Source organism: Flavobacterium fructosi, from assembly GCF_042787335.1.
Classification (GTDB): domain Bacteria; phylum Bacteroidota; class Bacteroidia; order Flavobacteriales; family Flavobacteriaceae; genus Flavobacterium; species Flavobacterium fructosi.
The window spans coordinates 230,687-271,343 of record NZ_JBHZQA010000005.1; the positions used below are offsets into that span (position 1 = coordinate 230,687).

Sequence of the window (40,657 nt, forward strand, 5' to 3'; positions counted from 1 at the left end):
TATTCCTTATCTTCCTTTAATGCTTTAATAACATTGTTTGCATAAACTTCTGAATTAATACCGTGAATGGTTATGAAATTTTCTTTCTCCGTATAAACATCATAGGAAAACGTTAGATTTTGATAGTTTTCAACGGTAATGAATCGTTTAATTTTCTCTCCAATTGCTTTGGTGTTTTTATCTTCTCGACTTCCAACTTTATAAAGAATTTTCCAGTTTTTAGTGTCGGTAGTATTAAAGTTCATTTGTTCTAAAAGTGGAATCTGAGTAGTTACTATTTCTTGTGCATTCTTCCCTTCTTCACTATTTGGATAATTATCCGCAACATATTGCAATGCATTTTTATAAGCTGATAAACCTCTTAATTTTCCAATCGCGTTTGCTTTAAGCAGTTCAAATTTGGATACAATTTCATCGCCTGAAAACTGATTAATCAAAACGTCTGATTTTTCTAGCACAACCAAAAATTGCTCTTCCCTGTAGCGTTTATAACATTTATTATATTCACTTTCAGGAGTTTCATTGGTTAAAGACTCATTTGCATTGGTATTGTTTATAATTTGAGCATAACGAGAATCCGGGAATTGAGCAGAAATTCTTTTTCTCATCTCTTCTGCCTTGTTTGCATCTATAATTTGGTAAATTTTAAACAAGTTGTACATTGAAGGTAGCACTAGTTTTTCTTCCGGATTATTCTTTAACAATTGTTCTAATTTACTGCTGGCCAAATCGTATTCCTTGAATTTTTCTTTATAAACAACACCCAGTTGGTAATAGACAAAATTACGTTCTTTAACGATACTGTCTAATACCGTTTGAGATGTTGGAAGTTGTTTCAAATAATAATCAGTTGTATATTCCTGTTTTGTTTTTTCTACTGCCAAAGCATTTTCTGCGGTTGGTATTTTTCCATTTATAGTATCATTCTCTTGTAAATCAGTTTTGCCAGTAGACAATCTCCAATTCCCAACCAAAGAACGTTCTCCCCATGTCTTTTTAAATTCCACTTTTCCAAAAGCGACGGTCGTAGGATTATAAAAATAGAAAACACTTGCTTGACTTATACTGGTATCTGCCATTGACGGCGGTGCCAATGATGCTTTTTTTGCTTTCGGTAAATCCTGTGCGGAAACTATTGGATCAATCGTACTCGGTTTAGCATTTCGTGCTATTGTTTCCTGTCTGTCTTTTTCTTTTTCTTCTAAAATTTTCTTAGTTTGATCTGACTTTTTTAACTTATCGATATAATTTTCAAAATATAAAACTCTATCGGTTTCCGACAAATCGGCAACATGAATGATACTATCATTTCTTTTGGCAATTCCTTCGTATTGTATAACCTCGTCTAAATTTTTTCTATTTTTTTGAATCGAAAGATACTCTCTTGTTTTAATATCCAGTTTTGTTAGCGTACTGTCATAATACTTTGCAGCGTTCTGATATTCGGCATTTTTAAAATTCATATTCCCTAAATTTCGGTAATTTGAAGCAATTAGATATTGGTCTGTTGTTGATTTTTTAAGAGAGGAGTTGTACTGTTTTACGGCTTGTTTTTGATTGTTATTTTTATCGTAAAACACTCCCATTTGATAGTAAATCACATCTAAAAAAGGTCGGTTTTCCCGATCAGCAAGAAGCGTTTTAAATGTTTTTAAGAAAGACGTTGTATCCCCTTTTTGATAATCAAAGAGTTGTGCTTTTTGGGCTTGCGCTTGAATAACATATTCTCTTGCCGCTTTTCTTTTCATGTTAATAACGGACTGATAACGGTAAATTGCACTATCTTTTTTTCCTAATTCTTCATACAACTGTCCTAGTATAAAACGGTATCTGGCTTTTTCAGCTCTAATTTTAGTGTATTCTTGTGCTATTTTTAACTTGGCTACAGCGCTGTCTTTTTCTTCCAGATTTAGGAAAGCTTCTGATAAAAGCGCATTCGCATTAGCGACAACCTGCTTGCTCAGTTTTTGTTCGTCCAAAAGTTTGGATATGTTTTTAACTACCAAAGCATCGTTCCCTAAACGCATATTGGTTTTTTCGCGCCAAATTTTGGCTTCGTAAATCGTACTGCTGTTAGGGTATTTGTATAAAATGTAATTGAACGCATCTAATGCCGGAACAAATCTTTGATCGTAATATCTGGATTTACCCAGCAATAAATACGCTTCATCAATCTGACTGTTTTTTTCTCTTCCGCCAATGTTCATGGAGTGTTTCTGAATTGCTTTTGTAGCTTTGGTTTCCGCTAATTCAAAATCAGCATTTTTCGGTTTTTCACCTACAATAAAATCCTCTTTCATTTGCATTTTTTCGATAGGCAAACGCTTCCAAAAGTCATCCTTGCTATTTGCTTTTATGCCTACAACACCTTTATCTAGCCCTATTTGACCGTTGTATAGAATATTGTATTTCGTGCTTAAAGCATGAGATTTTCTAGCCAAAAAAGTATCCTTCTTGGTAGAACACGCTATCAAGAATAACAAAAATCCTATCGAAATAAGTTGCCTAAATGTGTTGGTTTTCAATGGTAAACTTTTTTATCAATTAACTTTTAAAAATACCTTTTAGTATACTGACTTGTAAAAATACGTTTCTTTTTGATATAGTGGAAATTATTAGGTTTCTTTTTGATTCAGCGCTTCGCGTGAGGGGTTAAAGCGGAAATCCTTTTTATTCTTCTTTAAGAATATAAAAGATTGAGAGCAAAAAGCTCGACCCGGAATTTTTCTTTCCAGGTCACGCCCAAATTAAATTCTTTCAGTCTTGAATGTTATAAATTTTGATTTGACAGACTAAAAATAAACGACTAATTCGCTAATTAAACACTCAAATTAATAAATGTAATTGGAGAATTAGCAGTGAACCGTTTTGCATATAGTCGCTAAGTTAAATTTTAAACTGCAAAAAACAGTTCTAATTCCTGCAGCGTCTCTCTGGAGGTTTGAATATCTTTTACAATTTCTCCTTTATTTAATGCTACGATTCTATCACAAACCTCGACCGTATGCATTAGATCGTGACTGGAAACCAGAACGGTAATATTTGGATTTTCGGCAAGTTCTTTGATTATTTTTTTTAATCGGTTAACCGTTGTCGGGTCTAAATTAGCAAAAGGTTCGTCTAAAATCACCACTTCCGGATTTCCTATAAGCGTGGCGATAATTCCCACTTTCTTTTGGTTTCCTTTGGATAAATCGCGCAAATATTTTTTGTTTTTAAGGATTTCTCCATTAAAAAATTCTTCGTGTTTGGCCAGCAAAGCATCAATATCTGCTTTGTTTTGACCGCGTAAATCACCTATGAAATAAAAGTATTCTTCCGGCGTTAAGTAGCCAATTAGAAAACTTTCGTCCAGAAAAGATGCGGTGAAAGGTTTCCAGTTTTCGCTGGTGTTTACCTGAACGCCATTGTTGATAATATTTCCCGTTGAAGGTTGGATTAAATCCAATAACAAACTGAAAAAAGTAGTTTTTCCGGCTCCGTTATTGCCTACTAATCCAAAACTTTGTCCTTTTGGAATCTCAAGCGTTTCAATGTTTAGAACTGTGGTTCCGTTATATGTTTTTGAAAGGTTTTTTATTTGTATCATTTTAAAAAAATTTAATCGGTTATTGGTTGATTTGGTTAATCGCTTTATGAAATTTGACTATTAACTCTTTTGCTTGTAGGCAGCAATGGTTTTATATTTTTCGGTTTTATAAACCTTTTCAATTAAAGAAAAAACTTTATCTCTCAAAGCAAAACCTATTAGTCCCGCAACAGCTACGATAACTAGTCCTAAATTGGGATTCATTATTTTAGAACCAATCCAATAAAGGGCTAAAGGCAATAGCAGTTTTGGCAGCGAAATCAACATGGTATTAACATTAAATGCTTTTTTATCTCCAAAAGCTCCTTTGCTGGAATCTAAATCTATTGGCGTTTTTGTATAAGCACCGGCAAGAAGCACCAAATGCGAATTGACTCCAATATTATAAATCGCGCCCACAACAATAGTAAGGTACACTTGCCATCCAAAATACAAATAAAACGAAGCTAAAATCGTCGAAATAAGTGTTGCTATTACAATCAGCCACCATTTTGAACTCAAATATCCTTTGTACGGAATGTTCTGCGTCATCATTAATTGGTAGTAAGAGCTGTCCCAACTGGGTACAAATTGACCGAAAGTGAATAAAAATCCTCCCGAAACAAAAATTCCTGCGAAAATGTGCATGATGGGATTATTGTAAGCTTCGATTTTATTGGTAAAGAATAGAAAACCGTAGAATAAAAATACCACACTCATAATCACCGTGGTTTTTGACCGTTTATTTCTTTTGATTAATTTGATGTCATTTTTTAAAAATGTTCCTAAAGTCCCAAATTGGTTTAACCAAGTCAAATCCTCGGTTTTGGCGATTTTATTTTTGGTGGAAAGACCCGCATCTAGGTATAAATTGTTTTCGAAATAATGAAAAGTAACATAATACAATCCCATTAAAGCCAAAACCGGAAAAAGAAACATCCATTTTGTATGAAATAATCCGTCAAAAAATAAAGTAGTATAATTAGTAATGTCAAAAAACTTATAATACTGACAACCTCCCAGAATTATAATAATCCCAACGAAAATAGCAAACAAGTTGTCTTTGTTGTTCAAAAAAATATTCAAAAAATTATTGATGTAAATCAAGGAAACCATTGCCAAATGCCAAAGTATCACACTGACCAAATCATATCCTTCCATAATCAAAACAACCGTAAACGGAATAAAGAAAAAAGCATGGACAAAATTAAAAAAGGACAAGACCGTTTTCCCTAAAGAGAAATGTACAATTGTTGGTTTTTTTATTGGTAAGGTCAATAGTGGCCTGATGTTCATCACAGGAATAGCCTGCAATAAAAGACGAATTATCAGATCCATCAAAAAGTAATAAATCAGAAATTTATTTACAGTTACCAATGGATCAAGATGCATTTTTTTAAGAATATAAAATGCTCCAATTCCTAACGCCAGAAAAGCGACAGAAAAATAAGCAATAAGAAAGAACATTAAAATCTTTAATCCCAAATTAGTTGCGAAAGAGGCCGATCTTGTAAAAGCCTTCCATTCGAGATAAATAAAACGTTTAAACATAATAAAGTGGTTTGGTTTTACAGTAAGTAGCGGAAATAAGAAAAATGTTACGTTGCTTCAAATTTATATTCCGGATAAGTGGCTCGTAAGTACTCTTCTGCCTTGAATGGGATAATTTTGAAGATGATGAAAATCAGTAGGACAAGAAGGACAAAAAAGAAACTTAATCCCAATGTCCAAAAGTCATTTCCTATATACTTTTCACTATGATAAAACATTCGGGAAAACAGGTTAACCGGAAAAATAATAGCTCCTGAAAAACTCCCATATTGATTTATGATTTCTTCAAACAACCATCTTTTTTGTTTTGCTTGCTTTTTTTCTTTTCTATATTTATTGTTTTTGAAAATTTCGTAAAATGTAAACAGAATCAAAATGAGGTAAAGCCCCACAACAATCCATTCACTATACTGACTTATTTTGAGAATGCTAAACAATACCAGCGTCATCGCAATTGTCAATACAATCTTAGGGACTCCAAAAAAATCTTTGAAATGGTACCAAACCAAACCGTTATATTTTTTACCCAAAACCGCCTGTCGTTTTTCTACCACATCCATAAAACCAAAAACACCAAATTTCTTAAATTCCTTGTTTAAGACTTCGTCAAAAGTGAGCTTGGGATTTTCTTCCCATTCCGCTTCGATGGCATTCGCCAAATGATCCACTAATTCCGATTGCAAGTCATACCATTCCACATAATGCTGACGGGTGAAAGTGAAAAGTTCGTCTATTTGTTGCGTAGTGAGTTTCATCATTAAAAATTAAAATTCTAATTTAAGATTTACTAAACTCTGCATGTTTCGGATAAAGTCTTCCAATTCTGAAAGTCTATTTACCGTTTCAGTAGTTCCTTTCTCCGTCAGTTTGTAATATTTACGCATACGGTTGTCCACTTTTTCTATCTCTACATCCAGTAAACCTTCTGCTTCCAGTTTATGCAAGGCCGGATACAAAGCCCCTTCAGTAATATTGAGTTCACCTTGAGTAATCGCCTTTACTTTCTGAGTAATTTCATAACCGTACATCTTCCCGTTATCCTCCAGCAATTTCATGATTATGGTACTCAAACTTCCTTTATATAATTGTGAATTTTTCATTTGCCTTTTCATTTTGAATAACAAATATACATAAGATTCTTATACATAACTATATTAGGTGTTAAAATTTCAAAATTTATCACTTTTAGAAAACATATCGGTTTACTATCTTTGTAAAAAAATAATCACATGTCTTCATTCCTGAAACTCATTATAAAAGAAGTAAAACGTGAAACTGCAACAGCAGTTTCAATACTTTTCAACGTACCCGAAGAATTAAAACCCAATTATGCATTTATTGCAGGTCAATACGTAAATTTAAGATTAACACTTGACGGAAAAGAAATTCGTCGTGCCTATTCTATATGTTCATCTCCGGAAAGCGGGGAATTACGAATTGCCGTTAAAGCGGTAAAAAATGGTGCTTTTTCTCAATTTGCCAATACAAAACTAAAAGCAGGCGACGTTCTGGAAGTAGGAAAACCAGAAGGGAAATTCACATTTGATCCGCAAGCGGACCGACAAAAAAACTATGTTGCATTTGTAGCTGGAAGCGGAATTACACCTGTACTATCCATTCTAAAATCGGTTTTGAAAAATGAACCTAAAAGCTCTTTTGTACTTGTTTACGGAAATAAATCTTCCGAAGAAACTATCTTTTACCAAGAATTACACGATTTGCAATTACAATATGTAGGTCGCTTTTTTGTGCATTATGTTTTTAGTCAAGCTAAAGCAGAAAACGTATTATTTGGTCGAATAGAAAAATCTGCAGTGAATTTTGTCTTAAACAACAAACACAAAGAACTGGAATTTGATAAGTTCTATTTGTGTGGTCCAGAAGAAATGATTAATCTGGTAAGTAACGTTTTAAAAGAAAAAAACGTAAAAGAATCGGCAATAAAATTTGAGCTTTTTACTACTTCTTCGAATGAAAATGTGATAAAAGAAAATCTGGAAGGACATTCAAAAATCACCGTTATGGTGGATAATGAAGAAACGACTTTCGAAATGTCACAAAAACAAACGATCCTTGAAGCCGCTTTAAAACAAGGTCTTGATGCTCCCTATTCTTGTCAAGGCGGGATATGCAGCAGCTGTCTGGCTCGTGTTACCTCTGGAACCGCCGAAATGACTAAAAACTCTATTCTTACTGATAAAGAAATCGCCGATGGATTAATTCTTACCTGTCAGGCACATCCAACGTCAGCTACAATAACAGTAGACTATGATGACGTTTAATAAAGTGTTCCGTTTGCAGTAAAATGAACTTATATTTTCTTTAGTAACTTATATGGCCAAAGGAATACTGCAATTGATCAATTAAACTAAAAAAAAAGAGTTTGCACATCGCAAACTCTTTTTTTTGTAACTAAATGATAACAAACTAACAACTAGCAATTGTCTCTCAACGTTCTCTGGTACTCGTCTGCGACGAGTGTCTACTTAAATTAAGAGACAAATTATACCGTTTGCATCGGATAGCTAAAACAAGGGTGTAGCTTTTAGACAAGTGTATGGCTGTTTTTATAATAGAGTTTCTTAAAATCAATATATTTGCAAAAATGTCTGAGAAATATAAAGTTACAAATAATACAGTGCCTACTTTTATTTCCGTAACGGTTGTCGACTGAGTAGAATCAATTTATAATAGCCGCGTTGTAAACTCGTTATTTAGTTCACACAAATATCATTAGGAACTAGTTGCAAACGAGCACCATTTCAACTTGCCGCTATTTATCTGTTAAACGATAAACTGCGACTGAAAACTGAAAAATATTCTCGCGTTAAATTATATAACAGTAATGAAAGTTACAATCAATACTTTACTATCAAGACCAGCATCAATTGTATCGGCTAAGTTTTTTTTAGAAAGGGTAGTCAAGATCAAGTAAAATAAATAAGAAGTGAAAAAGGTTAAAAATGCAGAAGCAAGCTGGACTTTTTGTCCCGAATGTCAGGGACGCGGCAAAAAAAGTCGAGGGCTCAGCATGAAAGCGCGACGCCAATACATGATAGCATTCGATGAATTTGAAAAAACCAATGGCGAAGGGACGAAACCAGTTCATCCTAGAGGTCACCTGTACACCTGCTTGAACTGTAACGGCTCCGGATTGCTTCCTTCTGCTAATCCTCCAATAGCAGATAAAGAAAAGTACCCACGCCTTGCTATAATTGGTGGTGGGATAGGCGGTGCGGCATTAGCCGTGGCTTGTTTGCACCGCGGAATTCCTTTTACCCTTTATGAGCGCGACAGTAACTTTGAAGCTCGATCTCAGGGCTATGGACTCACTTTACAACAAGCCAGTAAAGCAATCGAGGGATTGGGTATTTTCTCGTTGGAAGATGGTGTGATTTCAACCAGACATGTGGTGCATACTACAGACGGAAAAGTGATTGGGGAATGGGGTGTCAGAAAATGGGTGCAGACTGATGAAAAAACGTATACGAAACGTACAAATGTGCATATCGCACGGCAGTCTTTACGCTTAGCACTACTTGAGCAACTCGGCGGACATGATGCGGTACAATGGGGACACCAATTAGTGGATTTTGCGACATCTGAGAATGAAGGTGTTGATCTGACTTTTGAAGTGAATGGAGAGATTCAGCGCTCCAAGGCGGATCTTGTGGTTGGAGCCGATGGTATTCGTAGTTCCGTCAGGAGATTGCTGATTGGTGATGATAGTACCCCTTTACGCTACTTAGGTTGCATTGTGATATTGGGCATTTGTCCTTTGAGCGCTCTCGAAGGGATGAATAGTTCTTTGCTGGACTCGGCAACTGTATTTCAGACCGCCAATGGCAATGAACGAATCTACATAATGCCTTATATGTCAGACTCCGTTATGTGGCAACTTAGCTTCCCAATGACAGAAAAAGAAGCTAAGGCTTTAAGTGCTCAAGGACCTCAAGCGCTCAAGGAAGAAGCGTGTCGCAGAACGCAGTGGCACGATCCAATTCCTGCCATTCTAGCTGCGACTCTAAAGGCTCAGATTTCTGGCTATCCTGTGTATGACCGAGAACTACTCCAATCAGAATTATTGGAGAAAGGCGGACAAGTTACCTTGATTGGGGACGCGGCTCACCCAATGAGTCCATTCAAAGGACAGGGAGCGAATCAAGCGTTGCTAGATGCACTCCTTTTAGCTCGCGGAATCTCAAAAGGATGTAACTCCTTATCTCAATGGAGAAAAGCTGGAATAAGAAAAAGTGTATTAACTGAATTTGAATCCGAAATGTTAGAACGAAGTGCTTCTAAAGTGAAAGATTCAGCCGCCGCCGCACAGTTCCTACATTCCGAAATTGTGCTTCATGAGGGTGATGAACCTAGAGGACGGTGTTTACAGAAAAAAGACATATAAATATAACTTAAATTGCTGGTTTCAATCTGCTACAATTTATCTATTAAACGATAAGTTGCGATTGAACAGTAGAAACCACTTTCGCTGGCGAAATGGTTCTCATTACCTCTTCATATCCTTCTACTTTTTTATTTCCATACACCGAAGTAGGTAATTTTGGAAATAACTTTCTGTCGGAAACCAAAGCATTTTCTAATGGTTGATTGAAAGGTGAAAATCCTGTAAAAGGATGCGTCGCTCCCCAAAGCGTAATGACTTTCACACCAAGCATGGCAGCAATATGCGCATTCCCGGAATCCATGGACAACATCACATCAAGATTACTGATAAGTTGTAGTTCCTGCTGAAATTTGAGTTGTCCCGCCAAATTAATGACGTTTTTGTTGTTATTTACAAGAGAATTTAAAATTGCAATTTCTTTTTTCCCTCCGCCAAAAAGTAAAATTTTACAATTCGTGTTTTTGGCTAATTGATTGATAACCTCTTGCATTAAATCCAACGGATATACTTTAGAATCGTATTGTGCAAAAGGAGCAATTCCAATTAATTTTTTGTTATTTTCTCCAAGAATAATTGAAATTTCTTTATCTAAAACTGCTTTTTTGGGAAATACTATATGAGACAAATCAACTGTGAAACCAAGTTCACTAAAAACGTTGGAGTGTCTCTCGAACATGGTGGGCAGTTGCTTGAAAACTTTATTTTCGGCTTGTGTCAAAGCCTTTTTTTCCGCTCTTCCTTTATTTACCGACGCTACTTTTTTCCCGCTTAAAGCAAAAAGACTTCGGACGATTTTAGAGCGCAAAACGTTATGCAAATCGGCGAAAGCATCAATATGCAATCCTTTTAAATCTTGGAACAAACGCAACAATCCTACCACCCCTTTATGTCTTTCCTTTTCATCGAAAGCAAAAAAAGAAATATTGCAAATTCCATCAAAAAAGGGTTTAAAAAAAGCTCTGGAAATCACTGTGATTTTAACCTCGGGATACTGATTTACAAAAGCGCGTAAAACAGGAACCGTCATGGCGACATCTCCCATTGCGGAAAGTCTCATGACGGCTATATGCTGGATTTTTTTGGACAATTTAAAATGCAGAATTATTTCTTGCTTTGGTACAAAACAGGATTCAATTCGTCATCATTGTACATTTTCATTTGTTTGTACACTTTCATGAATTTATCACCGTTTTCAATATCTTGTAACAAATCATCAATTGCAGTTGACAAATCGGATCTTTGTTCCAATAAAACATTCAATTTTTCTTGACATTTATCTCTGTGCTCTTGAGAAGCTTCGGCGCGATTGGCTTCTTCATTCATGTGGTAAATTTTCAAGGCTAAAATTGATAATCGGTCAAATGCCCAAGCAGGACTTTCAGAATTGATTTTAGCGTTTTCTTTTACGGCTACGTGACTGTATTTTTGAAGAAAATAACTGTCAATATATTCCACCATATCAGTACGGACCTGATTGGAAGCATCTATTTTACGTTTTAATATCAATGCTTCAACCGGGTCAATATTTGGATCTCTAATAATATCCTCATAATGCCATTGCACGGTATCTACCCAATTTTTAGAATATAATAAATGTTCGAATTTATCCTTTGGAAAAGGGTTGTTTATTGGTTGTTCAACAGTATCAAACTGGTGATAATCTTTAATACTTTGTTCGAAAACGGAGTAACCTAACTTTGAAAACATATCTTTATATTTTATAACGCAAAGATACTTTTTTATACTTTTATAGATTAAAAAAACTTTTAGAAGTTTAATTTCAAAATTCAAATCATGCAAATTCATATTTTATCAGAAAACAATAGCGTCCTGAATCATTTTTTAGGACAAATCAGAAACGTAAATCTTCACAATGATAGCATGCGTTTTCGCAGAAATATTGAACGTATTGGTGAAATAATGGCCTATGAATTGAGCAAGGAATTGCATTATTCCGACATCGAAATCCAAACCCCTCTTGGCATAAAAAAAACGACTCAAATTAAGGATCAATTGGTTTTATGTTCCATTTTGCGAGCGGGAATACCCTTGCATATGGGCTTCTTAAATTATTTTGACAGCGCTGAAAATGGATTTGTATCTGCCTTCAGGCACCATCCAAACAACGATGCTTATTTTGATATTAAAGTTGAATACCAAGCCATTGCCGATATCAATAATAAAAATTTATTGTTGATAGATCCTATGCTTGCCACTGGACAATCTATCGTTGCTGTTTTCAACAGATTAATGGAAAGAGGCACGCCAAAAGAAATTCACATTGCTGTAACTATTGCTGCTCCAGAAGGAATTGCGTTCCTGGAAAAACATTTACCTCACAATTGTCATCTGTGGATAGCCGCATTAGACGAGAAGCTTGACGAGAAAAGCTACATTGTACCGGGTCTTGGAGATGCGGGAGATTTAGCTTTCGGAGAAAAATTATAATTGAGAGAAAAAAGCAAAAAGACTACATGCTATAAGTACAAATAGTACCATTTCCTGTTTCAATTTTAATTGGGCAACTTCAATGTGGCTTGTGGCCATTATTGCCATCGGGGCAAAAGTGAATACTAATAAATCATTGCTTTTATCCGGCGAAACCACGAAAATTAGCACTCCAATAAAAAACGATGCAATTATTTTTTTAAATGAGGTATGTAAAAGCAGTGGCCTGTGCGATATAGTTGCAAACATAGATATTACAAAAAATAATGCTACCGTTGCATAAATAGATAAAGCACCATTCTGATAATTATTAGTAAAATAATTAATCTCAAAATTAGTCGTTGCATTTTTATTCAAAAATTCAATGATACTAACATTGAAAATCATCGATAAAAGGATCGAGATAATCCCAACAATAAAAAGGGCGATGAACGGCAACACCCAATTTTTTAACTCTCTGGAAACATGAAAAAGTATTGATATAAATACCAAAACAATAAAAAGAATACTCCAAAAATGAAATAAACTAGCTACAAAAATCCATAATGAGGCATCAAATATTTTTTCATTAGAAGCTTTGAGTGATTGCAGAGAAATTAGTCGGCGAAGTGCTAATAAAATAAAGAAATTCGACACAACCAAATTAATATTATCCAGCAACGAAGGACAAAAAAGCAGAAATAAAAAATAGAAAAAGATGGTGTAAGTGCTGTCTTTACTCAATCCATTTTTCTTTGCAACGAAATTAGTAATTAAAACTGAAGCTAATAAAACACTTAATATTATTCCTTTTATTACAATTAAAATACCTGAATTCATCCAAGAAATATCCTGAAACTGGTACATTAAAAAGAAAACTAGTATTAATATAACAACCAGAGAAAAATTTAATGGTGTAGATTTCTTAAAAACACTTGTTATCATAAGGATATTTTATACTTTTGTGACTGTAAATATAATACTTGTTTAAAAGGAACGGCTTTAAGTTCAAAATATTCTTTATGAACAAGAACTTTTGTCTGCCAGTTACTCTTTAAAACAATTAATAAAATTAATTTTATACATTATGAAAGCATTTTTCGAAGGAATACAATACTTATTTGTAAATATTTTATTTACTCCCCTAGACTTTTTACGCTCATTAGAGCTAAAATCTTGGTTTGTTGCTAACACCATCAACTGGATTTTTATGATTATTTGTGCAGCTGCAATGGTATATTGGATTTTGCAATTGAAACTTCACCAAGATAATGGTGAGGAAAATCAAGATACAACAGCTCACTCTTTCTTAAAATAATAATTTTAAAAAAAAGTGAACAGTTATTATATCTTATTTTAAATCGTTTCCAATATCTTTTCTAAAATACATCTTATCAAAATTTAGCTTGTCTATGTTTTGGTAAGATTTTTTTATGGCCTCTTCAAAATCATTTCCATACGAAGTTACCGTTAATACTCTTCCTCCATTAGATACGACATTTCCGTTGTCTAATTTTGTTCCTGCATGAAAAACAATCGAATCAGTTATATTTTCTAATCCTGAAATTACTTTTCCTTTTTCGAAATCCTCAGGATATCCTCCAGAAACGACCATAATTGTAGTAGCACTTCTTACGTCAACCTCCAGCGTAATTTCATCCAGTTTTTCATTGGCTACCGCCAAAAATAATTCAACTAAATCGGTTTTCAATCTTGGAATAACCACTTCTGTTTCCGGATCACCCATTCTCACATTGTATTCAATTACGATCGGTTCGTTATTCACATTTATTAATCCAATAAAAACGAATCCTTTATACGGAATACCATCTTTCTGGAAACCGTCAATGGTTGGTTTTACGATGCGTGTTTCGATCTTTTCCATCAAAACAGCGTCAACATAAGGAACTGGAGAAATCGCTCCCATTCCGCCTGTATTTAACCCTGTGTCACCTTCGCCAATTCGTTTGTAATCTTTAGCAGTTGGTAAAATTTTATAGCTTTTTCCATCAGTAAGAACAAAACAACTTAATTCTATACCATCCAGAAATTCTTCGATAACCACTTTTGAACTGGCAGCACCAAATTTTTGATGAACCAACATATTTCTTAATTCTTCTTTGGCTTCCGCCAAATCGTGAATAATCAAAACTCCTTTCCCTGCTGCCAATCCATCCGCTTTTAAAACATAAGGCGGTTGCAGTTTCTCCAAAAATTCACATCCATTTTCAACTGTTTCGGCAGTAAAACTATCGTAAGCCGCTGTTGGAATATTATGTTTAATCAAGAATTCTTTAGCAAATTCTTTACTTCCTTCTAATTGAGCACCAATTTTTGATGGCCCAATAACTGGAATATGTTTTAATTCGGTATCATTTAAAAAGAAATCATAAATCCCTTTTACTAATGGATCTTCTGGTCCTACAACAACCATTTCTACTTTTTCCTTAAGAACGAAAGCTTTGATCGCATCAAAATCAGTTGGAATCATATCAATGTTAGTAGCTATTGCGGCTGTCCCTGCGTTTCCTGGAGCTACAAAAAGTATGTCACAAAGCGGACTTTGAATCATTTTCCATGCAAATGCATGTTCTCTTCCGCCTGAACCTAGTAGTAAAATTGTCATGGTGTAGTTTTCTTTAGTTGTCGTGCAAAAATAGTTCGTTTTAAGTTGAAATAATAATTTTTTTTACTTACTTTTGACGTTAGTAACGCTAAAGATATGATAATTTCATTTGGATCTAAAGAAACAGAAAAAATATGGAATGGAATTGTTGTAAGAAAACCTTCAATGGAAATACAGCAAATTGGTAGAAGAAAACTAAGGATGCTAAACAATTCTCTAGATTTGATAGATTTGAGAATTCCACCGTCAAACCGACTAGAAAAATTAAATGGAAATTTAAAAGACTATTACAGCATTCGAATTAACAATCATTGGCGAATTATTTTCATTTGGGATAATGGAAATGCCTACTTTGTTGAAATTGTAGATTATCATTAAAATAGTTAAAAATGGAAAAATTAAAAAATATACATCCTGGTGAAATTTTATTAGAAGAATTTCTTATTCCGCTAGAAATAACGGCATACCGCTTATCTAAGGATTTGAAAATTCCGCAAACCAGAATTTCTGAAATTACAAAAGGAAACAGAAGAATTACGGCTGACACCGCTTTGCGTTTGAGTCAATATTTTGGTAACTCCGCTAAATTTTGGCTTGGACTTCAAGATGATTTTGATATTGAAGAAGAAAAAGAAAATAAGGCACAAGAACTGCAATCTATTAAACGTTTTGATACTCCTAAAGTAGCTTAGATGATTCCAATTTTCGACTTAACGCTCCAAATAAATGGTTTCCCGATGAAGGAAGCCAAAGCCGAATTGCGAAAAATTGTCGCTTTCTCAGAAAAAGAACACAAAGCTTTTGTCGAAAACAAAAAACAAGAAATTGTTGCGTTTCATTTGCAAAACAATCCCTTTTATAAAAAATTAGTTGGTCCAAAAAATTCTAAAAATTGGAATGATTTACCCATTTTAAATAAACAAAATTTACAAAAACCATTATCGGAAAGACTTTCAAAAGGATATTCTACTAAAAACAGCTACATCAATAAAACCTCCGGCTCTAGCGGCGACCCCTTTATTTTTGGCAAAGACAAATACAGTCATGCCTTGACTTGGGCTTCTAATATCTATCGTTTTGGTTGGTATGGAATTGATTTCAACACTTCGTATCAAGCGCGTTTTTATGGAATTCCAATGGATTTTATTGGAAACAAAAAAGAACGTTTTAAAGATTTCCTTAGTAATCGATTTCGATTCTCCATCTTTGATTTATCAGATGATGTTTTAGAAGCGTTTTTGAAACATTTTCGAACCAAAAAATTTGATTATATCAACGGATATACGAGTTCGATTGTTTTGTTTGCCAAATTTTTACAAAAGAGAAATATTATATTATCAGCAATTTGTCCAACTTTAAAAGTCTGCATGGTGACTTCCGAAATGCTTTTTGAGGATGATAAAATACTGTTAGAAAAACAATTTGGCATACCAATTGTCAACGAATACGGCGCTTCGGAATTGGATTTAATAGCTTTTCAATCCCGAAGTTTCGGGACAGATGGAGAGTGGCTGGTAAATTCAGAAACCTTATTTGTCGAGATTTTAGATGACGATAATAGAGCTGTGCCAAATGGAACTTCTGGTCGCATCGTGATTACTTCCTTATTCAACAAAGCACATCCGTTTATACGCTATGACATTGGCGATATTGGAATTCTGGACGAAAAAAGCACCTTAAAAAAACCCATACTCCAGAAATTAATTGGGAGAACAAACGATGTTGCTATTTTACCAAGTGGAAAAAGATCGCCTGGATTGACGTTTTATTATGTAACCAAAAGCTTTATAGAAGACGACGGAAACGTAAAGGAATTTATTATTCAACAAACAAAAATTGATTGTTTTGAAATTGAATATGTAAGTGAAACCGAATTAAATTTGGCACAAATTCAAAAAATTAAAAAAGCGATTGAATTATATCTGGAATCTGGTTTGAACTTTAAATTTACGAGAAAAGAAGTTTTAGCAAGAAGCAATCGCGGAAAATTAAAACAGTTTAAATCTATGCTTTAATATTTTTTCTGTAACGCGGTTTGATTAGCAATTGTGTAAATAAAAAACCCGTCATACAAAGCAATGAAAGTACTAAATTAAACCCGTGGAATCTTCTATAAACGGTAAAATTGTGCTTTAATAAATTAACTTTAGAAGCTGATATGGAGTTTTCTCTAATTCTGTAAAAAGCTAGGCTCTTAGGGATAGGTTTCGCACTTTTTACCTTCTTTAGAATCGTAAGCCATAACATCCAATCCTGGCGTTTCCTGATGGAAGAAATAGCTATTTTTCCAAAATAATTTACATCGTAAATACCCGTAAGATTCCCCACATAATTACAAAAAAACAACTGTCTATAGGAAAGATTTCTGGGGGCTTCCACTCTTTTATTCAATTCCGTTCCTTGTTCATTGATGCAATCGTAATAGGAAAAAGTAAATGGTAAATTATTATTTCTTAGAAAAGTAATTTGAATTTCCAGTTTATTTGGTTTCCATAAATCGTCTGCGTCCAAGAACGCAATATACTTCCCTGAAGCTTTTTCTAAACCAGTATTTCTCGCAATTCCGGTTCCTGAATTTTTGTCTAGTTTATAAACCTTAATTCTGTTGTCATTATTGGCAATATATTCAGCTATAGAAACCGTTTTATCAGTAGAGCAATCATCCACAATAATCATTTCCCAGTTCAGATAGGTTTGATTTTGCACCGATTGAATTGTCCCCGCAATAAATTTATCAGAATTGAAAGAAGGCGTTATAATAGATACTAATTCCATTTTAATATGCTTTTTCTTCGCCTTTTAGAACATTGATAACCGTTTGTGAAATTATCTTCAAATCTAAGATGAGTGACCAGTTTTCGATGTAAAAAACATCAAATTTTATACGGTTAACCATATCGGTTTCGGTTTCAATTTCGCCTCGACACCCACTAATTTGTGCTAAACCTGTGATGCCTGGTTTAACGCAATGGCGTACCATATATTTTTTAATTTTCTTCCCGTATGATTTATTTTGCGCCCAAAGATGCGGACGAGGCCCTACAACGGACATATCACCTAGTAATACATTAATAAATTGTGGCATTTCATCGATACTTGTTTTTCTCATAAACCGCCCTATTCTGGTTACGCGAGGATCATTTTTCGAAGCCTCATTTTCAGTTGTTCCATTGATTCTCATGGAGCGAAATTTGTAACAAAAAAATTCATTTTCATCAATTCCGGGTCTGCCTTGTTTGAAAAAAACAGGACCTTTGGATTCTAATTTTATTAAAATTGCTAATATTGGCATTAACCACGATAGAAGAAGAAGCACCACTAACAATGAAAAAACAACGTCAAAAGATCTCTTAAGAACTTTGATAACCGGTTCATGTAGGATCGTTTTCTTTAATGAAAGCACTGGAAAAAAATCGTAGTAATCGATTTTTAAATTCTTTGAAAAAATTTCTTTACTATCCGGTATGAATTTAATTGTTCTATTATTTTCATCGGCAAAATTAATTAAATCTTTCAAATGCTCATTAGAAATTTCATTCAAGGAACAATAAATTTCATCAATACTATTTTGTAATATAAAAGGCTTCAAATCAGCCAATTTTCCTCTAATGTTTTGATTTGATTTCTTGTCTGAAAAATATCCAAAAAAACGATAGCCATAGTCATTTCTTGTTTCAAAAAGATCTTTCAATCGAATTGCCTCCGGTGTATATCCTATAATTACAGCGCTTCTATAATTACTCCCTGTTATTATTCGATATTCTTTCAAATAATAAAACAATAAAAATTTAGATAAAGAGACAAGTACTATACTAGAAATCATAAAAAAAGCGACAGCAGTTCCACTAAAAATAACTTGTTTTTCGAAGGGGAAATAAGCGATAACTATCAATAGAAACAACACAGATTGCTTAAGTATCTTGGAAATAATTTCTATTGGGGTAGTAAAGCGATAAATTTCATAAAATTGAATAAAAACAGCAGCACTGATCCATCCTATAATTTGATAAACAAGATGAAATTCCGTATTTAAATTAAGTCCTTTAAAGAAAGACATGCTCATAACAGAAATAATCAATAGGTCTATTGTAACGCTTATTGGCCTAATGTATTTTGAATATCTTCCTGTTTGAGATGCAGTCATAATGAGAGATGATAACCTATTGGGTTTTCGTTCTTTTCTTTTCGTAAAATTTCCATTGACAATGCTTTGAAATTGTCGTAGGTAATAATCATTATTTATAATCGGTTCACTTTGACTTTCCAACATAATATTTAATTTGTTTTGCAGGCAAACAGCAATATTAAATAACATCTTACAGAATTAAAAATAATAAAATGTTCTTATTATTGAAATCAAAAGTATGCTACTTAACTACTTTGGAGGAACCACAAAAAATTATAGTACGTAAATATGCTGCTATTTTTCTATTTAATAAAAGTTTAAATGTATATTAAAACTATACAATCCCCTATAAATCCCCAAATTAATTTATAATCCAATACATTTTATTTTTTTTATCAGATAAATCTATAATTTATTCTATTTATAAATGGGAATCCTCCAATACGATTAATAAATAACGAAAATGAGACATTTCCTTAAAACAAATTTATTTACTTTATATAACCCGAAAAATCCTTGTGTTCTTCTTTCGAAAGTTCTTCTTTAGACAATGATTTAAAATAATCATAAGTGATTTTCATTCCCTGGGAACGATCTACCTTTGCTTCCCAACCTAGCAATTTTCTTGCTTTTGTAATATCAGGCTGACGTTGCAACGGATCATTTATTGGTAAAGGAAAATAAACAACTTTCTGATTAGTTCCTGTCAGTTTAATGATTTCTTCAGCAAAATCTTTAATAGTAATTTCATCCGGATTACCAATATTTACAGGTAAAACATAATCAGAATGCAATAATCTAAAAATACCTTCGACCTGATCATCAACATAACAAAAAGAACGCGTTTGCATTCCATCACCAAAAATAGTTAAGTCTTCACCGCGAAGAGCCTGACCTATAAAAGCAGGAATAACTCGACCGTCATTGAGTCTCATTCGTGGACCGTACGTATTGAAAATTCGAACGATTCTGGTTTCGACACCATGAAAAGTATGGTACGCCATTGTTATTGATTCCTGAAAACGTTTCGCTTCATCGTAAACACCTCTTGGTCCTATTGTGTTTACATTTCCGTAATATTCTTCGGTTTGCGGATGAACCAATGGATCTCCATAGACTTCCGAAGTGGATGCAATAAGTATTCTGGCATTTTTTACTCGCGCCAAACCTAAAAGATTGTGCGTACCTAGTGAACCCACTTTTAAGGTTTGTATCGGAATTTTTAAATAATCTATTGGACTGGCCGGTGAGGCAAAATGCAAAATATAATCTAACTGGCCGGGAACATGCACAAATTTGGTGATATCATGGTGATAAAATTCAAAATTTTCCAGTTTGAACAAATGTTCTATGTTTTTTAAATCTCCCGTGATGAGATTATCCATTCCAATAACAAAATAGCCTTCCTTAATAAAACGGTCGCAAAGATGCGATCCTAAAAATCCAGCGGCTCCAGTGATAAGTATTCTTTTCATAAATCAATTTTACGATTGCAAGGTATAAATTATCAAGGAAATTATGGTGTTTTTACTTGCTTTAGATTCAATAAATTTTAGACATTAATCTTTATTATTATTTGTTAATCCTCTTCGGAAGAATTAATTTTCTCCGTATATTGACTTTCACAAAAGAGGTATTTCTAGTTCAATTTTATATATTTTTGTGCAACTAAAAATCTTCTATTTTGAAAGTTGTTCATGTTGTTGAAGCCGTAGCAGGAGGAGTTCATACTTATTTCAAAGATTTATCCTTTTTTTTTGGAAATCCTGAAATAAATAAGACCATTGATACAACGATTATTTATAGTGGCAATCGAAAAGAAATTGATTCGGATAAAATAAAGCAGGAATTTTCAAATGGAGTTTCGCTTATTGAATTAAGCATGGTTCGCAATTTTTCTCCAATAAAAGACCTTAAATCCACACTACAGTTAGCTGCAGTACTTCGAAGACTAAATCCGGATGTTATTCATCTCCATTCTTCAAAAGCTGGGGTTCTGGGCAGGTTTGTCTGTTTTTTATTATTCAAAAAAAAGAAACTGTTTTATACGCCTCATGGGTATTCCTTTCTTCGAACAGACATTTCCAATTGGAATAAAAAAGTATACTGGATGATTGAAAAAAGCTTCCAAAAATTATTTGGTGGCAAAACAATTGCTTGTGGCGATACTGAATATAAAATTGCAAAAACAATAGGAAAATCTTCTTTGGTCAGAAACGGAATCGATATTGAATATGTCAATAATAAGATTGCAGACCATAAAAATGAGGTCTTAACAATTGGGATTGTAGGACGAATCACTTTTGCAAGAAATCCGAAACTTTTCAATGCAATTGCGCTAAAGTTTCCCGATTTTAATTTTGTTTGGATTGGTGACGGCGAATTAAGGCACGAAATAACGGCCCCAAATATCCGAATTACCGGATGGTTCCTGGAAAGAGATAATGCCTTGACAGAACTCAATGCTATTGATATATACATCCAAACATCACTTTGGGAAGGATTACCCATTGCGGTGTTAGAGGCTATGGCAATGAAAAAACCCGTTTTGGCAACAAATATAATTGGCAATAAAGATGTGGTACTGCATAATGAAACAGGATTTCTTTTTAATGAAATCGATGAACTCGACCACTGTTTCGAAATTCTAGAGGACGAAAACACAAGAAAAATATTTGGCAAAAAAGCATTAGAACGATGCTATAAATTATATGATAAAAACAAAAATTTCAAACAACTAATTTCTCTTTATCAGCAGTAAATTTCTCTTGCACCCAATAACTTCCAAAAACAGAAAACCACAAACCACTAAATGCAATTCCGTCAAAACGAAGCAGAAAATCATCGGTGAGATTTGAAGCAAAAAAGATAAAAAAGAATGAAATGATTATTGCGTTTTTTAAGTCAAAACCCAAATAGCCGATAGTGAAAATGTACAAAAAGACGACTATTGGACCTAAAAACCCATATTTTAATAAAAAATCAAGAAACTGATTGTGCGTAGGAAATTCATATTTTGCCAAAAAATGCTGGTTAGTTTGTTTGTAATATTTAATTAATTCTGGTTTCCCATCAGAAGCTCCAACACCAAAAGGTAAGCTTTTTAACGAAAGTTCCCAGGCAGATTTCCATATAGATGCTCGAGTAACAAATGAATTAAACACTTTGATTTCTGGATTTTCTATCTTGTCAAGTTTCCCCACTTTATCCATATAAGCAAATGTCACTGAGGAATATTTCTCTTTCATATAAGGGTTTTTTTGGAGAAACAACAAAAAGATACTACCCAACAAAACCAATCCGACAGCTGATATTGCAACAACCTTTTTAAAATTATATTTTCGGATCACTTCATAGAAAAAAACCAAAACAAAACCCATTAGCATATTAAACAAAGCCATTCGAGTATTCACAAAAAGAACAAAGAAAAATGCAAGTATAAAAATGGTGAAGTTGGCGATTTTAATTATTATACTTTTTCTTTCGCGAAAGGCATTAAAGACAAAATAAAGAGTAATAATAGCTACAAAAGCAAGGTGCATATTAAGTGCCGGCGCATGAATCCCGATACTATTAGAAAACTGATACCCCATTTCCCATAAATCAATTCCGTTTAGATATTTATTCATTAAATCTGGAGCTACAGCCATAAACCGAAAAAAGAAAAATAACATCATTCCCGTCGTTGTGAATCTATAGAATTGAACTAATTTGTAAAATTGTACACGTTGATAATTACCCAAAATAAATAACGGAAAGATAAGTAAGGAAACACTTTTTTCGATAGATTTTAACCCCATTGGATACGAATCATTATTCCAAAAAAGCAAAACTTCCATTAATAATGGTGAAGCAATAACTGCTGTTAGCAACAAAGATGTTTTAGTGAATTTTAATTGTTTTACAAAGAATAAATTAAATGCCGCAAATAGTATAATCAGATCAGTACATGGTTTTCTAAAAATCATCGTACTGGCAATCAAAAATAAAAAAATGTTGAAAATTTTATTGAAGTTTTTTTCTGAAATGTTCATAATATAAAGCATAATAAATTAGAGGAAAAACTCCTATTTTATGGCGAATTGCCGTTCCTAAATCAGGTTCAAATACACCTTGAACAATAAAATAAGAAAACAAAATTAGCAATATCCAAAGTTCGTATTTATACTTTTCTCTATCTATTAAACATTTTGAGAAACGCACAAGAAGTATATAAAATAAAAAAAGTTGCCAAATAATAAAAGCAATAATTTGTGGGGAAAAAATATATTTCAGACCGTTTAACGGGACATTAACCGTAAAAAAACCATAGACAATGCCTACAGTTTCTCCATACCAAGTGTCTGGCTTAACAGGAGAAACAATCATAGAATTGGCATCCGAAGCATTTATCCGTGTCGTATTTACAATTTCTCTACTACTTTCGGAAAAATAATGTCCTTTCAACATCCCATAACCTAATGACAAAAAAATAACAATTAATAGTCCGTAGAAAAGGGTGACAATCGTTTTATTTTTAATATTAATGAAACTGACCGCATACATTACAAAGGCGATAATGGGCATTAAAAGAAAATACGGTCGATAGAAAACGCCAAAAAGAACTAAAAGAAACATCGATAATGCAATTGATTTGCCATAAGAAATTCTTTCATTCCTATACAGAAATACAATAATTGCAACGTATAAATAAGTAATGAATTCCTTGGAAGGCATTGACATAAAAATTGCCATCATAAAAAATCCTAAATAAACAAGGATATTCTTTACATTTAGTTTGTTAAAATTATTGGGCACTCCAATTTTGTACAATACATAAGCCAGAATGGGAAATTGTATCAAGCCAATTAAAGGAAATGGTAAATAACGCAATCCGGTTACTTTATAAAATAATATCGTCAGCGGATAACTACCCAAAAACCCTATTTCATTCCCTTTGTCGAGTGCAATAATAGCTGAATCATAAAAAAATCGTTTGGGCAATATATAAAATGCTGTTACAGCCACAAATAAATTAGCAATAAATAACACCATAAAAGTTGCCGTACTCTTCTTAATTTTAATTAGCATGATAAAAATTTAAAGGAATTGATTCATGGTTCGTTAGCTTAAAGTTTTATATTTTTTTTGTAAAACATTAAATATCCTATAGATATAGAGAAAAGCAGGTAACATCATAAAAGGTAAAAAATTATAAAACTTCATGACTTTGTCTAATTTAATATTACGCCCATTTTTAAGTAGGTATTTCCACGAAACTAAATCATTCCAAATAGCTTTTCTGTTGCTTGGAGACAGTATATAAAAATCTTTTAAAAGTATTACATAAATTGATGCCCAATAATTTTTTAAGGCTTTATTTAAGCTTTTTTCATCATTTTTGATGTTATTTAAGCCTTCTCTCAACATTTCATACACATCCATGATGTGGCTTTCACTAGTATGTAGCGTGATTGACCCAAGCCTTCCTTGTCTGTATATATAAAACGATTTTGGGTAAATTGCAAAGGTATCTATATAGTTCATTACTCTACTGCACCATTCCATATCCTCCGATTTTCTTCCCAACGGGAAGAACAGTTGATTTTCGATTAATATCGTTCTTTTTACTATTTTGTCCCATGCGCAAGCGGCAAATAAATCATAATAAACTAATTGTTCCGCTTCTTTCTTAAAGTCGCCTTTTTTATTATCAATATATTGTTGGTTGTACATACATTTCACATGATTTTTTGAAAAAAAACGGCTCTCCTCATGAATTATTAAATCCGCATGCGATTCCTTTATTAACCTGTTTAATTCATCTAAAACCGTGTTCCCCTCCCAATAATCATCACTATCAGTAAAAATAACATAATCTCCTTTTGCTTTTAATAATCCAACATTTCTGGCGTCAGATAAACCACCATTTTCTTTATTGATAATTATATTTCTGGAATCTTTTTTTTCATATGAAGAACATATTTTTAAAGAAGAATCAGTAGATCCGTCATTCACCATAATAATTTCAAAATTAGTATAGGTTTGACACAAAATACTGTCTATACATTGTTCCAGATAATGCTCTACATTATAAACAGGAACTATGATACTAAAAAAAACATTTTCACTTCGATTATGCACCGCTGCCTTTTTAAAATTAATTCAAAAACACTTTTACTTTGTCCTTTTTATAAATAACCATTGCCGAAATAAAGTTCCAAAAAAACGAACTTACAATAAAGGCAATCGCCGCTCCAGTCATTCCGTATTCCGGTATTAAAAGCCTGTTTAAAAAAAAATTTACAAGCACTGCGACTACAAGTATTATTTGAAAAACATGTTGTCTTCCGGTCATATTTAAATAAACAGGGGCCGATCCAAAAGCGGAACAAATTCCTTGGCCAATCATTAAAATAAGCAATGCATCTTTTGCGGCAATATAATCTTTGCCAAAAAAACCCAAAATACATTCAGAGAAAAAAGAGGTTAATAGTGTAATTGGTAATGTCAAAATAAAAATTAACCGAGAACTATTTCTCAGTATTTTATTCAATTCGAAATTGTTTTTAGTCAAAAAGTATTCCGCAATTTTTGTGGAAACTGTGATATTAACCGTAACAATTATCATTGAAAGAATTGTCATTAATTTCACCGCCAAAGCATAAAAAGCAACTGTTGCGTCATCTTTATATTTTTTTAAAAACAGGATATCGAAACTCATCAATAAAAACAGAGCCATCCCGCTTATGGCAATAGGATACGACTTAACAACTATTTCTTTATACGAAAAAACCATTTCTGAATTATTGCCCTTTATTCTGCCAAAATAGTAAAATAGAATCGCCGATGTCAGGACTGAAAGTACAACAAACCCAAAGAGAAAAACATTAACCAAATAGGTTTCGTTGTTATAATAATTAAGGAAAATGGCTCCAATAATAACCGGGATATATTTAATGGTATTCCTGAATAACTCTGCCACATATAAATGGTCTAACGCTCTAAAAACCTCAATGTTTAAGGTTGTTATTGCATAAAAAAATAAAATTACTGAAGATTTTAAAAGAATCTGATAGACTCCTTGATCCGAAAAAAAATTGTTTACAAAATCTTTTTTTATGCATAAAACAATCAAAAATAAAATAATCGACATGCTAAATACAATCCCAACCATTTTTTTGTAAATGTTTTTTAATTCATACAGTGTAGCTGACTTTTTTAATCTTCCTCTAAAATATAAAATCGATTGATCGCATCCCAATAAACAAATACTGCCTATTACCAGCAGAAAGGAGCGAACAAAATCATATTGTCCGACTGTTTTTGGGGTAAAATTTTTGGTGAGAAATAAAGTAAATCCAAACAAAATAAGTACACCTAAAACCCTCAAAACTAAAGTAATTAAACTTTGAAGAATAAATGGGTTTTGCTCCATTTTCTGAAGATAGCGCGTAATTATTTTCAAATTTCTAATAATTTATTTAATTTCGGTTAAATTTAACAAACATCCAATTTTACTCTGCTTTCAGAGATTGTTTTCTATAAAATGACATAAAAAACCGAATAAAAATAAACAGGGAAATAAATAATATTGGTATTATAACTTTACGTTTACCATTTATCGATTTGTTATTTTTAATATTGAGACTTATTGCGTTTTCATTAATAATTCTTCTGGAATTCAATAAATCAATTTTCAATGTTCCCAATACATTTACTATTGAGTCTTTTGTTTTAATGATGTTATTTAACTGAATATTTTCATTGTAATAAATCAGCTTGTCACTTTTATTAGTTGCGTTACCATTTGAAAAAGAGCTCAATATTGCATCAATTTGAACAATTATACCTTCTTTTTCCTTTATTTTTTGTTGGATATTATTAACCGAAATTTTTTGGACTTCGCCAAAATAACCGCTCGTATTTACATAGTCTAAGATCGGTTTAACGATATCATTTTGATTCGTTATTCCATTTGTCGAAATAACAATGGTGTGATAGTTATAATTCTTGCTTGTGGTCGTTTCTTTAACTACTGTTTTTAAATCTCCATTTTGCGCCATCAATTCAAGCAGTTCAAAATTTTGTTCATTATTACTTACTAATTTATAAACATCAACGATGGGTTCTATTGAAATTTTAGTTACCTCTAAAGGCTTTTTAATTCCGATTGATTTTAAAAAAAAAGTGTCTTTTTCAGCAATTTTTGAAGTTAATAATTCAATTTTCGAATACAGATAATCTGTCGATTTAAAATTTGGCGCAACTATAATTTGATGATCGTATGTTTTTTGCGTTTCATCCAAAAACATTCCCAAACCGACTCCAACAATCAATAAAATTACAATTACAATCGCATTTCTAAAAAAAAACCGGATACATTTGAATATCACTGTATTAATTCCTTCAAAAAAACTTCTTATCTTTTTGTAAATTTGTGTTAAATCGATTTCTTGATCTTCAGGGTTGTGTTGGGGTAAGTTTGCGCTCATATACTTTTTTTATTTTGCGTTGAAAATTTGTTCCAATATTTTAATGGTAATCAAGTACGTTGGCTTCACTCCTGTTGTTCCCAGTCCGCCCGAGGCCAATGTGCTTCCGGTTTCCAGTGGATTATCCGAAGCGTAATAAGCATATCTAACTTTAACATCTAATGGCACACTTTTTCTGATTTTGGAAGCCGATTGAATGGCTTTTTGATAATAAGAACCCTCCATTTCCAATCCAATTACGCCCCACGTTGATTCGTGGAAAAACTTCAATAAGTCCCTGTTTTGCAATGATGTTCCCAGTACAGTAACCATTGGTCCTGCAAAAACTGAAATTCCATTGCCTTCAAACATATCGGCTGTTAATTCATTCTCGAAAAAATAATTATCTGCAGTTCCTTCATTGATATGCGCATTTGGGATCATGATATCTCCTTTTCCGCCTTCCAGAATTCCCGCTTTTCCCATTATAGAAACGGATTCTACATTAAGCAAAGTCTCTTTTTTATAGGGTTTTAATAATTCATCAATGGTTTCATACGCTTGCTCACCAAAAGCATAATCCATAACTATTAATACCGGTTGTTTATCACCTGTATTTGCGTTTGGGAACGAAGTTTTAGCCCAGTCCATTTTTGCGGTATCAAAAATTTGAACGTCGATATTCGTTCCAGAGGTGTCTGGTAACGAAATCATTCCACATTTCAAAGCTAGTTCTTCAACTTGATTGCGAACTTCATTTGCGCCTGACTTGCTTAATTCTTCATAAATAAAGAAATCTGATTTGCCTTTGAACTTGGTTTTTAAAACCTCAGTTGCAAAAATAGAGTTCATTACACTGTGCATATTGGCACTGATAACATGAATTGGACGACCTAAAAGGTTGTTTTCTTTCAAAACCTCCTTGATATTAGTTGCCCATATTTCACCATGAATATGATGTCCTAAACGTTCTCTCAAAATAGGACTGAAAGTTATCGTCCTTTTATTATCATCAACAACTTCTTCTATTGCCAATTTTCCTAACCAGAAAATCACATGCAAAAAGCGATCCGGGGAAGCAGCCGAACCAAACGCATCGTAAATGTCTAAAACTTCTTCAAATGTTCGTCCTAGGATGTTCGCTGCATGTGAAATCGCTTTCTCTTTTTCTATAAGCGTCAGTTTTTTATTTTGGGAAACCGCTTGCTCGAGTTTAAACCAATCGCGTGATACTTCACCGGCGTCATCCAGCAAAACTCTATTTCTAATTTTATGGGATTCGATGAAAATAAAGGTCAAATGCGTCAAAATGTCATAAATGTCGGAACGTCCGCGGGTAATTTCAACATTCATTTGTTCCTCATCAATTCGATAGCAATTGCGTCGTCTTTTAGGTGGAACAATCGCTTTAAAATGGGATTTAGAATATCCTTCTTCCGAGGTTAAATTGATAAAACGACATTCTTCAATTCCTAGTGGAAGGCGTTCAATAACATATAAAAGTCCGTTTAATTCTACTTTTTCTTCACCAATATTTCCATATATTTCTGGGCGTAGCGCCAATAAAGCTTCTCTTAATGTGTCTCCAGAAATTCCCATTGGTTTATAAAAACCTCTATTGAATAAATGACGCATGGTAATGTACATTTTTTCAATAGCTGCCGATGATTCCTGTGCTCTGGATCTTGATATATTTCTAGTCTCTTTCATTCTTTTTTATTTGCTAACCCGTAAATGTAATTCTTTTATTTATTGTTTTAATAAATCCACAATACTCCTATCATTAGAAAGTCTTGGTATTTTATTCTGTCCGCCTAATTTTCCTATTGATTTCATATAGTCCTGAAATCCATTTTTTGCCACTTTGGTTACAACTACTTTTTGCAATACATTCCCCACAATCAAATCGTCATAATACATATTCTGTTTTCTCATTGCATTGTCTATCGCTTCTGCAAAAGCTCCGCTGTCTTCCGGTTCGTTCTCGAATTCGATGAACCATTCATGGTAAGGCAATCCTTCTGCTGGTGTGATCTGAGGCGCAACGGTAAATTCGTTAATCCGAATAGTACTTCCAATTATCGCTTCCTGCAACGCGCTTTCTACTTCCTTGCCAATCACGTGTTCCCCAAAAGCCGAAATGTAATGTTTGATTCTTCCCGAAACAACGATTCGATAGGGTTTTAATGATGTAAACTGGACTGTATCGCCAATGTTATATCCCCAAAGCCCTGCATTGGTAGAAATAATCAAAACATAGTTTACACCCAATTCCACTTCGCCAATAGTATAACGTCTTGGTCCAGAACCTTCGGGATCCGCATAAAATTCGTCGCTTTTTATAAATTCATAAAAAATTCCCGAATTTAACAGCAACAGCATTCCCTTTTCTTTTTGGGAATCTTGATAGGCAAAAAATCCTTCGGAAGCAGGGAAAAGTTCTATGCTGTCTACTTTTCGACCAATCAAATTTTCAAATTTAGCGCGATACGGTTCGTAGTTGACACCGCCGTAAATAAATAAATTGAAGTTTTTAAAGATTTCGCCAACCGGCTTCCCTCCTTTTTGCTGCAGTTTTTCAAAATACATTTGCACCCACGAAGGAATACCGGAAATCACCGTCATGTTTTCATTGAATGTCTCTTCGACAATCGCATTTACTTTGGTTTCCCAATCTTCAATGCAATTAGTTTCCCAAGAAGGCATTCGGTTTTTTTGTAAATATTTTGGAACAAAATGGGCTACAATTCCAGATAATCTGCCCAGTTTTATACCATACTTTTCCTCTAGAATTGGGCTTCCCTGAAGAAAAATCATCTTGCCGTCAATAAAATTTGCTTTTCCGGTTTCGTGAATATAATGCAAAATTGCATTTCTTGCTGCTTCAATATGATACGGCATCGATTCCTTAGTCAAGGGAATATATTTAGCACCAGAAGTTGTACCGGATGTTTTAGCAAAATAAAGCGGTTTTCCTTTCCAAAGTACATTCTCTTCTCCTTTTACAACCTTGTCAACATATGTTTTTAATGCTTCATAATCCCGAACTGGAACATTTTTGGCAAAATCAGCACTTGTTTTTATGGTGTCAAAATGATGGTCAAGACCAAATTGAGTTCCCTTAGCTTTTTTGATTAACTTTTGTAAAACTTTGTTTTGGGTTGCAACAGGATTTTTGGCCCAAGCTTGTGTTTCTTTATATATTTTGTTTGCAAAAAGTTTTGCCGCGACTGATTTTATTGACATTTTTTATGTTTGTTCTTTAGAAGAATAAATACTATTATTTTACTTAGATTTTATTTTTTTAGAAATAGCGCCCTTTTCCTCTTTAGCCACTTGCGCTCTTAAATCAATTTCCTTTTTTGAAGGGGATAAATTTACTGGAGAAGAAACTTCTTCAGTTGCGGCAAGGATGGAATCTTTATTGAATTTAGCAAACTCCAATTCCCCGGTTAATACTTTTTGGATTGATTTGATATAAGCTTCATTTTTCTTCAATGCAAATGACAAAGAATCCGCTTTTAAAGCTAATTGAGTCGCGTCTTTTTTTAATTTAGAAGAAGAATATCCCGGAATAAATTCGCGCAACGGCGTAAAAGCAATGATAAAAGTGGTAACCGTTATAATAATTATCGCTCCCAAAGTAGCAAATACAAAAACATTCATCAATGTGAGTTTTAAAGAAAAGGTCTCTTCAAAAGTATCCTCGTTTAGAATTATTAAACGTCTTTTATTGAATAAATTTTCCTTAATTATTTTCCGTTTTTGTCTTTTCTTGGACATATAATTTGATTATTGAACAAATATAAACAATTAATGCTATTGACAGTATTTGTATACTTTCAACGCTTTTTTCAAAACAGTAAATATATTTTAATAAATTTTTAACGTTGGCAAAACCAAATAATTGCCTTAAAATGAGTTCCTATTAATTTATTATAATTATCTTTGTCCATAGTTTTTATTACAAATTTGCTTCGGCATAAATTATTCAATCATGGGAAGATTAGGTGTTACAGAAATCCTTGTTATATTGGCGATTGTTTTATTACTTTTTGGAGGTAAAAAAATTCCAGAATTAATGAAAGGATTAGGAAGCGGAATTAAAGAATTCAAAAACGCAGCTAAAGACGGACAACCAGCTGATAAAAAAGAAGAAGAAGAAGAAACAAAATAAAAAGAAGGCTTTTCATAATTTGAAAAGCCTTTTTTTTTATGGTTTAAATTATCATTATCAGCTAGATTTACCTCTAAACTAATTGGAATAAATTTCGAAAATGTGCTTTTCATCAAAATTAACAAATTCGATTATTTTGTCTTTATTTTCTAGGATTAAATCGACTAATTTTTAGGGCTCTAGTTTATAGGTTTTAAGATAAATTAGCTTGGGTAGTGCTTTTCTTAAAAGCACAATTTTCTCAAAATCATCGTCTTTACTTATGATTGTAAATCCATTTTTCTTGGCATAATCGCAAATAGAAATATCATCCGCAGGTTGTTTAATTTTTAATTCTGATGCGTGAATAACTTCTGTGAAAATTGGCGTGAGCTGTTTTATCATTCGCCAAGACAAATTTTCATCTAATAATAACTTCACAATGCAAAAGTAATTTTAGTAATACTATCTCGATAAGCCGCAAATGAAAGTGTTTCAATTATTTTTTCTTTATCTAAGGCTGGAAAATCTGCAATAATTTCTTCCATCGACATTCCCGCTGCTAAATAAGATAACACATCTGAAACTGTAATTCTGGTACCAGAAACACAAGGTTTTCCACTTCTAATTTCTGGATTTATACTAATGTATTTTTGCCAATTTTCCATAATTGATTTGTTTAATATTCAATTTTAATCAATTTTTTTGATTCCTCGCTAAATAACCATTGTCAACTGAATTCGTTTTCTGTCTTCATCGACTTCCGTTACTTTTACCTGGACGTGTTGGTGTAATTTCACTACTTCATTGACATCACTAACAAAACCTGCTTTAAGTTGTGAGATGTGAACTAAGCCGCCTTCTTTTACTCCAATATCGACAAAACAACCAAAATTGGTAATGTTATTGACAATTCCCGGCAAGATCATTCCGGTTTTTACATCTTTTATGGTTTTTACATTCAGGTCAAATTCAAATACTTTAGCTGATTTTCTAGGATCTAATCCTGGTTTTTCGAGTTCTTTGATGATGTCTTTCAATCCCAACAAACCTATTTCGGGTGTGATGTAATTTTCTGGCTTTATTAAACTCGTTTTTGCTGCATTGGCAATCAAATCATTGACCGTTAATTTCAAATCCTTGGCCATTTTCTCTACAATTCCATAAGCTTCCGGATGCACTGCTGAATTATCCAAAGGATTTTTGGCATTCGAAATTCGGATAAAAGCCACACCTTGTTGGTACGCTTTTTCACCCAATCGCGGTACTTTTTTCAATTGTTTTCTATCGGTGAAAGGACCGTTTTCAGAACGATATTGAACAATATTTTCGGCCAGCTTCTCTCCTATTCCACTTACATAACTCAACAAATGTTTACTCGCCGTGTTGATATTTATCCCCACTGAATTCACGCAACGAATCACCGTATTATCTAATTCTTGTTTTAACTTATTTTGATCAACATCATGTTGGTATTGGCCTACGCCAATAGCTTTCGGGTCAATTTTTACCAATTCGGCCAACGGATCAGAAAGTCGTCTCCCAATAGAAATCGAGCCACGAACCGTTACATCATAATTAGGAAATTCCTCTCTCGCAATTTTAGATGCGGAATAAACGGATGCACCAGCTTCGGAAACGATAAAAACTTGTACCGGTTTGTCGAAAGCTATTTTCTTGATGAAGAATTCGGTTTCCCGCGAAGCCGTTCCGTTTCCTATTGAAATAGCATCAATTTTATACGAATTTACCATCGAACGAATTTTTTTCATCGCCATCGCTTCCTCTTTTTGGGGTGTATGCGGATAAATCGTTTCATTGTATAATAAATCGCCTTTTTCATCTAGACAAACGATTTTACAACCACTTCTAAATCCTGGATCAATCGCTAGAATTCGTTTTTCACCCAAAGGCGGTGCCAATAATAACTGTCCTAAATTAGTCGCAAAAACCTGAATCGAATTCGCATCAGCCTTAACTTTGGCTTCCTGCAAAGCTTCATTGGAAATTGCCGGATTCAACAATCGTTTGTAACTGTCTTCAATCGCCAACTGTACGTGTGGCGTGGTTTTATTTTGACTTTTTAAAACTAACGCAACAATAATATCATAGGCTTCGTTGGTATCTACTTCTACTTTAAACTTAATAAAACCTTCATTTTCTGCGCGCAGTATCGCTAATAATCGGTGCGATGGTGCCTTAGTCAACGGTTCTGACCAATCGAAATATTGATTAAATTTCTGTGCGCCTTCATCGTCTTTTTTTGTTTTTACTACCTTTGTTGTAATAGCTGCTTTACGTTCGTACAATCTTCGAAGTTGTTTTCGAACATAAATATTTTCATTAATCCATTCGGCAATAATATCGCGCGCACCTTGCAGCGCAGCATCTTCATTAATTACATTTACATTCAAATATTTGGTAGAAATAAAATCGACATCATCATTATTTTGCGCCATAATGATTTTGGCTAATGGCTCTAATCCGTTTTCGCGAGCGACATCGGCTTTGGTTTTTTTCTTTTTTTTATAGGGTAAATAAAAATCTTCTAATTCCTGTAAGTCGAAACTGATTTGGATCTTTTTTTCTAATTCCGGACTAAGCGCATTTTGTTCCAGAATAGATTTCAAAATAGCTTCTTTCCTTTTTACAATAACTTCGTAATCCTTTTGGAATTTGGCAATTTGTTCAATAAAAACTTCATCCAGATTTCCGGTTGTATCTTTTCGATAACGGGAAATAAACGGAATCGTACAATCCTCTTTTAATAATTGAACTGTATTTTGAATATTAATTGCTTCCGTCGAAACATGCTTAGCTATAAATTGTATATTGGTCATCCTGTAATTAGATAATTTTAAATGCATTAATCTGAAAAAGTTTTAATTAGAAAAAATGAAATTGTCTAATTAATTTTTAGCTAAAATAATAGCTTTTAACTTCAAATTTATATCAATTATGACTTTATTATATAGTTTTTTGACCTTAAATATTTTAGCTTTTATAATTACCGCTTATGACAAACGATTGGCGATTGTGCAAAAAAAAAGGATCTCCGAAGAAACCCTTTTAACATTCACTGCTGTTGGAGGTACAATTGGTTCGGCATTAGCCATGTATATTTTTCGTCATAAAATATCTAAAAAATATTATCTCTTTAAGTTTTACAGAATTGTATTTATCCAAATTTTAATTGGAATTGTTGTGTTCTATTTTTATGAAAAAATTTTCGTTTAAAATAAATCTTAACAGCTAATTTTATCCACTCTTGTTTGGTGTCTTCCACCTTCAAATTCAGTATTTAAGAAAGTATCCACCATTTCTACTGCTTGAGGTATAGAAGTAAAACGAGCTGGAATACTGATTATATTAGCATTATTGTGTTGGCGAGCCAAAGTTGCTATTTCTTTGATCCAGCACAAAGCGGCACGAACTTTCTGGTGTTTGTTGGCTGCCATAGCGATTCCGTTTCCACTTCCGCAAATAATAATTCCAAAATCAGCTTTTGCTTCCGTTATGTCATTTGCAACAGCATGCGCAAAATCAGGATAATCTACACTATCTATAGAATCAGTTCCGTAATTAGTTACTTCATGTCCTTTTGCTTTAAGCATTTCAACAATTGCTTTTTTGTATTCTGGTCCGGCGTGATCGTTTCCTATAGAGATTTTCATTTGTAATAAGTTAAGTTGTGTGCTGCAAATTTATATAAAGAAATTTAGTTTTGTTGAATTTAATTCTCGCTTTCTTTAATAGCGTCATTCAATCTAAACTAGTTCTTAAAATTAAAGTGTGCTCCAGATTATCTAACTATCAGATTGTTATTAGATTAGGCTTTATTAACAATTCTATTAAATCTACAATTGACTGTAAATCAATGTAGATTATATAATAAAATTGTTAATTTTTTACATTGTTAATAGTCAAACGCAATTGCTTGATATTCAGTTAACTTTAAATTAACATAGATTGTTTATAACTTTAGATAGAATATTAGAAGTTTTTTTGGGTTGTAACCAAAAAATAAGTAATCCAAAACCCACATTAGAAATCCAAATTTTGTTTGGTGAATTTTTAGAATAGTTATCATTATAAAAAAGTAGTTTATTAACAAAAAATTATAAAATACTTATTTACAAAACTGATTCGTTTTACATTATTAACCATTGTTAATTAAAATTCAAAACCGCTTTAAAACTAAACCTTTACTATAAAATAAGTATGTTGATAACTCTATATAACATCCTAAAACTTCATTTCAATACATTTTAAAATAAATTTATTGCCATTATTAACAAGCTATAATAACAACCAAAAAATAATTTAAATTTAATTTTTCTTTTTGTTTATATTAATATATGTTGATAACATTTAAGTTTTAAAAAATTTTAAATCAAGTTTAAGAATTGTAAACGCTACGAATGAATTAAACAATTCTAAGATTGTTATTCAGATTGTCTAAAATATCTTGAACCGCTTGAAAATCGTTTGGATGGACTTTTAGTTTAATACCACCTAACGCTGCAGAATAAAAAGGAGCAACCGCTAGTGTGGTTTCGTTTTCGAAAAAATAATGAATTCCCTCCTGATCTAAAATATGTTTTAGAACAACAATTTCATGTGAATAATTAAAAATAGCAATGGTTTGAAAGTCTTCCATTTGAATCGTTTTTATAAAGATACAACTATTCTTTAAAGTTATATTTTCTTTAATTCTATTAACCATTTATTGATAACCATTAACTATTTCGTAATTTTATAGCTTATAAGAAAAGATCTATGAGTAAAAGATTAAGAAAGCCGATAAAAAAAGAGAAAGATTTCTCTGATAAAATATTAAAAATATTATCGCAAAGTGCTAATAAAGCATTCAATTACAAACAAATAGGAGCAAAGCTAGAACTCGATGATACCCAAAGTAGAAATCAAATTATTAAAGATTTGAAAATTCTCGCTTCTCAAGATAAAATTATCGAATCAGAACCCGGAAAATATTTAGTTAAAGCAGTAAGTAAAGATTATTACGAAGGTAAAATTGATATGACTGGTCGTAAGACAGCATATTTCGTTTGTTCTGAACTGGAAGAAGATGTTTTTATTCCAACAAATAATTTGAATCACGCTTTAGATAAAGACATTGTAAAAGTATATGTTTACAACAAAAGAAAAGGTAAAAAACCGGAAGGTGAGGTAATTGAAGTAATTGAAAGAAATAAAACCGACTTTGTTGGTGTAATTGACATTCAAGCTAATTTTGCTTTTGTTTCAACAGCTAATCCTAAAATGTATACTGATATTTTTATTCCAAAAGATAAAATAGGCGAGGCGGAACAAGGAGATGTAGTTTTGGTTCATATCGAAGATTGGCCAGCCAGAGCCGATAGTCCTTTTGGTTCTGTAATAAAAGTATTAGGAAAACCAGGAGAACACGATACCGAAATTCATGCTATTCTTGCTGAATACGGATTACCATCAGAATTTCCTATAGAAGTAGAAACGTTTGCACAAAAAATTGATACATCGATAGAAGCAAGTGAAATTGCTAAACGTCGTGACATGCGGGATACATTGACCTTTACGATTGATCCAAAAGATGCCAAAGATTTTGATGATGCTTTATCATTCAAAAAATTAGAGAATGGCAATTACGAAATTGGAATTCATATTGCTGATGTTTCCCATTATCTTCAAGAAGGAACAATCCTTGATGATGAAGCGTATCAAAGAGCAACTTCGGTTTATTTAGTGGATAGAGTAGTCCCAATGTTACCTGAAGTATTATCAAATTTTGCTTGTTCGTTGCGTCCAAATGAAGAAAAATATACATTCTCTGCTATTTTCGAAATAACAGAAACCACGCAAGTAGTCAATCAATGGTTTGGTAGAACGGTAATTTATTCGGATCAAAGATTCTCTTACGAAGAGGCACAGTACATTATAGAAACGAAAGATGACGTTATTCCAGAAGAAATTTCTATAACTGGTAGTTCGTATAAAGTTTCGGAAGAAATCGTTGCTGCGACGCTAAAAATGGATGAATTAGCTAAAATTTTCAGAAAAAGAAGAATGGCTGATGGTGCTATTTCTTTTGATAAAGTGGAAGTAAAATTCAATTTAGATGCTGATGGAGAACCTCAAGGTGTTTATTTTAAAGTATCAAAAGATGCCAATCATCTGATTGAAGAATTCATGCTTTTGGCAAATAGAAAAGTAGCGGAATTCATTGGAAAACAAAAGAAAACATTTATTTACAGGATTCATGATGAACCAAATGAAGATAAATTGATTGCCATGCAAACTTTAATTGCAAAGTTTGGTTACAAAATTGATTTTAGAAACAAAGGTGATATTTCAAAATCATTGAATGCTTTGATGGAAGAAGTGAATGGTAAAAAAGAACAGAATTTAATTGATACTCTTGCTATTAGAAGTATGAGTAAAGCCAAATATTCTACCGATAACATTGGGCATTACGGTTTAGCTTTTGAATATTATTCTCATTTTACATCACCAATTCGTCGTTATCCCGATGTAATGGTGCATCGATTATTGCAGCATTATCTGGACGGCGGAAAATCGGCAGATGAAGAAACGTATGAAACGAAATGTGTTCATTCTTCCACGATGGAAGGTTTAGCAACAAATGCGGAACGAGATTCTATAAAATACATGCAGGTAAAGTACATGCAAGATCATCAGGATCAGGAATTTTTGGGTGTAATTTCTGGTGTGACTGAGTGGGGAATTTATGTTGAAATTATCGAAAATAAATGTGAAGGAATGTGTAGAATACGCGATATAAAAGACGATTACTACACCTTTGACGAAAAACAATATGCATTAACTGGCGCAACTTCCGGAAAATTATTACAATTAGGAGATGAAATTTACGTTAAAGTAAAAAACGCCGATTTAGTGAAAAAACAACTGGATTTTAATTTTTTACGAAGAATTGAAGAACCAATAAAATAAAAAAATGAAAAAATTAGTCATTATTGCAGTTGTATTATTAAGCCAATTTACAAATGCGCAGTTAACTAGAAACTTAGGAGATTTTGATGAAGTACGAGTATTTGACAAAATCAATTTAAAACTGATTCCTGGTTCAGAAAATAAAACAATCATTACAGGAAATAGAGCGAATGAAGTAGAAGTGGTGAATAAAAACGGTATTCTCAAAATTAGAATGCCTTTTCCACAATTATTATCAGGTGATGATATTATAGTGAAGTTATATTTTAAAAAAATTGAAGGTATAAGCGCAAGTGAAGGAAGCTACGTTTCAAGTGAAACTGATTTTAAACAAACCATATTGAATTTAAATTCAAAATCAGGTGCCGTTATTAAAATTGACATAAATGTTGATAAAGTGAATGTAAAAGCTAATGCTGGTGGAATAATTGAATTATCAGGAACAGCATTAAATCAAGATGTTGTTATTACTTCTGGAGGAGTTCTAAAGGCAAAGGATTTACATACGACACAAACCTCAATAAGCGTTTCTGCTGGAGGAAATGCAGAAATCAATGCTACTACATTAGTAGATGCAAAAGTCAAAGCTGGAGGCTCTGTCTATATTTACGGAAAACCGAAGCAAATTAATAAAGAAGTTTTCATTGGTGGAACTATCATGGAAAAATAATAGTTTTGCAATTCTATTTGATAAATTTTAAATTTTAATGATAAACGATATTTTATCCGGTATTCCGTGGGGAATTTTTTTAAGTTTTATGATTGGTCCTGTTTTTTTTATTTTACTGGAAACCAGTATTATAAAAGGATTTCGAGCGGCATTAGTATTTGATTTAGGTGTAATTTGTGGTGATATTGTTTTTATAGGAATTGCTTATTTAGGAAGTTATAGACTGATTCAAAGTTTAAAAGATAAGCCGGCTCTTTTTATTTTTGGAGGAATATTGATGTTAGTTTATGGTATTATTTCTTTTATACAATTAAAAAAAGAAGAAAAGGTAAATACGGATATAATTGACAAGGAGATTATAAAGAAGAATTATGGAAATCTTTTTGTAAAAGGATTTTTTTTAAATATCATTAACATTGGTGTTCTTGGTTTTTGGTTGGCAATTATTATTTCTGTTGGACCAAAACTGGAAATGCAAACTTCCAGAATGATGACTTTTTTTACAACAGTGATTTTATCTTATTTATTTATTGATTGTATTAAAATTCTATTAGCCAAACAGTTAAAAAATAAATTGACACCTACTAATATTCTTAAAATCAAAAAAGGAATAAGTATTGTTTTAATGATTTTTGGTGTCGTTTTAATTACCCAAGGTTGGTTTCCAAAAGAAAAAGAAATGGTAAAAAATGCCTTCGAAAAAATAGAAAATAAGTAAAGAAGTTTTTAATTCAAAAATAAAGAAAGCCTAAATTGGATAAAAATATTCCGATTTAGGTTTTTTTTATCTTAAAAATTATCGTTTTCGATTAAGTATAAAACTAACAAAAAACAGATCTATTAAAATGAGATTCCTCCTTCGTCGGAATGACAAATATTCACTACTTTTTGTATTAACTTGTAAGACTTATATGGTTTGAAATTATAAAGATATGAGGCATATAAGTTTAAAAAAAACATTCTAATAAATTCTATGTCTGATTGATATTATCTTTAATTTTTAATGTTTCGTCGAGTTAATATTATGAAACATTTAATTTTTAAAATATTAAGCTTATTGAGAAATATCTTAATGGTTTAAAATGCAAGTAGGTGTTTAATTTTCCTAAAAATTAGCCATAAAAAAACCTCCAAATTGCTTTGAAAGATTAAAGTTGTGTCTGGATTCGAACCCTATCTTTACTTAATTTTTCCTAAAAATTTGACATAAAAAAACCTCCAAATTGCTTTGAAAGATTAGAGTTGTGTCTGGATTCGAACCCTATCTTTACCTAATTTTCCCTAAAAATTAAACATAAAAAAACCTTCAAATTGCTTTGAAAGATTAAAGTTGTGTCTGGATTCGAACCCTGTATTTACTTAATTTTTCTTAAAAACTAGCCATAAAAAAAGCTCCAAATTGCTTTGAAAGATTAGAGTTGTGTCTGGATTCGAACCCTATCTTTACTTAATTTTACCTAAAAATTTGACATAAAAAAAGCTCCAAATTGCTTTGAAAGATTAGAGTTGTGTCTGGATTCGAACCCTATCTTTACTTAATTTTACCTAAAAATTTGACATAAAAAAACCTTTAAATTGCTTTGAAAGATTAAAGTTGTGTCTGGATTCGAACCCTATCTTTACTTAATTTTTCCTGAAAATTAGCCATAAAAAAACCTCCAAATTGCTTTGAAAGATTAAAGTTGTGTCTGGATTCGAACCCT

The 40,657-nt window shown here is 32.6% G+C and carries 38 protein-coding genes (1 of these 38 only partly in view); 13 read left to right on the forward strand and 25 right to left on the reverse strand.

Features of this window, described 5'->3' with window-relative positions:
* The 5 genes from porW to ACFX5D_RS10300 all read right to left on the reverse strand — a co-directional run.
* Positions 1–2,525: the 5' portion of a type IX secretion system periplasmic lipoprotein PorW/SprE gene (gene porW, locus ACFX5D_RS10280; protein ID WP_379858103.1), read on the reverse strand. Its footprint begins 100 nt before the window's first position; the window shows 2,525 of its 2,625 coding nt (coding positions 1–2,525); the start codon lies at positions 2,523–2,525; its stop codon lies off the left edge, out of view.
* 368 nt (positions 2,526–2,893) lie between these two features.
* The gene (locus ACFX5D_RS10285; RefSeq protein WP_379858104.1) at positions 2,894–3,589 is read right to left on the reverse strand and encodes an ABC transporter ATP-binding protein; all 696 of its coding nucleotides are present in this window, start codon (positions 3,587–3,589) and stop codon (positions 2,894–2,896) included.
* A gap of 60 nt (positions 3,590–3,649) precedes the next feature.
* On the reverse strand, positions 3,650–5,119 hold the full coding sequence (locus ACFX5D_RS10290; RefSeq protein ID WP_379858105.1) for a DUF5687 family protein: 1,470 nt from the start codon (positions 5,117–5,119) through the stop codon (positions 3,650–3,652).
* Between the two features lie 47 nt (positions 5,120–5,166).
* The gene (locus ACFX5D_RS10295) at positions 5,167–5,877 is read right to left on the reverse strand and encodes a hypothetical protein (protein ID WP_379858106.1); all 711 of its coding nucleotides are present in this window, start codon (positions 5,875–5,877) and stop codon (positions 5,167–5,169) included.
* A 6-nt stretch (positions 5,878–5,883) separates the two neighbouring features.
* Positions 5,884–6,219 (reverse strand): PadR family transcriptional regulator, encoded by a 336-nt coding sequence (locus tag ACFX5D_RS10300; protein ID WP_379858107.1) that lies wholly within the window; start codon positions 6,217–6,219, stop codon positions 5,884–5,886.
* A 129-nt stretch (positions 6,220–6,348) separates the two neighbouring features.
* Here ACFX5D_RS10300 and ACFX5D_RS10305 point away from each other — a divergent pair, with 129 nt between their 5' ends.
* On the forward strand, positions 6,349–7,401 hold the full coding sequence (locus tag ACFX5D_RS10305) for a 2Fe-2S iron-sulfur cluster-binding protein (RefSeq protein ID WP_379858108.1): 1,053 nt from the start codon (positions 6,349–6,351) through the stop codon (positions 7,399–7,401).
* A 665-nt stretch (positions 7,402–8,066) separates the two neighbouring features.
* Positions 8,067–9,524: an FAD-dependent oxidoreductase gene (locus ACFX5D_RS10310; protein ID WP_379858109.1), complete on the forward strand. Its 1,458-nt coding sequence runs from the start codon at positions 8,067–8,069 to the stop codon at positions 9,522–9,524.
* A 43-nt stretch (positions 9,525–9,567) separates the two neighbouring features.
* On the opposite strand, the gene ACFX5D_RS10315 is transcribed toward ACFX5D_RS10310, so the two are convergent.
* Entirely contained in the window at positions 9,568–10,581 is a 1,014-nt protein-coding gene (locus ACFX5D_RS10315) for a glycosyltransferase family 9 protein (RefSeq protein ID WP_379858110.1), read from the reverse strand.
* A 44-nt stretch (positions 10,582–10,625) separates the two neighbouring features.
* Positions 10,626–11,231, reverse strand: coding sequence for a DUF4254 domain-containing protein (locus ACFX5D_RS10320; RefSeq protein ID WP_379858111.1), 606 nt, complete (start codon positions 11,229–11,231; stop codon positions 10,626–10,628).
* An 87-nt stretch (positions 11,232–11,318) separates the two neighbouring features.
* On the opposite strand from ACFX5D_RS10320, the gene upp reads away from it, so the two are divergent.
* Entirely contained in the window at positions 11,319–11,972 is a 654-nt protein-coding gene (gene upp / locus ACFX5D_RS10325) for a uracil phosphoribosyltransferase (RefSeq protein WP_379858112.1), read from the forward strand.
* Here upp and ACFX5D_RS10330 read toward each other — a convergent pair.
* On the reverse strand, positions 11,967–12,896 hold the full coding sequence (locus ACFX5D_RS10330) for a DUF6427 family protein (RefSeq protein ID WP_379858113.1): 930 nt from the start codon (positions 12,894–12,896) through the stop codon (positions 11,967–11,969). The genes upp and ACFX5D_RS10330 overlap by 6 nt on opposite strands.
* A gap of 142 nt (positions 12,897–13,038) precedes the next feature.
* Between ACFX5D_RS10330 and ACFX5D_RS10335 the strand changes: the two genes are divergently transcribed.
* Entirely contained in the window at positions 13,039–13,269 is a 231-nt protein-coding gene (locus tag ACFX5D_RS10335; RefSeq protein ID WP_379858114.1) for a DUF6341 family protein, read from the forward strand.
* A 33-nt stretch (positions 13,270–13,302) separates the two neighbouring features.
* Here the strand turns inward: ACFX5D_RS10335 and purD are convergent, their stop codons facing one another.
* A complete protein-coding gene (gene purD / locus ACFX5D_RS10340) occupies positions 13,303–14,577 on the reverse strand; it encodes a phosphoribosylamine--glycine ligase (protein ID WP_379858115.1) in 1,275 nt (424 codons plus the stop codon).
* A 96-nt stretch (positions 14,578–14,673) separates the two neighbouring features.
* Here purD and ACFX5D_RS10345 point away from each other — a divergent pair, with 96 nt between their 5' ends.
* From ACFX5D_RS10345 to ACFX5D_RS10355, 3 genes are read left to right on the forward strand one after another with little or no spacing between them, the layout of a single operon-like run.
* Entirely contained in the window at positions 14,674–14,955 is a 282-nt protein-coding gene (locus ACFX5D_RS10345) for a type II toxin-antitoxin system RelE/ParE family toxin (protein ID WP_379858116.1), read from the forward strand.
* Positions 14,956–14,966: 11 nt separating this feature from the next.
* Entirely contained in the window at positions 14,967–15,269 is a 303-nt protein-coding gene (locus ACFX5D_RS10350) for a HigA family addiction module antitoxin (protein WP_379852613.1), read from the forward strand.
* Positions 15,270–16,592 (forward strand): phenylacetate--CoA ligase family protein, encoded by a 1,323-nt coding sequence (locus ACFX5D_RS10355; RefSeq protein WP_379858117.1) that lies wholly within the window; start codon positions 15,270–15,272, stop codon positions 16,590–16,592. It abuts the gene before it with no gap.
* Here ACFX5D_RS10355 and ACFX5D_RS10360 read toward each other — a convergent pair.
* The 3 genes from ACFX5D_RS10360 to ACFX5D_RS10370 all read right to left on the reverse strand — a co-directional run bounded on the left by ACFX5D_RS10360 (position 16,582) and on the right by ACFX5D_RS10370 (position 20,178).
* Entirely contained in the window at positions 16,582–17,352 is a 771-nt protein-coding gene (locus ACFX5D_RS10360) for a glycosyltransferase family 2 protein (RefSeq protein WP_379858118.1), read from the reverse strand. The two genes, ACFX5D_RS10355 and ACFX5D_RS10360, sit on opposite strands and share 11 nt — an antisense overlap.
* Before the next feature lies 1 nt (position 17,353).
* Positions 17,354–18,892 (reverse strand): undecaprenyl-phosphate glucose phosphotransferase, encoded by a 1,539-nt coding sequence (locus tag ACFX5D_RS10365; protein WP_379858119.1) that lies wholly within the window; start codon positions 18,890–18,892, stop codon positions 17,354–17,356.
* A gap of 302 nt (positions 18,893–19,194) precedes the next feature.
* Positions 19,195–20,178, reverse strand: coding sequence for a UDP-glucuronic acid decarboxylase family protein (locus ACFX5D_RS10370; RefSeq protein WP_379858120.1), 984 nt, complete (start codon positions 20,176–20,178; stop codon positions 19,195–19,197).
* 209 nt (positions 20,179–20,387) lie between these two features.
* On the opposite strand from ACFX5D_RS10370, the gene ACFX5D_RS10375 reads away from it, so the two are divergent.
* Positions 20,388–21,464, forward strand: coding sequence for a glycosyltransferase (locus ACFX5D_RS10375; protein WP_379858121.1), 1,077 nt, complete (start codon positions 20,388–20,390; stop codon positions 21,462–21,464).
* Here the strand turns inward: ACFX5D_RS10375 and ACFX5D_RS10380 are convergent.
* Genes ACFX5D_RS10380 through ACFX5D_RS10415 form a run of 8 tightly spaced genes read right to left on the reverse strand, consistent with a single transcriptional unit; the run spans position 21,433 to position 30,822 of the window.
* Positions 21,433–22,737 (reverse strand): O-antigen ligase family protein, encoded by a 1,305-nt coding sequence (locus ACFX5D_RS10380; protein ID WP_379858122.1) that lies wholly within the window; start codon positions 22,735–22,737, stop codon positions 21,433–21,435. The two genes, ACFX5D_RS10375 and ACFX5D_RS10380, sit on opposite strands and share 32 nt — an antisense overlap.
* A complete protein-coding gene (locus ACFX5D_RS10385; protein WP_379858123.1) occupies positions 22,709–23,773 on the reverse strand; it encodes a hypothetical protein in 1,065 nt (354 codons plus the stop codon). Before ACFX5D_RS10385 ends, ACFX5D_RS10380 begins: the two co-directional genes overlap by 29 nt.
* 33 nt (positions 23,774–23,806) lie before the next feature.
* Positions 23,807–24,826, reverse strand: coding sequence for a glycosyltransferase family 2 protein (locus ACFX5D_RS10390; protein WP_379858124.1), 1,020 nt, complete (start codon positions 24,824–24,826; stop codon positions 23,807–23,809).
* A 16-nt stretch (positions 24,827–24,842) separates the two neighbouring features.
* Positions 24,843–26,150 (reverse strand): MATE family efflux transporter, encoded by a 1,308-nt coding sequence (locus tag ACFX5D_RS10395; protein WP_379858125.1) that lies wholly within the window; start codon positions 26,148–26,150, stop codon positions 24,843–24,845.
* A 49-nt stretch (positions 26,151–26,199) separates the two neighbouring features.
* Complete coding sequence (locus ACFX5D_RS10400; RefSeq protein WP_379858126.1) at positions 26,200–27,177, reverse strand: hypothetical protein; 978 nt, start codon at positions 27,175–27,177, stop codon at positions 26,200–26,202.
* 9 nt (positions 27,178–27,186) lie between these two features.
* A complete protein-coding gene (locus tag ACFX5D_RS10405; RefSeq protein ID WP_379858127.1) occupies positions 27,187–28,866 on the reverse strand; it encodes a DUF6909 family protein in 1,680 nt (559 codons plus the stop codon).
* A 39-nt stretch (positions 28,867–28,905) separates the two neighbouring features.
* Entirely contained in the window at positions 28,906–30,402 is a 1,497-nt protein-coding gene (locus ACFX5D_RS10410) for a GH3 auxin-responsive promoter family protein (protein WP_379858128.1), read from the reverse strand.
* Positions 30,403–30,441: 39 nt separating this feature from the next.
* Positions 30,442–30,822 carry a peptidase gene (locus ACFX5D_RS10415; RefSeq protein WP_379858129.1) on the reverse strand — a complete coding sequence of 127 codons (381 nt, stop codon included), beginning with the start codon at positions 30,820–30,822 and terminating at the stop codon, positions 30,442–30,444.
* Positions 30,823–31,153: 331 nt separating this feature from the next.
* Between ACFX5D_RS10415 and tatA the strand changes: the two genes are divergently transcribed.
* Positions 31,154–31,333 (forward strand): twin-arginine translocase TatA/TatE family subunit, encoded by a 180-nt coding sequence (tatA, locus tag ACFX5D_RS10420; RefSeq protein WP_379858130.1) that lies wholly within the window; start codon positions 31,154–31,156, stop codon positions 31,331–31,333.
* Positions 31,334–31,504: 171 nt separating this feature from the next.
* Here the strand turns inward: tatA and ACFX5D_RS10425 are convergent, their stop codons facing one another.
* The 3 genes from ACFX5D_RS10425 to ACFX5D_RS10435 are packed head-to-tail and all read right to left on the reverse strand — an operon-like array spanning position 31,505 to position 34,152.
* Positions 31,505–31,753, reverse strand: coding sequence for a DUF5615 family PIN-like protein (locus ACFX5D_RS10425; protein ID WP_379858131.1), 249 nt, complete (start codon positions 31,751–31,753; stop codon positions 31,505–31,507).
* Positions 31,750–31,980, reverse strand: coding sequence for a DUF433 domain-containing protein (locus tag ACFX5D_RS10430; protein WP_379858132.1), 231 nt, complete (start codon positions 31,978–31,980; stop codon positions 31,750–31,752). The genes ACFX5D_RS10425 and ACFX5D_RS10430 overlap by 4 nt, the downstream gene beginning before the upstream one ends.
* 48 nt (positions 31,981–32,028) lie before the next feature.
* On the reverse strand, positions 32,029–34,152 hold the full coding sequence (locus ACFX5D_RS10435) for a Tex family protein (protein ID WP_379858146.1): 2,124 nt from the start codon (positions 34,150–34,152) through the stop codon (positions 32,029–32,031).
* Between the two features lie 118 nt (positions 34,153–34,270).
* Here ACFX5D_RS10435 and ACFX5D_RS10440 point away from each other — a divergent pair, with 118 nt between their 5' ends.
* Positions 34,271–34,549, forward strand: a complete 279-nt coding sequence (locus tag ACFX5D_RS10440; protein ID WP_379858133.1) for a DUF1294 domain-containing protein — start codon at positions 34,271–34,273, stop codon at positions 34,547–34,549.
* A gap of 8 nt (positions 34,550–34,557) precedes the next feature.
* Here ACFX5D_RS10440 and rpiB read toward each other — a convergent pair whose 3' ends face one another.
* Positions 34,558–34,986, reverse strand: a complete 429-nt coding sequence (gene rpiB / locus ACFX5D_RS10445; RefSeq protein ID WP_379858134.1) for a ribose 5-phosphate isomerase B — start codon at positions 34,984–34,986, stop codon at positions 34,558–34,560.
* A gap of 752 nt (positions 34,987–35,738) precedes the next feature.
* A complete protein-coding gene (locus ACFX5D_RS10450; protein WP_379852633.1) occupies positions 35,739–35,972 on the reverse strand; it encodes a DUF2007 domain-containing protein in 234 nt (77 codons plus the stop codon).
* A 119-nt stretch (positions 35,973–36,091) separates the two neighbouring features.
* On the opposite strand from ACFX5D_RS10450, the gene rnr reads away from it, so the two are divergent.
* Genes rnr through ACFX5D_RS10465 form a run of 3 tightly spaced genes read left to right on the forward strand, consistent with a single transcriptional unit; the run spans position 36,092 to position 39,672 of the window.
* Positions 36,092–38,284, forward strand: a complete 2,193-nt coding sequence (gene rnr, locus ACFX5D_RS10455) for a ribonuclease R (RefSeq protein WP_379858135.1) — start codon at positions 36,092–36,094, stop codon at positions 38,282–38,284.
* A gap of 4 nt (positions 38,285–38,288) precedes the next feature.
* Complete coding sequence (locus ACFX5D_RS10460; protein WP_379858136.1) at positions 38,289–38,954, forward strand: head GIN domain-containing protein; 666 nt, start codon at positions 38,289–38,291, stop codon at positions 38,952–38,954.
* Positions 38,955–38,991: 37 nt separating this feature from the next.
* Positions 38,992–39,672, forward strand: coding sequence for a LysE family translocator (locus ACFX5D_RS10465; protein WP_379858137.1), 681 nt, complete (start codon positions 38,992–38,994; stop codon positions 39,670–39,672).
* Positions 39,673–40,657: the final 985 nt, after the last annotated feature.

Excerpts from the sequence above, each read along its gene's own strand:
- ACFX5D_RS10415 (WP_379858129.1), bottom strand. The coding sequence starts at position 30,822 with ATGAATGTTTTTGTATTTGCTACTTTGGGAGCGATAATTATTATAACG.
- ACFX5D_RS10315 (WP_379858110.1), bottom strand. The coding sequence starts at position 10,581 with ATGAGACTTTCCGCAATGGGAGATGTCGCCATGACGGTTCCTGTTTTA.
- ACFX5D_RS10295 (WP_379858106.1), bottom strand. The coding sequence starts at position 5,877 with ATGATGAAACTCACTACGCAACAAATAGACGAACTTTTCACTTTCACC.
- ACFX5D_RS10365 (WP_379858119.1), bottom strand. The coding sequence starts at position 18,892 with ATGTTATTTAATATTGCTGTTTGCCTGCAAAACAAATTAAATATTATG.
- ACFX5D_RS10350 (WP_379852613.1), top strand. The coding sequence starts at position 14,967 with ATGGAAAAATTAAAAAATATACATCCTGGTGAAATTTTATTAGAAGAA.
- ACFX5D_RS10300 (WP_379858107.1), bottom strand. The coding sequence starts at position 6,219 with ATGAAAAATTCACAATTATATAAAGGAAGTTTGAGTACCATAATCATG.
- ACFX5D_RS10400 (WP_379858126.1), bottom strand. The coding sequence starts at position 27,177 with ATGAGCGCAAACTTACCCCAACACAACCCTGAAGATCAAGAAATCGAT.
- rpiB (WP_379858134.1), bottom strand. The coding sequence starts at position 34,986 with ATGAAAATCTCTATAGGAAACGATCACGCCGGACCAGAATACAAAAAA.
- ACFX5D_RS10335 (WP_379858114.1), top strand. The coding sequence starts at position 13,039 with ATGAAAGCATTTTTCGAAGGAATACAATACTTATTTGTAAATATTTTA.
- ACFX5D_RS10405 (WP_379858127.1), bottom strand. The coding sequence starts at position 28,866 with ATGAAAGAGACTAGAAATATATCAAGATCCAGAGCACAGGAATCATCG.
- ACFX5D_RS10380 (WP_379858122.1), bottom strand. The coding sequence starts at position 22,737 with ATGAACATTTCAGAAAAAAACTTCAATAAAATTTTCAACATTTTTTTA.
- ACFX5D_RS10450 (WP_379852633.1), bottom strand. The coding sequence starts at position 35,972 with ATGGAAGACTTTCAAACCATTGCTATTTTTAATTATTCACATGAAATT.
- ACFX5D_RS10465 (WP_379858137.1), top strand. The coding sequence starts at position 38,992 with ATGATAAACGATATTTTATCCGGTATTCCGTGGGGAATTTTTTTAAGT.
- ACFX5D_RS10290 (WP_379858105.1), bottom strand. The coding sequence starts at position 5,119 with ATGTTTAAACGTTTTATTTATCTCGAATGGAAGGCTTTTACAAGATCG.
- tatA (WP_379858130.1), top strand. The coding sequence starts at position 31,154 with ATGGGAAGATTAGGTGTTACAGAAATCCTTGTTATATTGGCGATTGTT.
- ACFX5D_RS10330 (WP_379858113.1), bottom strand. The coding sequence starts at position 12,896 with ATGATAACAAGTGTTTTTAAGAAATCTACACCATTAAATTTTTCTCTG.
- upp (WP_379858112.1), top strand. The coding sequence starts at position 11,319 with ATGCAAATTCATATTTTATCAGAAAACAATAGCGTCCTGAATCATTTT.
- ACFX5D_RS10285 (WP_379858104.1), bottom strand. The coding sequence starts at position 3,589 with ATGATACAAATAAAAAACCTTTCAAAAACATATAACGGAACCACAGTT.
- ACFX5D_RS10320 (WP_379858111.1), bottom strand. The coding sequence starts at position 11,231 with ATGTTTTCAAAGTTAGGTTACTCCGTTTTCGAACAAAGTATTAAAGAT.
- ACFX5D_RS10430 (WP_379858132.1), bottom strand. The coding sequence starts at position 31,980 with ATGGAAAATTGGCAAAAATACATTAGTATAAATCCAGAAATTAGAAGT.
- ACFX5D_RS10440 (WP_379858133.1), top strand. The coding sequence starts at position 34,271 with ATGACTTTATTATATAGTTTTTTGACCTTAAATATTTTAGCTTTTATA.
- ACFX5D_RS10345 (WP_379858116.1), top strand. The coding sequence starts at position 14,674 with ATGATAATTTCATTTGGATCTAAAGAAACAGAAAAAATATGGAATGGA.
- ACFX5D_RS10385 (WP_379858123.1), bottom strand. The coding sequence starts at position 23,773 with ATGCTAATTAAAATTAAGAAGAGTACGGCAACTTTTATGGTGTTATTT.
- ACFX5D_RS10460 (WP_379858136.1), top strand. The coding sequence starts at position 38,289 with ATGAAAAAATTAGTCATTATTGCAGTTGTATTATTAAGCCAATTTACA.
- purD (WP_379858115.1), bottom strand. The coding sequence starts at position 14,577 with ATGACAATTTTACTACTAGGTTCAGGCGGAAGAGAACATGCATTTGCA.
- ACFX5D_RS10370 (WP_379858120.1), bottom strand. The coding sequence starts at position 20,178 with ATGAAAAGAATACTTATCACTGGAGCCGCTGGATTTTTAGGATCGCAT.
- rnr (WP_379858135.1), top strand. The coding sequence starts at position 36,092 with ATGAGTAAAAGATTAAGAAAGCCGATAAAAAAAGAGAAAGATTTCTCT.
- ACFX5D_RS10360 (WP_379858118.1), bottom strand. The coding sequence starts at position 17,352 with ATGGAATTAGTATCTATTATAACGCCTTCTTTCAATTCTGATAAATTT.
- ACFX5D_RS10305 (WP_379858108.1), top strand. The coding sequence starts at position 6,349 with ATGTCTTCATTCCTGAAACTCATTATAAAAGAAGTAAAACGTGAAACT.
- ACFX5D_RS10355 (WP_379858117.1), top strand. The coding sequence starts at position 15,270 with ATGATTCCAATTTTCGACTTAACGCTCCAAATAAATGGTTTCCCGATG.
- ACFX5D_RS10435 (WP_379858146.1), bottom strand. The coding sequence starts at position 34,152 with ATGACCAATATACAATTTATAGCTAAGCATGTTTCGACGGAAGCAATT.
- ACFX5D_RS10410 (WP_379858128.1), bottom strand. The coding sequence starts at position 30,402 with ATGTCAATAAAATCAGTCGCGGCAAAACTTTTTGCAAACAAAATATAT.